The organism is Mesorhizobium sp. M1312 (assembly GCF_040318115.1).
In the GTDB taxonomy this organism is placed as follows: Bacteria; Pseudomonadota; Alphaproteobacteria; order Rhizobiales; family Rhizobiaceae; genus Mesorhizobium.
Genome location: NZ_JAMYLQ010000008.1, coordinates 1 through 57,671 on the forward strand (window position 1 = coordinate 1; position 57,671 = coordinate 57,671).

A 57,671-nucleotide genomic window follows, 5' to 3' on the forward strand; every position below is an offset into this window, starting at 1 on the left:
AAAGGCGGATATCAGCGTAGCCTGCGAGCGCATGGTTCTGCATCGTCTGAAAGGCATCGATAAAAGCGGGCCGGCAATCGGGATAGATGAAATGATCTCCGCCATGGACGGCAGTGGCCACAGCATCGGCCTGCTGCGCGGCGGCAACCCCGAAGGCGATAGCCAGCATGATGGCGTTCCTATTCGGGACCACCGTGATCCTCATGGAGTCTTCGGCATAATGCCCGTCGGGCACGTCCACATTGTCGGTCAGCGCCGAGCCGCTCAGATTGCGGCCGACATCGCGGATATCGACGATCTGGTGCGGAACGCCCAGCCGTTTGGCGCAGATAGAGGCGAAGCCGAGTTCCTTCTTGTGCCTCTGGCCGTAGTCGAACGAAAGCAGGCCAATAAGTTTCTGCTCGGTCGCCACCTTGTGAGCGAGCGAAACAGAATCCAATCCGCCGGAGCAGATGACGAGGGCATTCATGGTTTGAGTCCTTGTTTTGACCGGGTAAGGCTGCGACCGGAGATTTCTCTGCGCTCCCAGTACTGCAACGGGTCGGTTTTGGGAATGCGTAAGGTGCGATTTAACGCAACCATTGTGCCGCTCGTGGCGCCCAAAAGGGAAATTCTGCGCAAATTGTCCTTTTTGCGCGATTGGGTGGCCGACAGCAGAAGCTGGTATTGACTGTGTCGCCGTCACCGTTGATAGCACGGCAGAGACGCCCCTGGCCGCGAACCTTGAAGCTGCGATGAGAGGCGAAAGAACCGCCGGGGTCGGGTAGCCATCGACGCTGGTTCCAAGGCCCGCTTGCAGGCGCTGACGGTCACCTCGATGACACCCGACTGGGCTTACTTTCAGTTCTGCGCACTTCGCTGTCCCGGCCGCCTTGATCCGACGCGTAGAGTTTATTCTGGAGGTCACTTTGGGATTTGTGGCGGAATAACTCGGCGTGGAGGTCTGTCGGTATGGGTGCGATCCGAACTACAATGTTGTTCGGCCGGAATCCTCCATGACTAGCCCAGCATCTGACGGGCCGACAAAGGGCAGCTTTCAATCCTCACGCAGTCGATCCTACCGCTCACGCCGGCTTTGGCGCAGCACCCATAGTAGGCGCCGCTTCCATCGGTCCCTCGTCGCCGCCGCTTCCTTCTACCGGTCTCTGACTGCAGCCGATGGGTGCGATGCCTCCGGATCCCACGCTTCCTCGACCGGGCGAGGCGCCAGACACCGTCTTTCGTCGGCGCCGTGCGGCTTATGCGGCGCGCATAATCAGGGCCAGGCTTTCGGCACCATCGGCGGATGGTCTCGTAGGAAACGACGATCCGGCGATCGCAGCATTTCCTCGACATCGCGCAGGCTCAGATTGAAGCGGAAATAGAGCCAGACAGCACGGGCCACGATTTGGATCGGATAGCGGTGGTTCTTGTAGGTCGGTGCACTTGCGAAAACATGGACCACGTTGGGTCGGCGATTTCGCAAGGGAACGTCGCGTTTTTCGTTATCTTCGAATTTTGGAGCCCTTGGTTTCCCAACTTTGCGGTCAAAATTTACCTTTTCCGAATTGTTCGGTGCTAGGGGACCACGCAGCGACTACTCTAGCGCGGGGGAGTGACAGAGTGATGCAGCGTCTGTCTGCCGCAAGGTTCGGTGACCTTTTGGCGGGGGATCTGCGGGCTTTTGGCGGACCCTCGACGATTGAACCGCTTGCCGGCCGCATTAGGGCGGAGCAGGTCAGTATCGTGCTTCGCAACACGCTTCTTGGCATGGTTGCGAACATACTTAATGCGGCCACTTTTGTTATGGCGGTTTGGGGCTCGCCCGACCAAACGAAAGCCATTCTGTGGGCGAGTGTCATCATCGTCGCTGCTGGGTTCGTAGGCCTAAGAGCGAGATCATCGTTTCAGTCAGTCAAACCGAGGTCAGTGTCTCGCCGGACAACGCAAAGCCTGGTGCGGAACGCCTTCTTGTTCGGCACCTGGTGGGGAGCACTTCCCGTTCTGTTCTTCAGCGGGGCAACAAGCGCAGCCCAGGTCGTCATTACCTGCCTGAGCGCGGGGATGATCGCAGGCGGCGCCGCTTCCTTTTACACGATTCCCATTGCGGCCATCGCGTATACGCTACCGATCTTCGTCGGTTCGGCGGTCGCGATTGTGTGGGTGGAAGACGCCGTCAACCTGCCCGTCGCAATCCTGATAGTGAGTTACGCCATCACGCTGTTTCGTGCAGTGCTTGCCCACGCAGTCGAATTCACCCAACGCTTCATTCTGCAAGCGGAAAGCGAAAATGCCATTCGCAGGGATGTTCTAACGAGTTTGCCGAACCGGTTCAGCTTCAATGAGCGGCTGGAGAACGCGTTGGTGGCCGCAAAACAGTTTGACCAGCACTTTGCGTTACTTTTGTTCGATCTTAACAATTTTGACGAGGTGAATGATCGCTTTGGCCGAGCAATAGCGGATGCCCTTTTGGTCGAAGTGGCTGCGAGACTTCGGAAATCGACGCGGGGGAGCGATGGCATTGCCAGATTGGAGGGCGACGAATTTGCGATAATCGCCACGTGCGATATCAGGCCAGACCAAATCAGCTGCTTAGCCAAACAGATCATAGATGCCATGTGCGCCCCGTTCTTGATCGAAGGGCGCGAAATATATTGCGGGGCCTCTCTCGGTATTGCTTTGGCACCCACTGACGGTTTGGATGCCAACCAACTCCTGCGGTGCGCCGACACCGCGCTATACAGGGCTAAGACGCTAGGGGCGGGGTCCATCCAGTTTTTCAGCGCAAGCGACGATGGAGCTGCTGCAAGGCGCCATGCCCTTGAACGCGATCTGGCATCTGCGCTCGCCAACGACGAGCTTTGGCTCGCATTTCAACCCTTTCTCGACCTCGCGAGCGATCGCATTCGAGGTTTTGAAGCGCTGCTGCGGTGGCAACATCCGACCCTTGGCGCGATCCCACCGTCGGAGTTCATAACCATCGCTGAAGAAACGGGTTTGATTCACTCCATCGGATACTGGGTCATCAAAACGGCTTGTTTGGCGGCTGCGCGCTGGCCGCGCGACTTGCGGGTCTCCGTCAATTTGTCGGTAGTGCAGCTTAAGAATAAAGCCTTGCTGAATGAAATTGTGGGGGCCTTGGCTGAAGCCGGTTTGGAGCCTCGAAGACTGGAAGTTGAGATCACGGAATCTGTGCTGATCTCGAACTTTGAAGAGACTATTTCTTTATTACGATCGTTGAGTTCTCTGTCCGTAACAGTTGCTCTTGACGATTTTGGCACTGGCTATTCGTCACTCACTTATCTTCGTAAACTGCATCTTTCGCGGCTCAAGATCGACCGCTCTTTTGTCCAGGATATGCTGACTGATGCCGACTGCGCCGCGATTGTAAGATCATTGATTGAGCTGGCGCATGAGCTTCGAATTGAGGTAACAGCCGAAGGCGTGGAAACTCCCGAACAGCTCGACTATCTGCGCCGCGTCAGATGCGATGAAGCTCAAGGCTATTTGATCGGGAAACCCGTCCGGATAGACGACATTCTTGGCATTGCTGCGAAGCCGTCTGGTCAGGAGCCAAGTACTTGAATTGCAGGACCGGCACTTTGAGGGCGATGGTTTGGTTGTCTCGTATCCCGACGGTGGCGGCCGCGTTGCTGAGGTAGGCCGACGGCCGCAATTCCTAGTGCAAGCACTAGGAGCAGCCCTGTGACAAAGCATCAGATCGAGGTGATCACGTCGGTCGAGCGGCGCCGGCGCTGGTCTCGAGAGGAGAACGAGCGGCTGGTCGCAAGCGACGTTTGAGGCTGGGCCAGTGTTTCGGAGATCGTGCGGTCGGCCGGTATGCATCTGAGCCAGCTTTTCCGGACAGGGGGAACCGCATCCTGTGGCCGGTCAAGGTCGGAAGATGTATCAGCGTTTCGTCCGCAATGGTCGGAACAATGTTAGGCTGGCGCGGGGCGGAGGGCATTGTCGACATTTCACAGTTCGCAGCGGAGCCGGCTCGGCTCGGCAAAGAAGACGAACTGGGCCTATTGACGCATGCGCCTTTCGGGGCGGAGGGATGACCGGCTTGCGGAGATTTGAGAGGCCGCATCGCCGCAGCTCAGAGCGTATCGTATTCGACGTCAATGAGGCGGCCGCTATCCTGCTGCGCGATCTTCATCGTCAGACCGAGAAACGGAAGGTAGCGATGGACGCCTGTCTGCAGGTACTGCGTGGTGAGGCTCATCCACCAGCTGCTCGAAGAGCTTCGTGGCAGCCGCGCTCGAAGCAAAGATCCTGCGCAGCGATTAGTCCCTGCACTGGATCTCGAGCCGGCGACATCGCCGACCGCAAGCTCCAGCTCGAGATCGATGGCCTCCGCTGAGCTCGCCTCCCGACGCGACCGGCCCGCCCCATTCTGCAACGAGCTGTGGACCACAGGCTCCTTACAACCTTCGGTAACGATGATCAAAGCGGATTTTCCGCTTAAGGGCTTTATTCAAGTTTTGGCCGTAGATTTTCTTCCCAGACGGGTGATCCTCCTGCCTGGAGGACGAGCATGTTGAAAATCTACACTTGCATTGCGACACATCATGATCTGCGTCTGGTCGCGCTAGAGCACGTCCTGTGATCGATAAATCAATTGTGATGTGACGGCTGCGTTTTGTGGTGATTCAACATCCACCTCGATGGAGGTGGACGATGGGAAGAGCATTGAGCGGGGATCTTCGGTCGCGGGTCTTGAAGGCTTCGGGCGAGGGCATGTCGGCGCGGCAAGCGGCGGCGCGGTTCGGCGTGGGAGTGTCCAGCGCGATCCGCTGGATTGCGCGGACGAAGATCGGTGAACTGGCGCCACGCCCGCAGGGCCGCCGCCGCGCCTCCAGCCTCGATGCGCATAAAACCTTCATCGTCGGGCTGATCGAGGAGCGCAAGGACATCACGCTGAACGAGATGGTGGAGCGGCTCGTCGCCGAGCAGTCGTTGCGGATCAGCCGCAGCGCCTTGAGCGCCTGGCTTCGCGGCCACGGCTGGACATTCAAAAACGTATGGCCCGCCCGTCGGCAAGAGGTTTATTTCTGATGGCGGCTGGTCTGCATCAACGTATACGGCGTGTCGGCTGATTGCCGTCGCCAAGATGGAGATCCGCACGCTCCGGGCCTCATAAAAGTCACGGCGTCGAAGCGCCATCTTTGAACCAGGCTTCCAGAACGTCGGTTCGACCGTCAGGCCATCTTTCAAAGTCCTCCCGCAGACATCATCGGTCGGGCGGCGTCCATTCGTGCCGCCGCTGACCTAATTGTTTCAGGCTGCTGCCGTGGCTCGGTCGGCCTCGAAGGGTGCCTCGCGACGCAATGTCACCCATGCGATGCGGGCGAGTTTGTTGGCCAGCGCCACGACCACCATGTTGCGATGCCGCCTGACGAGCAGGCTGCGCAGCCACGCGCCCAGCAACGTCTGGCTTCGGGCCAGCGACGGCAAGGCCGCCCTTGCCCCATGGATCAGCAGCGTGCGCAGGTATTTGTTGCCGCGCTTGGAGATGCCGAGCAGCGTGGGTTTGCCGCCGGTGGTATGTTGCCGGGCCACGAGCCCCAGCCATGCGCCGAGATCACGGGCTCTTGCGAAGGTCGTGCCGTCCCCTGCAGCGGCGACGAGAGCGGTGGCATTGAGAGCACCGATACCGGGGATCGTCGTCAGGCGCCGCGGGACGTGGCGGTCGGGGCCTTGGCGCTCGATTATCAGGGCGAGAGGCTCAGGGCGACGCTCGACGTCATCGGACAGCGGGAAGATTTCCAGGCGCCGCAACGCCCGTTCTTTCCGCTTTCCGGTTTCGCAATACCAGAGGCGCCAGACGGCCGGCTTAACGTTCAGCAGCCGTGGGAGTGGTCCAAGAGCGAAGATCTGTCCTTGCTGGGACGCATCGAATGACCTCTCCGACCAGGTGACGGTGTTGCCGCTGCCGGCGGGGGCAACTCGCGCATCGAGCGACTCTTCGGGACGCCGGTCATCTTGAACTCGGCTGGGGACGTCAGCATCACGCCGCAGAACTACGTCTTCGACATTGACAGGACCACGGCGGAAACGGGCCTGCGCGCCAGCTTTGACACTGCCGCAATCGCCCATTCCGTCACGCTCCAGGCAAATCATTTCAATCAGAGTCTCGACCGGGGCTTCAATTCCGGGACGGCTCAACTCAGCAATATCTACAATCCTGTCGCCCGGCCCTGGCAAGACATACCAGCGCCCGCTTCGGTGCCGAAGGTTTCCGAGAGCGAGTTGTACGGATTTTCGCTCGCCGACACCTTGTCCATGCTTGATGAGCGGGTGCAGCTAACCGTCGGAGCGCGCTGGCAGCATATCGCGTCGGAAAATTTCAACTCGACCACCGGCGCCGTCACATCGTCCTCCGATGAAGGCGTATTCACACCGCTGGTCGGCCTGGTAGTCAAGCCGTGGGAGAACGTGCAGTCGGCGCTCGACCCAGCGCGGCTTGAGCTGGAAATAACAGAAAGCGTGCTGTTCGACGACTTCTCGCGGGCAAGTTCAATCCTCAGGCACCTCAAAATCGCTCGGAGTAAAGATCGCCCTGGACGATGGGACAGGCTATTCGTCGCTTTCCTATCTCCAGTCTTTCCCTTCGACAAAATCAAGATCGACAAGTCATTCGTTTGGATGGTTCAGCAGAATCCGCAATCGGCGGCCATCATCCGCGCCGTTGTCGGGCTGGGCCGAGACCTCTCCATGCACATTCTTGCCGAAGGCGTCGAAACGCTCGATCAGCTGAGTTTTCTTAGGGACGGGGGCTGCAGCACTCTGCAGGGGTATCTGATCGGAAGGCCTTACCCGATCGAGCTGTATGCGAAGGAGGTCGGCAAACGCGCCGCGGGTCAATCGAATGTTGAAGCGGCGGAAGCGCTGGCGATGAGAACAGGCATCACCGGCGACCAAGCTCAAGACCTCATCGACCGCCTCGGTGACGATCCGCTGGCACTCGATGAGGCGGCGCGGAGCCTTAGGGCATCCGAAAGGTAACCGCCGGCTGTCCAGGCAGCCCGTCGCTGTACTCGACACATCGCCGCAGATCTTCAATTTCGCGGTGTCAGTTTATGCGCTGCGTAGGGCGAATGTCAGCAGTCTCTCTCGGATTTTTCCTTGGTCTATATTAGTGGATCCCTGCAGCAGGTTGTCGATCGAGCCGCCCTTGACGTTTATATGCTGCCCAAGCCTCGGCGGGCACTGCCGAATCCGCCCGGGCCAGCCAGTCCGCGCGCTCAGCCTCGGTGAGTGAATTCCACCACTGCATACCGGCTATTTCGTCAGCAGTCGGATTCCGGTTCGGTTCGTCTGCCATTTTCTTGTCCTTGCAAAAGACTTGAGCGCCAGGGGCCCACAACTATCAGAACGGCCAAAAAGCCGACCAAAAATGGCCAGCCCCCATCGGGTGATCCAGGTTGAATGTTAGTGCATGCTTGGTTTTTGCGCTACGGCCGGGGTGGCCGGCGAAGTGGGTCCGGGTTGCGCAGCCGGCCACAGGATCGCCTCTGGTGCCGGGGGGTTGTAGCCCAAAGATGAATGCGGTCGCACCGTGTTGTAATGCTGCCGCCATCCTTCGATGACGATCTGGGCTTCCTTCAGCGTGTAGAAGATTTCGCCATCAAGCAACTCGTCACGGAGCTTCGAGTTGAAGCTCTCGCAATAGCCATTCTCCCAAGGACTGCCAGGCATGATGTAGGCGGTCTTGGCTCCGACAGCGGCGATCCATCCACGCAACGCTTTGGCGATGAACTCCGGGCCATTGCCGGATCGAATGTGGCCGGGGATGCCGCGCAGGATGAACAGGTCGGACAGAATGTCGATCACGTCGACGGCCTTCAACTTCCGGCTCACCTTGATAGAGATGCATTCCCTTGTGAACTCGTCGATCACGTTGAGCATGCGGAACTTCCTTCCGTTGTGGGTGCGATCCTCGACGAAGTCGTAAGACCAGACATGGTTGGGATACTCTGGTCGCAACCGGATGAAGGAACCGTCGTTCAGCCACAGACGGCCTCGTTTGGGTTGCTTTTGCGGAACTTTCAGCCCCTCGCGCCGCCAGATCCGCTCGACCCGTTTGACGTTCACCACCCAGCCAGCACGGTGCAGCATCGCTGTGATGCGGCGATACCCGTAGCGGCCATATTGGACAGCGAGCGCAATGGGTCGGCGGTCAAGGCAGCTTCATGATCTGGTGTCGTCGGAACCTTGCGCTGCGTGGAGCGGTGCTGACCGAGAACCCGGCACGCCCGTCGTTCGGGAACGCCAAGTTCAGCAACAACATGATCCACGCAGGCACGGCGACGCGCGGGGCTTAGAAGTTTCTCCGCGCAGCTTCTTGTCCAGCGTCAGGTCGGAGACGGCGCGCCGAAGCCGGGAATTCTCCGTCTCAAGTTCTTTCAGCCGCTTAACCTGGTCGCCCTTCAGGCCCCCGTATTCCGACCGCCAACGGTAATATGTTACTTCCGTCACACCTATCGATCGGACCGCTTCCGCGACCGATTTACCCTGCACTGCCGACGCTTCGTGACGATCTCTTCCGCAGCGTGTCTCTTTCTGGCCATTTCTTCAGTCCTCCATCGGCTCGAAAGCCATACATCAGGGAGGACCACTTTTCAGGGGGCAGACCAGCCAAACCCCTCGTCACCCTTCGGGTCGCTTCTCTGGAAAACGTAATCCTGTCGATTAAACGTGGTCCTCTAACGGTCCCGGTCGTCGCGGTCGCGTTCCCTTCTTTTCTAGTTCCTCCCGCTCCAACTCCTCGAGGCGAGGAATGTGCTGTTGCGCCGGATCGGCCGGGTCGTTTCGCCGCCGCGTTGTGCGGCCTCCTTGTCCCTGTTTATCTTATCTGCAGCCGATTTGTAGCATCTCGGTCGACGGCACCAGCTTCGAGAGGGTATACGAAAAGATTCTCGGGCCCTCCCTGGCAGAGCCCGTGATGTCCCCGCCGGTGATTGCGGTGACCTTGTCCAATCGGCTGAGGTTGGCTTGTCCGAACCTCTTTGCATAGCTGAAGCACTTCAAACGGAAAATCGCGGTTCAAACACCTCCGCCACAGATCTCGTCCATGGAAGAACGAAGAAATGACTTGACCACTACCGGCAATTAAAGGGCCGATTGGCACACGGCATCAGAGGCTCTTCGAATATGTGCAGCCTTCAGCTTGCCCATCTGGGCCGCGCGACACGGTGATGCGATCAATTTGCGGAGAATGAGGCGCCAGGTTGTCCCAGATCCATTTGGCGATGTTTTCCAAGGAGGGCACCGCCAAACCGTCAATGTCGTTCAGGTATGTATGATCGAGGACTTTTTGCACCGAACTAATCCTCGGCTCTACCTCGTAAAGATTGGCCGGCCAGCCAAACACTGCATCAGGTGAGCCCCTAAAGTGGACTCGAACCCTGAAGGTGTGGCCGTGTAACCCGGAAAATGGCTGCAGCTGGTGGGCGGCCTCGAATGTGAACTCTTTGTAAGTCTCGACCATGGCGACGCTGGCAGAACGTTCCAAAATCCACTCCTTAAAACGCCAAGGCCGAGCTTCTGACACTCTGGCCGTTCAGTGTCAAACGGACTGCCGACCCCTGGCCCAATGAAATAGTCATTAGGTCGGCGATTTTACGCGCGCAATTAACCCGGCGTTCAAGGATCGCGACGACATTGAAAGCGGGTAGTGAGGCAAAGGATAAAATGATGTCAAGGATTCGCGGCGCACTCGCCTTAGCTGTTGCGCTTATGCTGCTGACCGTATCTCCGGCGCATGTTCAGGATCAACAGCTGCTGCCGCCAAAGGAGACGCCAATCCTGTCAATCGAGGGCAAGATCCGAGTGACTAACGCCGACGGTGTGGCGCAGTTCGATCGTGCGATGCTTGAGAAGCTTGGTATGACCACATTGACCACCACTACGCCCTGGTTCACCGGACCGGTTGAGTTTGAGGGCGTCTTACTCAAACGGATCATGGCGCTTGTCGGAGCGCAAGGCACGGAAGTAGTCGCCATAGCGCTGAACGACTACCGTACGACAATTCCTCTTAAGGATTTTGACGACTTCGAGGTGATATTAGCGCTGAAGCGCAATAAGGAATACATGTCGATTAGTGATAAAGGGCCGCTCTTCGTGGTGTATCCGTACGACAGTGCTCCAGAATTGCATACCCAAAAATACTATGCACGTTCGATTTGGCAACTTACACGCCTAATTGTGCGATGAATCAAAGCAATGGACGCACCGTCGCGCAGCAGCCCGATGGGCTCGTCTCATCCGCTAAAGACAGTTCTCAGCGCTGCGATCATTGTTCTCGGGTTTAGCGCAGTTTATCTTTCGGTGCTCATCCTCGAGCGTCAGGAGAGGCTCGCCAAGGTTTCGCGCTACAATGTGGCCTGGAGCGCAGGTCAGGGCGTGAACGAATTTTTGCGGCTGCGTCAGCGTATCAGCGATTTGGCTAGCGGTGAAGGTTCGAAGCAAGAGGCGCAGCTTCGATTTCAAATCGTCAAGAACCGGCTTGAGCTGTTTCGCAGTGGTGAGTTTCAGCCCTTTGTGCGGGAAGCAGACGACCGGCGAACGACGGTGGAATCACTATCAAGTTTCATCCATCGCGCTGAAATGCTGATCGAGCAGGTGGACGATCCAGCAAGTGCACGAGCCATCCTGTCAGAGATGGTCCCTCTGGAAGGAGACCTCATCGGTCTCGCCGCGGAGGCCAATAATTACGGCGGCCAACAGGTAGCGCGCGACCAACAAGAACTTCTGAAACTGCATTGGACGTTCTCTGCCCTGGCTTGGGGCCTCGTACTCTGCACGTTTGTCCTTATCGTGCTGTTGGAAAGACGAAATCGACTTCTTATCCAGGCTCAGCAAAAACTCCACGCGCTCAATGCGACATTGGTGCAAACGGGCGAGGACCTTGAGAAGGCCAATTCTGCAGCGCATGCTGCAAATGATGAGTTGATCACGCAGAATCGTCTGTTCGATACGGCACTCCACAACATGTCGCAGGGGCTTTGCATGTTCGGCGAAGACCGCCGGCTTATCGTTAGCAATCGTAGGTTGGCCGCCATGTATGGCCTGTCGCCAGAATTGCTGCCGCCGGGGAGCACCCTTGAGGATATCAAGCTGCTTACGATCCGCACGGGTGTCTGCTCCCGGGAAAGCGCCGAGAACATATATTCGGAACAACTTCGCCTGATTACTCAAAAGGAGCGCGGTACATTACTGCAAGAGCTGAGCGATGGCCGCGTGATTTCAATTTTGCATCAACCGATGAACAATGAAGGCTGGGTGGCTACTTACGACGATATTACCGAACGCCATCACGCTGAGGTCCAAATGGTGCACATGGCGCGCCATGATGCTCTCACTAACTTACCTAATCGGATTCTGCTTCGTGACCGAATGGTGAGTGAGCTGGCGCGGTGCCAAAGGCATCAGCGCTCTGCCGCGGTTTTCTGCTTGGATCTCGATCATTTTAAGAATGTAAATGACACGCTCGGACATTCCATGGGCGATCGGCTACTCTGCGAGGTTGCTGCGCGCATCTCAACCATCATTCGCCGAGAGGACACTGTGGCTAGGCTGGGAGGCGATGAATTCGTGATCCTGCAGGCGGACGTCACACAGCCAGCAGACGTTGATCAACTTGCCCAACGTATAATAAGGGTTCTTAGCGAACCATACGAGCTCGATGGGCATCAGGTCGTTATCGGGGTGAGCGTCGGTGTAGCCGTAACGTCGGGGATTGCGGACGACCCTGATGCACTTCTGAAAAATGCCGACTTGGCGCTCTACGGAGCCAAGGAAGATGGGCGTGGCACATATCGCTTTTTCCAGCCCGAGCTAAATGCGCGTTTTCAGCGCCGTCGGGCGATTGAACTCGATTTGCGTGCGGCCGATTTTGACCAGGAGTTCGATGTCGTATTCCAGCCAATCATGAACATTCACACGCTGCAAGTTACCACACTTGAAGCACTGTTGCGGTGGCCGGGATGCAGACACGGGCCAGTCGAAACCGAGGAAATCATCGCCATCGCCGAAGACACAGGCTTGATCGTTAACCTAGGCGAGTGGGTGTTGGAAAGAGCCTGTCGAGCAGCTGAAAATTTGCCGGGCGAGCTCAATTTCGCCGTTAATCTATCACCAACGCAGTTCCTGCGAGGCGATGTCGTGGGGATGGTCTCCAGAGTACTCGCTGCTACGGGATTTCCTGCTAGTCGCCTTGAACTAGAAGTGACAGAAACCTTGTTGCTTGAGGACAGCCACCGGTCGTCCTGTGCGCTCCGGGATTTGCGCGCGATGGGTGTCCGCATATCGCTCGACGATTTCGGTACGGGTTATTCCTCACTCGGTTATCTCAGAAAGTATACCGTGGACAAGATCAAGATAGACCGGTCTTTCGTGGAACAAATCTCCACAAATCACGATCACATGGCGATCGTGCACGCGATTGTCAGTTTGGCCCATGCTTTGGGCATGAAGACCACGGCTGAAGGAATAGAGACTGAGGATCAGCTGGAAATGGTTCGCGCTACAGGTTGCGACGAGGTTCAGGGGTATCTATTCAGCCCACCAAAATCGCTAGCTGAAGTAACGGACTCCCTCGGCAATCATAGCAGTAAAGCGGCTGCCGCGTAGCGCTGTTAGCCCTTGCCGTGATGAATCTCGCCTCCCGTTTGAGATGTGTTTCACGGTCTCGGTTGAAGGAGGCCGTGATGGGTGATTTGTTTCTGCTGAGCGAGCGCCAGATGGCGCGGATTTCGCCGCATTTTCCGCTGCCGCACGGGGTGCTGAGGGTCGATGACCGACGCGTCGTCAGCGGGATCGTCCATGTGATCCGCAACAGGCTGCAGTGGAAGGACGCGCCGTCGGGCTACGGTCCGCACAAGACGCTCTACAACCGTTTCATCCGCTGGAGCCGGCTCGGCGTGTTCGACAGGATCTTCGCAGCGCTGGCCGGCGAAGGTCCTAAGCCCGAGCGCATCATGATCGACGCGACCCATCTGAAGGCCCACCGCACCGCGGGGATGTGTCGCAAACTTTTCGGTAACTCGACTGCGGCATGACAGCTCTTCGATTTTCGGGGAGCGCTCAAAGGTTCAAAGGTAGGCACTTCGATCGATCCGTGATCCTTCAGTGCGTGCGGTGGTATCTGACCTAACAATCTGAGCTTGCGTGATCTGGAAGAGATGATGGCCGAGCGAGGCCTGAACGTCGGCCACTCCACCGTGCATCGTTGGGTCGTTCACTTCTTGCCCCAGCTTCTGGAGCGTTTCAACAAACGCAAGCGGACCGTCACCGGCAAGTGGCATATGGACGAGACCTATATCAAGGTTCGCGGCCGTTGGATGTACCTTTACCGCGCCATCGACAGCGTCGGTGACACGGTCGAATTCTTCTTCAGCGAACACCGTGATCTTCCGGCGGCCAAACGCTTCCTGCGCAGGGCGCTTGCCACCATGGACGCCCGAACCGCATCGTCGTCGACGGCAGTCAGACCAATCGTGAGGCAATCCATCGAGCTGGTCCCATGATGCGAAAGCGACAGGCGAGGTTCGCCTACAATCCGAGTCCGTCACTTGCCGAGCAATTCGAAATGCTCACCGCCTGATCGATGCTCCCAGGCGACGCTCTTCCCGTCCACATCCCGGAATTGCGACAGAGCCCGCGGAAGCGGCCGCTGACATCAACTGGCTGGTCGACCCTCGTCTCCGGCATCCGCTCGGTGCGCTCGGAAATGAACGTGCCGCCAGCGGCGATCGCGCCGCTGGTTGTGGTCGGCGCCAATGAGGTGACCCGGGAACGGCTAGTTCGCGAAGACTCGGCGGTCAAGCGGCTGGCGCGCGTCGGCGACATCTCGTTGGCTGACACAGCACCCAAGGGCTCAGCACAGATCATCCTCAACGAGGCGACGATCTGCCTGCCACTTGGCAGCCTGATCGACGTGTCTGCCGAAAAGGCGCGTCTTGAGAAGGCGATTGCAAAAACCGAGCAGGAGACCGCTCGTATTTGCGGCAAGCTTTCGAACGAAAAGTTCGTTGCCAACGCGAAACCGGATGTGGTCGCCGCCGAACGTGAGCGTCTCAGCGAGCTGGAGGGACAATATGCCAGCCTCAAGCTTGCGTTGGCCCGGATCTGCGAAGCAGCCTGAGGAAGACTCAAACTCAGGCTCGGCACGCGGCGATAGTCACGTGCTGTTGCGGTCCCAGGCTCCGCAAGCAGAAACAAGCAGTTTTCCTTCGTTTGTCATGGACAGTTCGACACGGCAGCTTCAATCCTGGAGCAGTCGATGTGTCCTCTGCAGTCCTGTTTTATAGACAACTCGCGGCGGCTTGGCTGTCGATGCTCTTCAAGGCGGGGCCGATCGATCACACTCGCAGCCTATTGTTCTTCTCCGCCATTGACCATCGAATCTTGGTGGACCGTCCGCCTCCGCCCCGCACCATTTGAGCGCGATAGGTAAGTGATCGCTGATGCCCAGATATGTGCCAGCCGGGCTTCAATGACGGGGATGGCGAAAAACTGAGTGCTCGGGCTTGCGGGCCGAGCTTGTCGGCCGCTCGATGGAAAGTGTCATCTGAGGCGGGGACTCTGCCGCGTGCAGTTGGAAGACTCGTTCGTCCAGTTCCTTGTCTACTTCCGTGAGACGATGGTTTAACCGAAGGTAGTCCGTCCAGGTCGGCGTGCGGAACGTTTCTGTCCATTGCATAGGCTTCTGAAGGTTGCGCTGGAGCGTCCAGTTCCGAGCACCGACGCGGCTGTGTACATGACGCCGCTGCCGCATGAGGTCGAGGAAGGCCTCGAGATTTTTCTCGGCTATCAGGTATTCGACCTTAACCACGATCGGGCCGCTTCTCGGCTTCAAATTGAGAGCGACAGCTGGGGCATCGAATTCGCCCAAAGGATCGGGTTCGGATTCGCGGCGCTCTCGAAGAGGAAACAGAACGCCGGCTGCGGCGACGAGCAACAGGGCTCCAGCGGAGCCCTCCAGCGCCCAGGTCAGCGAATGGTTTTCGGCCACCGTGCCCCACACCCAGCTGCCGAGCGCGATGCCACCATCTATCAAAGCATAGTAGATCGAGATCGTGCGCCCCACGACCCAGCGCGGGCTCGCCAGCTGCACGCTCACGCCAACCCCGGACCAGGCGGTGACCCAACCCGCGCCGCCCAAAGCAAGTGCAATTGCCGCCACCGCAATCGAAGAGGTCAGTGCCAGGGAAAGCGAGCACGCCGCGCAGGCGACGCAGGAGAGCCTCATCAGCCGCTCCTGCGACAAGCTCCGTCTGAATGTGCTGTTGGAGATGCCAGCGAAGACGGCGCCGGTCCCGAAGCCCGCCATGAGCGAGCCATAGGCGAGCGGTCCTCCTCCCAACTGATCGCGGACAACCAGCGGCAGCAGCGCGAGTATGGCGATGCTCGCCAGGCCAAAGAGGGTTCCGCGCGCGATCGCCGCCTTGATTTCCGATGACATCGCCGTGAAGCGCAGCCCATCATAGATCGCCGTCCTCATCGGCTCACGCGGCAGAGGCGAAGAACGAACCTTCCACTTGCAGCGCCATATGGTGGCCAGAGGGACCAGGTAGGTGAGCGTGGTCACGGCGAAAGCCGTCATAAGCCCAAACGAAGCAACCACGATGCCGCCGAGTGCCGGGCCCACGGTCCTTACAGTGTTGAAACCGACGGAGAGCAAGGTGACGGCCGCGGGAACATCGCGTCGGTCCACGATATCGCCGACAGACGCTTGCCAGGCGGGATCGTTGAGAGCGCCACCAGATGCGATCAAAAAGCTGAAGCCGAGGATCATCCACGGATTGACAAAGCCCAGCGCCACGGACGCGGTCAGCATCGCGGAGGCAATCACCATAAGGCAGCGACCGGCGAACATGACCCGGCGCCGGCTGAAATTGTCGGCGAGAACTCCGGCGAACACGGATAAAATGAAAGCGGGGAGGTTCGATGAAGCCTGCACCAACGCAACCATCAGATCGGAAGTCGAGATCGTTGCCATCAGCCAGCTGATGGCAACAGTCTGCATCAACCAGCCGAGAGAAGAGACCTGGGTGGCGAGCCAGATCGAACGAAAGGTCGGCTGCATGAGGGGCGCAAACGTCGTCGGCGCAGCCAAATCTTCAACTGATCCAGCTACTCTACTCATTTTTTGCGAGCCTTTGCTTTCCGTTATCGGCCGTTTCGCATGTAATCTCGACTGAACCGTGGCGGCTGGCAACATTGAGAGAAACTGTTTTGCTTCCGACGAATGCGGCCACAGTTCCTTCTGACCAGTGTTTTGCGGCCGAGACGCATGCCCGGGCCGGCTCACCCCGCCTTCGAAGACATCACCTCGGTGGAGCCCGGATTCTTGCTTGTCGTTTGACGCAGCATGCTTCATCAACGGGCACTTTGCCGAGCGATGCCTTTTCGCGAGACGCGCCATGTTCTTTCGTTGAAAACTCACTCATCAGCGGCGTTCGATGCGCTGAGTGTGGCTTGGGGAGAGTGAGGCTTGCAGATCTTTGACAGGATCGATTCACTGATAGACGCAGACGATTGCCGGGCCGCGATCGAAGAGGCGCGCGCCTTGCTACTTCAATTCGAACAAAGGTCTGATGCGCTCACACATGCGATCGACGACTTTCTGCTCGATCTCATGACATTGGCTTTCATTGTTGAATGTTACGGACGCGGCTTTGATCTTTTGGCGCGAACGCTTGCCCGTAGAAGACTGGCAAAGGTCAGGCTTTTGTCGGAAGGAGTCGATTCCGCCAGGGGGAAATGACACCCAAAGGCTGATGGCTCAAGCGGCGATCGCGCCGCGTCCAATCAACGACGTTCCGACCGCCAAAAAAATAGGGCCATCGGAAAACCGAGGCCCTTTAGGTGTGAAGGTCAAAACCTTCAGAGGGGAACAGCTGATACGATGGAATGGGAGGAAACCATCGCGTGCATCAGCTGCAGGCTTAATGGCTAAAAGTTGTGCAATGCGCAAACACATTTTGTGCAATGCAGCTATGCAGGAACGGAGAGGGTCCCTCTCCACCCCCCAAATTTGCGCTTGGAATGTTTGTGCTGCTCGCATGGTGCTGATGAAGGAGATCCTGACGCTCGTGCACCTCCAGCAGGAGCAGAGACGCTCATCGCTCGCTCGGCGGTTTCGATCTCGAATATGAGGGTCAGCGCTTCGGCGGTGAGCTACCGCTAGAGCACCATGCCGATGCGGACCGGCGTGGATTGCGAGATCGGGTGCTGTCACGTTGTTTGAAAAAGGTAGCGGGACCTAATTTAGGCCCACATTCCGGTCACGGCTTTCCATTCCGCCATGGCCTTGAGGCGGTGACTATGGATGGCCAGCGCTGAGTTTTTGGAGCTTAGTGGGACGAAGAGATTTCGCAGTGAAGATGTTGATGAAACGCTGCAGACCTCCAGGCGATCGGAAGCCCTGCATCATTCGCTCTCGTTTTCGCAAAGGTAGATGCGAGTTCTCCGCACGATTGTTTAATCCCTTGTGGGATCGGTGCTCGACGGCTGGCATGACGTCACGCTTGGCCGCACCATATGAGCGCAGTTTGTCGGTAATGATGCGCTTGGGTAGGAGACCTTGCTTCTTCAGCAGGCGGATCAGCAACCGCTTGGCGGCTTTTGTGTTCCTGCGGGTTTGAACAATCTCATCGAGAACACATCCGTCCTGGTCAACCGCACGCCAAAGCCAATGTGTTCGGCCGCCGATGGCAATCACGACCTCATCCAAATGCCAGATGTCACGATGCGACGGTTTCTTGCGGCGCAATTGCTGCGCATAGGCGGGGCCGAATTTCCGGCCCCATCGGCGGATGGTTTCATAGGAGACGCCGCCGCCGCGTTCCAGCAGCATCTCCTCGACCAATCGCAGGCTCAGTGGAAATCGGAAATACAGTTAAACCGCCCGAGCGATGACCTGTGGCGGAAAACGATGGTGCTTATAATTTACGGTCGGCAAGCTCATCCTGTCCGACCTAACAGCCAACCGTTAAACCGAAATAACGTGACAGCACCCGCCGAACCTACCGGATCAGTGTCGTTGCCCGCCGCGATCTCGCCTGGCGCCAGCAGGCACGTCAGCGTCAACTCATCAGCGCTGTAGCTCGGCAGTTCACCGGTGGATCGGATCTATCCACAGCACCTCCTCGGGTGCTTCCACAGGTTCGATGTCGAGATTGACGACCACCGGTTCCTGGCCCGACCTGACAAGAACGCATTCCAGCGTCTCGTCGCGGCTGGCATTGATCTCCTGATGCGGCACGTAGGGTGGCACGTAGATGAAGTCGCCGGGGCCGGCTTCCGCAACATATTCCAGACTCTCGCCCCAGCGCATGCGCGCCTTGCCCTTGACGACGTAGATGATGCTTTCCAGGTCACCATGGTGATGCGCGCCGGTCTTGGCGTTGGCGTGAATGGTCACCGTGCCAGCCCAGATCTTTTCGGCGCCCGCCCGCGCCTTGCTGATCGCCGTCGCCCGATTCATGCCGGGGGTCTGCGCGGTGTTGGGGTCGAGCGAATTTCCGGGGATGACTTTTACCCCATTCTCGCGCCAGTCGACCGGCGCGTGATCGTGGGTATGCTCGTGCTCGTGATGATGGCCGTCGCGGCCGAGGTCTTTGGTCAAAGTCGCCTCTCTCTGTGCCGATCGTATCTAGTCAAGCAGTAGCGACGCGCGCCGTGATTGCCTGGACGGCCGCGATGATATCGGCCGGTTCGGTGCGCACAAGCCAGTCTGGGCTGACATCGGCAAATCGTACCGTGCCCGATTGATCGATGACAATCGCAGCCGGCATCGGAAGCTCCCAGGTTCCCGTTCCGGTAACCTCGCCGATCGGGCTCCCGCTCTCGACCGAAAGGCGGCGCGAGGCTTCGTCGAATGAATAGAGGATGCCGAAGCGGCGTCCCAGTGAATTGCGCGCGTCGGTCGCGATCAGGAAATCCAGTTGATGGCGATCCTTGATGTCGCGCAGCTTTTCGGGAACCTGCGGGCTCACGCCAACCAGCGTCGTACCCAGCCTGCGCAGTTCGGGGGCGAGATGCTGGTTATAATAGGGCAGGGCAATGTTGCAGGCCGGGCAGCCGGCGAAGCGGAAGAAGATCAGGACGAGCGGCCCGTTCTTCAGAAGCTCTGAGAGCGACAGCGGACCGGTATCCACCTCCGTCAATTCGAAAGGTTGAACGGTGTCGCCTGCCTTCACGAAGGCCGAGCGGTCGGCGGTATCGACGAGTAGGCGCCGCTGTTCGACATTGATCTTCAGTCTGTCGTCCGGCATCGTCAGCGCGCGTTTGGCCTGGAATTCAGCGAGCGTCTGGGTGAGCGATTGCGCTTGTGCCATCGGTCTTCTCCGTCGGTGAGGATTGGCCGCCAAAGCGGTACAGGCGATGGCGAGCCCATCGCGTTCCACTCAGGATAGAGTTGCAATGTAGCGGCGCGAGATAAAAAATTGCGCGGACGATTTCGCCGCGCAACGAATTGTCTAATTCGAGCGGACAGATCGCGGCGTTTTGCCGAACCTTGATCGGCAGGCAACCGAAATCGGCAAGCCAAGGCACGGCGAACACTGCTCCGGTCCGGCACGCAGTGCGTCGGAAAGCGGATGCCCGCGGTTCCATGAACGGCTCCGTACCAAGCATGATTTTCTAACGGACCGCGAACATTCGGAACGTCCCGGACTCCTTGTATCCTAATTCTATAAATATTGTAGATATTCAGATATCGAACGCCTGATTTGAATTGGCGTAACACGCCACGATCTTGAAAAAGTGCTGGAATTTCAACGGTGAAGGGAACTTGCATGTCTGGTGCAGAATTGGTCGGCCTGGTCGGAAATTTCAGTCGCCCCTCCAAGTCTTATGCGCTGGTAGAGACGGTTGCCGAATTGGCAGCCGAGCAATACGGCTTTCGCACACAGCTCCACGACCTGACCGATATCGGTCCTTCTCTGGGCAATGCTCGTCATTCCAATGACCTCGATGCAGTTGCACGACAGGCAGTGCAGAACATGATTTCGGCTGATGTGCTCGTGGTCGGATCGCCGACCTATAAGGGCAGCTATACCGGGCTGTTCAAGCATTTCTTCGATCTGGTCGACCCGCTCGCTCTACAAGGCAAACCGGTGATCCTGACCGCGACCGGAGGCGGCGATCGGCATGCGCTGATTGTCGAGCATCAGCTGCGCCCGCTGTTCGGCTTCTTTATGGCGCATACGCTGCCGAGCGCAGTCTATGCCGCCGACCGCGATTTCGCCGAGTATCGCCTCGTCTCCGAGCCCATCCGCCGCCGTGCCGAACAGGCCGTTGCGGAGCTTGGGGCATTCTTTTCCTCGATTTCGAATCATACGGCGATGGCTGCCGAATGAGACCCTCTTCTTTCACAGCGGGCATGCCAAAATGACGGTCACGCCGCTTCGTCCAAAGTCGAGCACGGCTACTCCCAGCGCTGTGGAGATTGCCGCTGCACTGGCAGGCGTCTTTGCCGAGACAGCCGGCGATTATGACGAAGGTGCGGCATTCCCGCACGAAAACATATTCCGGTTGCATGATGCCGGCCTTATCGCCCTGACGGCGCCGGTTGAATTCGGCGGCGCGGGCGCCGGCCTCGCCGAAGCATCCGAGGTGATCCGCGAAATCGCGCGTGGCGAGCCGTCGACCGCGCTCATCCTGATCATGCAGTACATCAATCTTGCAACGCTGCCCAAGAGCCGCTGGCCGGAGCATCTCGTGCGCAAGGTGGTGAGTGACGCTGTCGAAAACGGCGCCCTGATCAACGCGTTCCGCGTCGAGCCTGAGCTCGGTACCCCCGTGCGGGGAGGGCTGCCCGCCACCACTGCGCGGCGTACGGCCGACGGCTGGTCGATCAACGGTCGAAAAATCTATTCGACCGGCGCGGAAGGCCTGAGTTGGGCGATCATCTGGGCGCGTACGGACGAAGCCGAGGCGCGCGTCGGCGGCTTTTTGGTTCCCGCCAATGCTCCTGGTCTACGGATCGAGAAGACCTGGAATCCGCTCGGTATGCGCGCCACCGGAAGCCACGACGCCGTCCTGGAAAATGTGCGGGTTCCGCTCGATCACGCCGCCGATATCCGACTTCCGTCCGAGTGGGACACGCGCGGCGAGGGACAGGCGGCTTGGTTCGGTACGCTGCCTGGCGCGCTTTACACCGGCGTCGCGGAAGCAGCGCGCGACTGGCTGGTGCGTTTTCTCAAGGAGCGCGTGCCGACCAATCTTGGCCAGCCGCTGGCGACCGTTCCTCGCATCCAGCAGGCGGTCGGTGAGATCGAGGAATTGATCGCTGTGAACCGCCGGCTGATTTCGTCGGCGGCGCGCGATGTCGACGAGGGCCGCCCTTTCACCTTGTCTGAAGCCGGCTTGATCAAGGTCGTCACCACGGAAAACGCGATCACCGCAGTGGAAAAAGCGCTGAAGCTCACTGGCAATCATGGCATCTCACGCCACAACCCGCTCGAGCGCCATCATCGCGATGTGCTGTGCGGCCGCATTCACAGCCCCCAGGAAGACACGGTCCGTCTCGGTGCGGGCCGTCTCGCCCTGGGCATTTGACAAACAATTGACGGAGGTTTTCATGCCAGTCGAATTCATCGGTTATATCGGAAATTTCAACGCCTCGGAGACGATCGCACGCTCCGGCCCGATCGTTGACCGCAATCATATCGCGGCGGCTGCCGCCATTCATGAAAATGGCGGGTTCGACCGGGTGCTTCTCGCGTTCCATTCGACGTCGCCGGAAAGCATTCTGGTCGGCCAGTATGTGACGAGCCTCACGCGAAATCTGAAGCTGATGATCGCCCATCGGCCGGGATTTACCGCACCGACTCTGGCCGCGCGCCAACTGGCGACGCTCGACCACCTGAGCGACGGCCGGGTCTCTGTCCACATCATCACCGGCGGCAACGATCAGGAACTGGCGCAGGACGGCGACCACCTGACCAAAGACGAACGCTACGCCCGCACAAGCGAATATCTCGATATCGTGCGGCAGGAATGGACCAGCGAAAAACCGTTCGACCATGACGGCAAATACTACCACGTCACCGGTGGGTTCTCGGAGATCAAGCCGCAGGGGTCGGATGGCATTCCAATCTATTTCGGCGGCTCGTCCGACGCGGCGATCGCGGTCGCCGGCAAGCATGCCGACATCTACGCGTTGTGGGGCGAGACCTACGCGCAGGTGTCGGAGACGATCCAGCGCATCCGCGCTGCGGCGGCTTCCCATGGCCGCTCGCCACGCTTCAGCCTGTCGCTGCGTCCGATCCTTGCCGAGACCGAGGAGGAAGCGTGGGCGAAGGCCGACCGCATCCTACAGCAGGCCAAGGCCCTGCGCGCGTCTGGCGAGCGCCTGATAAACGTCAATGCGAAAAGCGGTTCTGGCCAGCCACCGAACGAAGGCTCGCGCAGGCTGCTGGCAGCAGCCGCGCAAGGCGCGCGGCTCGATAAGCGGCTTTGGACGGAAATCGCTGCTCTGACCGGCGCGGCCGGCAATTCGACCTCGCTGGTCGGCACGCCCGACCAGGTCGCCGACGCCATGCTCGACTACTACGACCTCGGCGTCACCACCTTCCTGATCCGCGGCTTCGATCCGCTCGAAGACGCCCTCCACTACGGCCGCGATCTCATTCCCCGCGTGCGCGCCCTCGTCGCTGAACCGGACAATGCGGCGGCGGCTGCCCAGGCAGCGGAATAGTTCCCGGGCAAGGCCAACGGGCTACGCGCTCCCATCATCCAGCACGGCATCCTCAGGAGAAACGAACATGACTTGGAAGACTATCGCATCGGCACGCAATAACTCCTTTATCGGCGGATTTGACCGCCGCTCGTTCCTGAAGACGGCGGGAGCGCTCGGGCTGGCGGCTCCGCTAGGCGCATTGTCGATCGGTAGCCTCGCAGCGCAGACCGCAGCACCGGCAGGCGAATTGAAAAAAATCAAATTCGCCACCAACGCCTCGGCGATCTGCCTCGCGCCGGTGTTCGTCGCGCAGGAGCAGGGCATCTTCAAGAAATACGGGCTGGAGGTCGAACTGATCAATTTCGGCGCTTCCACCGAGGCGCTGCTCGAAGCCATCGCGACAGGCAAGGCGGATGGCGGCGTCGGCATGGCGCTGCGCTGGCTGAAGGCGCTGGAACAGGGCTTTGACGTCAAGATCACGGCCGGCACCCATGGCGGCTGCTCGCGTCTCGTGGCGCTCAAGTCAGCCGGCATCACGGACCTCAAGCAACTCAAGGGCAAGACGATCGGCATTTCCGATCTCGCCAGTCCCGGCAAGAACTTCTTCTCGATCCTGCTCCACAAGGAAGGCCTCGATCCGGTCGCCGACGTCGAATGGCGTCAATATCCGGGCGAGCTGCTGCAGCTTGCCGCCGAGAAGGGTGAAATCCACGCCATCGCCGATGGTGACCCCAAGGCCTATTTCTGGCTGCAGGATCCCAAATACCTTCAGATCGCGTCCAATCTCGATCACGGCTTCGAGAACCGCGTCTGCTGCATCGTCGGCCTGACGGGCAGCCTCGTCCGCGACGACCTGCCGACCGCATCGGCGCTGACCCGCGCGCTGCTGGAAGCGCAGGATCTGACCGTCGCCAAGCCGGAGATCGCCGCCAAGGCGTTTCTACCGAACGCCCCCAAGGACAAGACAATCGAGCAACTGGTCGGCGTGCTGCTCGACCAGACGCACGGCCATAATCCGACCGGCGCGGATCTGCGCCAGGAAATCGCGCTCTATGCGCAGGAGCTGCGCGACGTGCAGGTCTTCAAGAACTCGACCGATCCGCAGGAATTCGCTGAGCGCGTCTATGCCGACGTGCTGACGGCATAAGGGGGCTGGACGATGACCTCGATCGATCCGGCGCTGTCGGAGCGCGCCGAAACGTCCGCCCAGGAAAATGCCCCGGCGCGTGCGGGAGTGGGCGTCTGGGTGCTTGGGCTGGTGGCTGCGGCCAGCTGGATCGGCGTGGCTGCGCTGATCGAGCTGTGGCCGGAGATCATCCCCCAGCCCTACGGCCGGGAACTGGCAGTCATTGCTCTGGCGATCGCGCTCGGATTGATTGTGGTCGCCGCGACGGGACGGCTCTTCGGAGCCGTAGCGACCACCATTCGCTGCTACGGGCCCTGGGCGATTGCCGCCGCGCTCGTCGTCGCAGGTTGGGAGGTGGTGACAGCGAAGACCGGCTTGCTGCCTGTACCGTTCTTCTCCTCGCCGCAGAGCATCCTGGAAGTGTTCTTCGACGACTGGAGTCGGCTCGGCATCAGCGTCTATTATTCAGTTGCGCTGCTCGCCAAGGGCTATTTCTTCGGCGCGCTTGCCGGCTTCGTCACGGGGATCACCATTGGCTGGTCGCGGGCGGCGAGCTATTGGGTTCATCCGCTGCTGCGCCTCATCGGACCGCTGCCGGCCACGGCCTGGCTGCCGCTCGCCTTCTTCATCTTTCCGACCAGCGGATCGGCGAGCGTGTTCCTGATCGCGCTCGCGACAGCTTTCCCGGTGACCATCCTCACCTGGTCTGGCGTGGCCAGCGTCAACCGGGACTACTATGACATCGCCCGCACGCTTGGCGCAAAGCCATTCTTCCTGATCCTGAAGGTTGCGATACCGGCGGCACTGCCGCATGTTTTCGTCGGGCTTTTCATGGGTCTCGGCACCTCCTTCGCGGTGCTCGTCGTCGCCGAAATGCTGGGGGTCAAGGCTGGCCTCGGCTGGTATCTGCAATGGGCTCAAGGATGGGCCGCTTATGCCAACATGTATGCCGCACTTCTCGTCATGGCGCTGATGTGCTCGGGCCTGATCACCATTCTCTTCAGAGTGCGCGACTGGACGCTTTCATGGCAGAAGGGCCTCGTCAGATGGTAGCTCCTGCAACAAACACGGCAGCGGCATCCACCGCTGCCGACCAGAAGATTGACATCCAGAGCGTCTTCCATCAATTCGAACTCGAGGGTGAACCGCTTCCAGTGCTCGACGGCATCGACTTCTCTGTGGAGCCGGGATCGTTCGTCGCGCTGCTCGGCCCGTCGGGGTGCGGGAAGTCGACGCTGCTTCGTCTTCTCGCCGGTCTTGATCATCCGACCAAAGGCGACTTGAAGGTCGATGGTGAAAATGTCGGCGAGCCCGATCCCTCGCGCATCATGGTCTTTCAGGACCCGACGCTGTTTCCATGGCGAACGGTATGGGACAATGTGGCGCTTGGTCTCGAAGCCAGGGGAATCTTGAAAAAGGCGCGCCAGCGCGTCGACGACGCAATCCAGCTTGTCGGGCTCGACGGTTTCGACAAGGCCTATCCGCATCAGCTCTCAGGCGGCATGGCGCAGCGCGTGGCGCTGGCCCGCGCGCTGGTGAACGAGCCGCGCCTGCTGCTGCTCGACGAGCCGCTCGGCAAGCTCGACTCGCTGACGCGGCTGACCATGCAGACCGAACTCGTCGGCCTGTGGCAGCGCGCGGGACTGACCGCCGTCCTCGTCACCCACGATGTCGAGGAAGCGCTGTTCCTGACGCAACGCGTGCTGATCTTCGGCCCGCGGCCGGCGCGCATCGTCGCCGACATCGAGGTCGATCTTCCTTATCCACGCCACCGCGGCGATCCGCGCCTGGCAGAGCTTAGGCGCGAGGCGCTCGGCCATCTCGGCCTTGCCGCTACGTGGTAAACCGATCGGAACCCTTCAAATGAAAATCCTCAACTACGGCCTGCGCGCTACCCTCGCTGTGGCGGCGTTTGCGGTATCGCTTCCCGCCCATGCCCATATCACTTTCGAGAACAAGGAGGTGAAGGCGGGCACTACGGTCAAGTTCGTACTTCGGGTGCCGCATGGCTGCGCTGGTTCTCCGACCACGGCGGTCAGGATCGCGCTGCCGGAGGAATTGACGGAGGCCAAGCCGCAACCAAAGCCCGGCTGGACGCTCGACATCACAAGGGTCGAAGCCCAGGGCGACGGCTCCGGCGAAACCGGGCACGACGCTCATGGCGGGCATGACGACACCGTCATCAAGGAGATCGCCTGGTCGGGCGGAAAACTCGAAGACGCCCATTATGACGAGTTCGTCTTCCGCGCGAAGGTGGCGGAAGACATCGCGGTGGCGGCGATCTTTGTTCCGATCGTCCAGGAATGCGAGTCTGGCGTGGAGCGCTGGATCGAGATCCCGCCGGCCGGCGCCTCATCCGACGATCTCAAATTCCCGGCTCCGTCGATAAAGATACGCGCCGGGTCGTGATCCGGCTTCGTGTCTTGCTGTTGCGGCTGGCGGCGGCGATCTTCGCCGCCGTTTTCATGTCGGGCCTTTGCACGGGATCGGCTTTTGCCCATGCGACGCTGATCGCCGCCGAGCCGGCCGATGGGGCGATCGTGGCAGCCGCGCCGCGAACCGTCACCTTGCGGTTCTCCGAACCGGCCCGGCCGCTGGTGGCGCGGCTGATTCATCCGGGAGGGCACACCGAAATCCTCAAGGAGATCGGTGAAAAAGGTTCGGTGATCGTGCTGACCTTGCCGTCCGGCCTGGAAAACGGCACGCATGTCCTTTCCTGGCGCGTCGCCTCGTCCGATGGTCATCCGATTGGGGGAGGCCTGGTATTCTCGGTCGGCGCACCGAGCGCGGTCGCACCGGCGACGATCGAGCAATCCGATCTTTCCGTCCGGATCGGGCTCTGGTCGGCGCGCTTCCTGCTGCTCGCCAGCCTTATCGTCGGTGTCGGCGGCGTGGCATTCAACGCCTTGATTGGCCGTTCCAACCCGGCGCCGGGAGCCCGCATCGTGACGAGCGCGCTGTTCGCGGGCCTGATTGCTGCGCCGTTGCTGGTCGGCTTCCAGGGACTCGACGCGCTGGGTGCGCCGTTTTCCGATCTGGCGACGGCTGCTGTCTGGCAAGCCGGATTGTGGGCGACGAGCTATGGCCGTTCGACGCTGCTGGCAGCGACGGCGATCTGCATCGCCTACGCGGCCGGGCAGGCCGGCTACCGGTCCCGTCTTGGACTCTCGCTCGCCGCCGCAGCGACGCTTCTGGTCGGTGTGGCGGTCGCTTCTGCCGGCCACGCCTCGACCGCGCCGCCGCGATATCTCACGGTGCCGGCAGTGTTTCTCCATGCCATAACGGTCGTGCTATGGATCGGCGCCCTGATTCCGCTCGGAGCGGTGCTTGTCCGCGGCGGCGCAGCGTTGCCGATCATCCTGCAGCGCTTCTCCCGTATCGTTCCGGCGATCGTGGCGGTTTTGGCGGCGTCCGGCCTGCTGTTGGCGATCGTGCAGGTGCAGACCGTCCCGGCGCTCTGGGACACCGACTATGGCCGTGTGCTCTTGGCCAAGCTCGCATTGGTCGTCGCGCTGCTACTACTAGCGGCGCTCAACCGCTTCTATCTGACCGCTCCCGCAGTCGCTGGCGACGCAAGCGCGACGCGGCGTCTGAGGCGCAGCGTTGGTGCTGAAATCGTCCTTGCGACCGCCGTCATCGCCGTGCTCGGTCTATGGCGATTCACGCCGCCTCCGCGCGCGATTGCGGCAAACCCTGCTTTGTTCGAAGTACAGGAAGTCCGTGCGCGGAAGGAGAGTGTCAGTGCTGCCCTGTTGATCTATCCGCCGATCGTCGGCCCGGTCAGGGTAGAGGTCGGCAATTTGCTTCTCAATGGAAAGCCGTTTGAGCCGATCAGCGTCAGCGTCGATCTCGACAAGCCGTCCTACGGCATCGGCCCGTTCACGCGGGAAGCGCGCCGGGCCGGCGATGGAATCTATCATGCGGATGGCTTCGTGCTGCCGCTGGATGGCTTCTGGATCGTTCGCGTCACGGTCCTCGTATCGGATTTTCGTTCGGTCACGCTCATGGAGGTCTTCGACGTCCGTAAAGTATCGCGATAAGCTTGGCAGCCGATTTCCACACCCCCAGACAACATGCCCGGCATGGGCCGAAAAGGAGAATTCGACTCTCCAATCGGGGGAAAGTTCAGCACGCCGTGCCTAGTCTACTAAATTAGTAGAAATTACTCTGACGGCATCCTTGAGACGAACGACCGTCGTCTCCGGTTCACAGCCAGGGAGTCCGTCATGTCCCAAAAACGTCAAGCTGAAACTCGGCTTCATGCTCCACGGCGTCGGCATTGGAAGGGGCGACTGGCGCCATCCGGATGCCGACCCGACTGCGAGCACGAGCTTTGAATACTACAAGAAGCAGGCGCAACTCGCGGAGGCGGCGAAGTTCGATTTCCTCTTCGTCGCCGGAACAGGTCGCCGACGCGTTCCAGCGCTGGCTGGAGCAACGCGGCTCCGACGGCTTCGTGGTCAACGTGTCGCTGCCCAGGGAGCTCGAAGTCTTCGCCGAGACCGTCGTTCCGATCCTGCAAAAGCGCAGCATCTACCGCACCGAATACGAAAGCGAGACGTTCCGCGGCAATCTCGGCATTACCGTTCCACCCAACCGCTACGCCAGGAACACCGTCGCCGTGGCGGCCGAGTGAACTTACTCATTCCCGAACAAGTCCCTCCCACAAATTGAAAGTGAACCCTGCCATGACCATCGTCTCCCGCCGCATGTTCAATCTCCTCTTAGGCGGGCTGGCCGCAATTGCCAGCCTCACAGCGCTGCCGGCTCTCGCCGCCGAAGATCTCAGCAAGGTCGTTCTGCGCGTCGGCGACCAGACCGGCGCCACCAGGGCGAAATTCGAAGCGGCCGGCTTGCTCGACGACGTCCCCTATCAGATCGAATGGTCGGTCTTTGCGGCTGCCGTCAATTTGCATGAGGCACTGAAGGCCGATGCCGTCGACATTGGGTCGGCGGCGGATTCGCCGACGGTCAGCGCAATTGCCGGCGGTTCCAAGATCAAGATCGTCGCCAGCTGGTCGAACGGCGGTCTCGGCAGCTCGTTGATCATCCCCGCCAATAGCCCGATCAAGACCATAGAGGATCTCAAGGGCAAGACCATTTCGCCGACGACGCGCGGCAGCGTCGCGCACTACCTCGTGCTCGGCGTGCTGAAGAAAGCCGGCCTTGCCCAGGACGATGTGAAGCTTGCCTTCCTCAACCCATCCGATGCCAGCGCCGCCTTCCAGGCCGGCAGCATCGACGCATGGGCAACCTGGGGAATCTACAAGGCGCGCTCGATCGGAACGTTGAAGGCCACCGTGTTGATCGATGGCCCCGGCATCAATACCGGCAATGGCGTGCTTAGCGCCACGGACAAGGCGCTGTCGGATCCGGCAAAGGTGGCTGCGATTGCCGATTTCTCGGCCCGCACCGACCGTGCCTACAAATGGTCGAAGGAGAACAAGGAGGCTTATCTCGACTATTACGCGGCCTTCACGAAACAGGACAAGGCGACGGTCGAGAGCCTTTATCCGGACGAGGCTGCTTTCGAGCGCACGCCGATCGACGACGCTTTCGTCGCTTCACTCCAGAACGTTTTCGAGACCTGGAAGGAAGCCGGCGTTCTGAGCGGCGACGTCAATCTCGGCGACTACGTCTACCGCGGCTTGCCGACGAACTGACGCCGGTTCGAAGGAGCAGCCGATGAGTTCGATAACCACGATTACCATTCCGCCGGGCGCTGCTGAAAGGCGGCCGGCGGAGCAGACCGCGAGATCCAACGCTTCGCTGGCGCGGCAGCGCATCGAGCCGGCGTCCTCCGCCGTGCAGGGAATGCCGCGCAGGTTGAGGCGTCTGTCAGGCCCCGTGCTTCTGGTCCTGCTTTGGCATGTCGCGTCGCAAACCGGCGTGCTGCCGGGCGAGGTGCTTGCCGGTCCGTCCACGGTGATCGGCAGCGCCGCCAAGCTCATTGAGACCGGCGAGCTGCAGGATGCGATGGTCATCTCGCTCAGCCGCGCCCTGGGGGGCCTGGCGATTGGCGGCACAATTGGCGTGACGCTCGCTGTCGTCGCCGGACTGTTTCGGCTCGGCGAGGATTTGGTCGATGCCACGATGCAGATGCTGCGCACCGTGCCCAATGTCGCGCTGATCCCCCTGCTGATCATCTGGTTCGGCATCGGCGAGGCGCCGAAGATTGCGCTGATCGCGCTCGGCACCGCCTTTCCGCTCTATCTCAACGTCTATGCCGGCATCCGCAACGTCGATTCGACGCTGATCGAGGCCGGTCGCACGCTTGGCCTGTCCCGCGCCGCGATGATCCGTCACGTGGTGCTGCCGGGTGCGCTGCCGAGCGCGCTGGTCGGCTTGCGCTACTCGCTCGGCATCGCCTGGCTGGCGCTGGTCTTCGGCGAGCAGATCAACGCCACGGCCGGCATCGGCTATCTGATGGCCAATGCGCGGGAGATGTTCCAGACCGACGTCATCGTCGTGTGTCTCGTCGTCTATGCATTGCTCGGCCTTGGCGTCGATTTCACCGTTCGCACTCTCGAAAAGGTATTCCTAGCATGGCGGCCAGCCTTCAGCGGAACGTGAACGTGGTCGAGGCGGTCGAGCCGCCTCCGGCCCCGAAAAAGCCGAACGCGCCGCTGCCCGCGGTCAAGGTTCGCGGCCTCACCCGCCGCTTCGGCGATCGCGAGGTCTTGAAGAGCCTCGATGTCGACATCGCGCCCGGCGAGTTCGTGGCGCTGCTCGGCGCCAGCGGCTGCGGCAAGAGCACGCTGCTGCGCATCCTCGCCGATCTCGACCGCGAAATCATCGGCGAGGTGGAAGTGCCGGTGCGCCGCGCCGTCGCTTTTCAGGCGCCGCGGCTGATGCCGTGGAAGAAGGTGTGGCGCAATGTCGTGCTCGGGCTGCCGGGCCGACCCGACAGGACGCGCGCACTGGCGGCGCTCGACGAGGTCGGCATCGGCCACCGCGCCGACGTGTGGCCGAAGGTGCTGTCGGGCGGCGAGGCGCAGCGCACATCGCTGGCGCGCGCGCTGGTGCGCGAACCCGACCTGCTCCTGCTCGACGAACCCTTCGCCGCGCTCGACGCGCTGACCCGCATCAAGGCGCAGGATCTGGTCGGCGAGCTCTGGCAGCGGCATGGCTGCGCCATCTTGCTGATCACGCATGACGTCGAGGAAGCGGCGCTTCTCGCAGACCGGGTTCTGGTCATGAAGGATGGGATCATCGCGCATGAGGAACGGATCGACCTGGTCCGTCCGCGCGACGTCGCCGATCCAGTCTTCGCCAGGATACGCGGCAGCCTTCTCGACTGGCTGGGCGTGCGCCATGGCACTCATGGCAATGCTTGAGGGTCTTGGACGATGAGCAGATCGAGCGGCGAGACTCTCGAACTGACCGCCGACGTGCTGGTCATCGGCGGAGGGCTTGCCGGAAGCTGGGCAGCCTCGGCGGCGCGGCGCACGGGCGCTTCCGTCATACTGGTCGACAAGGGTTATTGCGGCACCAGCGGTGTCACCGCGACGGCGGGACCGGGGCACTGGTGGATACCACCGGACCCGCCCGAATTGCGCGATACGGCTATTCGCAACAGGAGAAAGACAGGGGCAGGCCTGAACGAGCCGGGGTGGATGGCGCGCATCCTGGCGCTGACCTGGGAGAGCCTTCCGACGCTCGAAGGCTTCTATAAGTTCTCCACGGATGAGAACGGCGCGAAGCAATATCGCGCCCTGCGCGGCCCGGAGTACATGCGCGCCCTGCGCAAGCTGGTCGACAGTCTCGGCGTGACCATCCTCGACCACAGCCCGGCGCTGGAGCTGCTGCAGCGTTCCGATGGCTCGGTGTCAGGCGCGCGCGGCATCCGGCGGCAGGCGGGTGGCGATTGGCAGGTCAATGCCGGCGCGGTCGTGATCGCCACCGGTGGCACCTCGTTCCTGTCGCGCTTGCTTGGCTCGCACACCAACACGGGTGACGGCTATCTCATGGCGGCGGAAGCCGGCGCCGAACTTTCCGGCATGGAGTTCACCACCTATTATACGGTTGCACCGGCGCGCTCGACGATGACACGCTCCATGTCCTACGCCTTCGCCACCTATTACAACGAGGACGGCGCAGTCATTCCGATGCCGCCTGGGCCGGAGACGACACGGCCACTGGCGCGGGCCATGCTGAAGGGCCGCGTCTTCTGCGATCTTGCCCGGACGCCAGAAGACATCCGAGTGCAGGTACCGACGATCTCGCCCAATTTCATGCTGCCGTTCCGGCGCTGGGGCGTCGACCCATACAAGGACCGGTTCGAAGTGACCTTGCATGGGGAAGGGACGATCCGCGGCATCGGCGGGCTCCGCATTGTCGGCGAGGATTGTGCGACTTCGGTTCCCGGCCTTTATGCGGCAGGCGACGCGGCGACGCGTGAACTGGTTGCCGGTGCGATTTCAGGCGGCGGTAACATCAATTCTGCCTGGGCGGTGTCGTCAGGCCAATGGGCCGGGCAGGGTGCGGCGCGCCATGCCGCGGCCAACGGTTCCGCGTCAGGCGGTCGCGCCATCGGGCAAGCAGGCCTCCGCCCGGCCGCCGCGCGGCGTGACGTCGACCTTGGTGCGACGCTGTCCGCCATTCAGAGCGAGATGCTGCCTTACGACAAGAACATCTTCCGCAGCGGGGAAAAGCTCCGGCACTCCGCTGAGGTACTTGAGGGTGCCTGGGCGGAGTTTGATGCGCACGCAGAGGGTGTTGGCGGCGGTCTGTTGAGAACTCGAGAAACTGCGGCCATGCTGGCCACGGCACGCTGGTGTGCCGCGTCGGCGCTGGCGCGTGAGGAAAGCCGCGGCATGCACCAGCGCGACGATCGGCCGGAGACGGATCCCCGCTTCAACCGGCGCATCCTCGTTGGCGGCCTGGACAAGGTCTGGACGAGATCAGATTACGGCCACGCATTGGAACTCGCATCATGATCGAACTCGTCATCGCCGAGCGTTGCACGGGTTGCAACGCCTGCGTCGAAGTCTGCCCGACCAACGTGCTCGAAATCGTCTCCGGCAATGTGCCGCACATCGCCCGGCAGGAGGACTGCCAGACCTGTTTCATGTCCGAGCTCTACTGCCGGGGAGACGCGATCTACGTCGCGCCCGATTGTGAAAACGCCACTCCAGTCGACAAGGACGAGATCCTGGCTTCCGGCCTGCTCGGCGAATTCCGCTGCAATCATGGCTGGGACGAATGGGCACACGACCCCCGCTACACCAACGAACATTGGCGGATGGAGAGCGTCTTCCTGCGCGCACGGGAGATGGCGACCGCCGAGGCGGCGAAACGGGTGAGTGGAAATTATGCCTCAGGCAGGTGAAGGTCGATCCATGCGTGCGACATCCCCTATCGCCTGAGCATTTGTCCAGGATCTCATTTCCATGACACAGAAACGGCAATTGCGGCTCGGCGCGTTCATGCGCCCCGTCAGTCACCATACCCTTGTCAGCAGAGCCGGACGCATCTGATGGGAAATGTTACGTCATGGGAGGGAGCGACCTCATTCGCGTGGGCCGGCAGTCGCAGCAAGGCGGGCTGAATCAGCCATGTAATTTCGACAATCGTCCAAGCGCGCAAGGTCCAGTGCACCAAGATGATCAAGCCTCGTGGTCTACTGGCATGTCGTTGAAATGTCACCCTCGCTGACCTACATGCACCGTGCGTCGGGCGTTCTCCTCCCATTGCGTTCGGCGCGTTCCCCTCTGGAGGTTTTTGACCTTCATACCTGGCCGGACCCTTGGTCCGGCCTTTTTCGTAAGCTCGACATTACAGATAAGCCTTGTGGTTCGGAAGACACCACCACTCACGTGCCTTCGGTCAGTCGCCAAGTCGGGAGCGCTTACTTTCGGCATCCCCGAAGGCGATATACCTTAACACCTCCCCCGACTAAGACTCGATGCTCTGCTTCGGCTGCAAAATCCTGGTCACCGCTGCGATGGCGTGAAGGTCTGCTTCCCCCAGTCACTTTGAAAGCCATCGAGGCTATCAATCTGGACCTCAGTCGCTGCGTAGGATTTTCGCTTCTAACGCCGCTACAACGAAGGCCCGCCTAGCAACCGGCGACTGAGCTTCACCACGCAGAACCTGAAGACATGCATCCATAGCCAGTTTTCGCTTCTTAGTCTGATGAGGGAAACTCCGCAGCAGGATCGTGGCTGACGCGCTCACGGTCAAGCCGGCCAACTTGCACCACCACGGGCCGGACGAACCTGCACGACATGCAATTGCACTCTCAATTCCGACCATGACACGGTCTTCGCGTATCATGATGTGGGGTCAATTTATACATTTCTGGCTACGGCCAGAACAGAACTGGCAGTCGCCCAATCTCAACACAAGTTGCCTGTCCAATTTCAGCAGGCCGTTACCTGAAATCCGGATGGGTCCCAGTCTTGGTGCGCAAGAAAGCGCAGCGGAATTCTGTCGCGGCCGGAAGGTGAAGCGGCGCTTGGTCCCAGGCTCGGGCTTTCCTGAAGCCCGCGCCTTCCTTTCTGGTGCCAGCCTTGATGCGGCCGCTGCCGCATTGGCGACGCTGGTAGTGGAGCGCTGGTGCCGGGAGAGGAAGAGGGCGGGCGGGTTGCGGTGGCGGGTGAAGGTCCGGGAGAGAGTCTCCCGGCGCCCGCCAAGGAGCAACACCCATGACCCAAATGGAAATTCTTGCGCCCAAGCGCAACGAGCGTGCCGGTTACAAGGTCGACGTCAGCCGCGGCCAGCGTATTGGCCGCGTGTCGTCAGAATGGTTCAACCGGCCGGCGGACGAGCGATACCTGTCGCTCAACGACCTTGGAAATGCGGTGAAGAGCCGGTCGGAGCGCAGCAAGACCCGCATTGTCGAAAGTGAGCAAATCCGCGTCGAGGCCAGCCGCGACGATCCGGAGCGCCTGAGGCTGATGCTGCCCGATGCGCCTGCCCCTGTTGCCCCCACGCATTGGAGTTTTGGCCAACTCGCCTCCTTGGTCGGCGCACCGGCCACCTATCTGCGGCAGCTTCCAGCCCCGCTCGCGGCGATAAACCTTCAGCACGGTCTCCTCAACCACCGCGTCGAACAGGTGAAGACGCTGGAAATCGAGAACGGACGCCTTGAGTTGCGGGCGGTAACAGGCCCTGATTATGGCAGAATATTTGACTCAGAACTGGTCGACGCCGTGCAAAAGATCGCCGGCAACGGTACCGGCGACACCCGCTGGAAGGTGCCCGGTGTGCTCGACTGGTCGACAGGTATCTACAATCCGCACGTCGACATCTCCCGCGATACCACGACGCTCTACGCGTCAGACCGCGATGTCTTTGTGTTCCTCGTCGACGATCTGAACCCGATCGAGGCCGGACGGCTGCCAAATGGGGAACCGGATCTCTATTTCCGCGGCTTCTACTGCTGGAATTCCGAGGTCGGTGCCCGCACCCTCGGGATCGCCAGCTTTTATCTGCGCGCCGTGTGTCAGAATCGCAATTTGTGGGGCGTGGAAGATTTCGAGGAAATCACCATCCGCCATTCAAAATACGCGGCCTCCCGTTTCGCACTGGAAGCCGAGCCGGCCCTGATCCAGTTTGCCGATTCCTCCCCCATGCCGTTCGTCAACGGCATCAAAACGGCGCGGCAAAGGATCGTGGCCCGAGATGACGAAGACCGCCGAAACTTCCTGCGCAAGCGCGGCTTCTCCAAGTCCGAGACCACGAAGATCATCGATACTGTTCTCATGGAGGAAGGCCGACCACCGGAATCGATCTTTGATTTCGTGCAGGGCATCACGCGGGTCGCGCGCGACAAGCCGCATCAGGATGTCCGCCTGGAAATGGAGGGCAAAGCCAAGAAGCTTCTCGATTTTGCCAACTGATTCGGCAGAGGCCGGCGGCGAAAACTCTCGTCGCCGGCCTCGCCTCCGGGCCGTCTCCATCATTCCCAGCGCGGTCCTCCGAAGCAAGAGGACGGCGCTTTTTTCGTGGAAGAACCCGATGACGCCAACATGCTGGAGGCCCCTCGGGCTGCTCGGTCGCGTCGAGATCCGCGAGCCGGGGCCAGGTCGGCGTGAGGCCTGGAGGCAGAGGGGGGAGGGATGGTTCTGACGGGCTTGGAGGTTCGGGGAGAGGCCCCGGGCCGCCCGTCATGGAGAACCTGACCATGGCAAAGAACGCCATTCAGAAGATCGCGATGAACGCCGCGGAGAATATTCCCTATGACAAGCTAATGCTGTCGCAGAAGAATGTTCGGCGCTTCAAAGACGGCGTGTCGATCGAGCAACTGGCCGAAGACATCGGACGGCGAAAGCTGATCCAGAGCCTGAACGTCCGTCCCGTGCTCGACGGCGACGGCGAGGAGACAGGCACGTTTGAGGTGCCCGCCGGCGGCAGACGTTATCTCGCGCTCGGCATCCTCATTAAGCAGAAGCGCCTGGCCAAGGATGAGCTGATCCCCTGCATCGTCAATCGCGGGCAGGAAACCTCGGCCGAGGAGGATTCGCTTGCCGAGAACCTGCGGCGCGCCGACCTGCACCCGCTCGACCAGTTTCGGGCCTTCAAGACGCTCAGCGATCAGGGCCTCGATCCGGAGGAGATCGGTGCCCGCTTCTTCGTATCGCCGGCGACCGTGAGGCAGCGCCTGCGGCTGGCATCGGTGTCCCCGAAATTGCTCGAGCTCTATGAGAAGGATGAAATCCGGCTCGAACAGATCATGGCGTTTTCGATCTCGGACGATCACGCACGTCAGGAGCAGGTCTGGGAACGGATTTCCGGCTCGCACATGCAGGAACCCTACTACATCAGGCGCCTACTGACGGAGACGACGGTCCGGGCCGACGATCGCCGGGCCGTCTATGTCGGCGCCGAAGCCTATGAAGCAGCTGGCGGCGTCATTCTGCGCGACCTGTTCGAGCAGGATTCCGGCGGTTGGTTCCAAGACGCCGCGCTCCTCGAGCAGCTTGTCTTCGACAGGCTGAAGGTGGATGCCGAGGCGATCCGCGCCGAAGGCTGGAAATGGGTGGAGGCGGCGATCAGCTTTCCCTACGGCCACACCTCCGGCATGCGGCGCATCTACGCCGAGGCGCAGGAGCTCAGCGCCGAGGAGATCGAACGCTACGACGCGCTGAAGGCCGAATACGACAAGCTGGATGCGGACTATGCCCAGGCCGAGGATGCCGACGAAGCAATCGAGGCGAAGCTCGACCAGCTGGGTGCCGAGCTCGATGCGATCGATGATCGTCCTCAAAGCTACGATCCCGCCCAGAAGGCCATTGCCGGTGTGTTCGTTACGCTTGCCGCGAACGGCAAGCTCCAGGTCGACGCCGGTTTCGTGCGGTCCGAGGACGAGCCGCGGACCGAAACCGGCGACGTCGATGAGGGCGAGGAAGGGAGCGCCGACGGCGGAACCCGATCCAATGGCGACGACGACGGCGATGGTGTTGTCGTCAACGGCCAGCCGGTGAACGACGCCTCTGGCGACGACGGCGAGGACGATGGCATCAAGCCACTGCCTGATCGGCTCGTCTTCGACCTGACCGCGCAGCGCACGCTGGCGCTACGCAACGCGCTCGCCGGCGACGTCGATATCGCCATCATCGCCGCACTCCATGCCTTCGTCCTGCAGGTCTTCTATCGCTTCGCGCCGAACACGTGCCTGGAGATCAGCCTGAAGAGCGGCAGCTTCAGCCAGGTTGACGGTCTTGCCGAGACATCCTGGGCTAGGGAGATCGCCGAGCGGCACGAAGCCTGGGACCGCGATTTGCCGGATGAAGCGGATGGCCTGTGGGACTTCCTTTTCGGCCTCGACGAAGCAAGCCGCAAGGCGCTGTTTGCGCACTGCGTCTCGCTGACCCTCAATGCGGTGGTCGAACCCTGGAACAGGCGAGCGAAGGCGCTCGAGCATGCAGACGTGCTTGGCCGATCGCTCCAGTTCGACATGGTCGACGCCGGCTGGACGCCTACGGTCGAGTTCCTCGGACGGCTCACCAAGGCGCGGATTCTACGGGCTGTCCTTGAAGCGCGTGGCGAAGACGCCGCGCAGCTGATCGACCACATGAAGAAGGACATCATGGCTCGTGAAGCCGCCCGTCTTCTCGAAGGATCGAACTGGCTGCCCGAGCCGCTGCGCGTTGAGGTCGATGAAGTGTCTGCCGATGCTGGCGACGCGGCCGCCGGCGAGATGTCGGAGGAAGCGGCTCTCGACGGCGATGCCGCCGAGCTTCCGGCCTTCCTCGCCGACGATGCGGATCCGTCCTCCGATGAGCCGGTGACCATCGACGGCGACGAAACGGACCACCTCCAGGCCGCCGAATAACCGGCATCACGCTCGCACCGGGCCCGGCATTCCCGCCGGACCCATTTCAGTTCCAACTCACTCTCGAGCCCGGGATCGCCATCGCGACCCCGGGCGCTTGCGTTTCATGGAGATCGACATGTTCGACTGGAACAGAAGCTGCTCCTACGACGAGCAGCAGAAGAGACGTTTCCACACCACAGCCCGTTCACGCCTGAAGAAACTTGCCGCTGAATTAAACCTGCCATCGGGCAGCTATGACCTGCGCTCAAACAAGGCGGGCATCGCCGTTTGCGGTGAAATTACCCTGCACCATGACCACGCCTACATCCAGGTCGGCCAGTTCGGTTTGTCCTCAGGTCACGGTATCCTGATCCGCACCTGCAAGGGCCGTAAGGACTACACCGGCGGGGCCAACCACTTCGTTGCACTCGGCATGCTTGACGATATCCCGGCGCTCGCCGCCGCCGTCCGTGCCATAAACGGGGTTGGTCGAGACGCTTCGCGTTCCTCCGAACGATGCGCCGCCTGAACCCCTGCAAACCCCATCATCGCCGATTCACGCGCCGGCCGCAGGCTCGGCCCGTCGCCAGCCACAACACACCAAGCAGTTGCCATGGCGCGGTGATGCCGCGCGTGGCCGACCTGCCTTCAGGAGAACCTTATGACCGCACATCCACCCTTCAGGAAGGTGCTCGACGGCGTCGCCACCCGCGAGCAGATGTTCCACCTGTTCAGCCGTCACAAAGACACTCCCGGCATCGATCCGCTTTCCGGCACTCCCTATTCAGCCGAGTGGTTCGAGATCAACGCGTCAGAATTTCACTTCATGCTCGATTTACTGCCGCCGCTCTTCATGCGCACCGGCATGTTCGGAATGTCTGAGTATAAGGCCGGCAACGTCACCAGCGTATTCTTCGCGATCCGGATCTGGGGCCGCGAGCGCTGGTTTCATGGCTTCTGCGATCTCACGGATCGGCAGTCGCCAGACAAGATGCGCGCCGCCATCATCGCCCACGAGACCGGCGCGAGCGACAGCATGACCCGCGCGGAAAAGCTCGAGGCGATCTGGAACATAATCCCTGTCGAGCTCAGGGGGGCCGCCAGCAATGCAGACCCCGAGACCGGGTGGGCCGAACATCAAGGCAAACGCACGATTCTCGTTAACGCCGGAAGGCATGATGCTGCCTTCAAGCTGCTCGATGATCTGTCGGATCTCGAGATCGACGAGTTCCTGTCCAAAGTCCGATTGCGTCGGAGATGCCGAGGGAAGGCGAGGATGGGCATCTTTAACAACCGCGCCTTAGCGGCGAGCCGTCTCCATCACGGTGACCGACTTTCGCTCAATGGATGCACCCGCGTACGGCCCACCCTCAAGCTGTCCAGACATGCGAGACCGTATGGCCAACTGCAACGAGGATATAGGCGTCCGGCCCTCAGCAAAACTTCGGGTCAGTGCCTGCCACGCGGGAAGTGCCCGGCATTGCGTAAAGCGCCGATGAACTGGCCGGGCCGGCGATACTCGTCTTGGCCTGCGTTGCGAGCGGCAGCGTGTTCCAGTCCTCCAACGGAGCGATAAAGCAGGAGAAAGTGCCATTGACCATGCAATGGCTGGTCAACAAGCCTTGCTTATCCAGCACCAGAACGCCTGTCTGATTGCTTGGATACCGGATGGCGGCGACGCGCTGAAGTTCCATGTCGCCATCGACGCGCAAATTGAAAAGCAGTACGCCGTGGCTTCTGTGGGCGACTTCCGCGACTTTTTCCGTGAAAGGAACAGGAAGCGCACGAACGCTGTCGACCGCCATCCCGAAAACAAGCGCGTCCAGCTCATCCGCCGCCAAGATTAGTTCCCAAGAAAATGAGGATTGCAATCGCTCCAGCCGGATTGTGCACAGTCTCGCACACCGCCGGCTAGACGCCTGATCATCGCGTGTATGATGCAGCTCTGAAGATCAGCCCATCACCTCTCAGTAGGGATGTTTGCTTCCGTTGCTTGAGCCGCTTGCCCAAGGCCCATGACACACCGCTTGCTCGTTGCGGGGTTTCTCCGATAAAGCACGGCGAGAGCGACAAGATACGTCGGATACTCGCTAACACGAACAGCGACTTGGCTTGCAAGTCATGCTCACATCAAGGAACAGACTATGAAGCGCCAGATCCGGCCATTCATCGTGGAAATGAAACAGAAGCGCGGCCTGCAAAAGCCAAGTCATTCGATCTGGGGCGATCTTGACCTGTCCAAAATTGCCACGGAGATGACGCAGCCGGCTCATGCTGCTCAGCTTCCAAATTCCCAGGTCATTGACTTCAGTATAAGACCCCTTGATGCTGAAGAAGGGGAAAAACCACAAGCGGAGTATATCATGGCCGATTTTCAGGACGCTCAGACTGTTCAGACGACGGTAGCGCCAGCCAAAGTGGAAGTGCCTGAATCGAAGAAGAAAGTTCCGCGAACAAAGAAAGTGAAGGCAGAGCTCACCAAGCCGGCCCGCAAGAACGGCGCGAGACCAGTGCCCCAGCCCGCTGAAGCTCCGGCGGCAGCGAAGACCGCCCGTAAGACATATTCCGAGGAGGAACGCGCCCAGAAGCTGGCCCAGATCGAGAAATCGATCGCTGGTGGCGCGACCAGCAAGATTGCGGTCGGCCAGGCCGGCATCTCCGAGCAGACCTACTATTATTGGAAGAGGGCTGCCGCACCTTCCTCTGAGAGCGGCGATCTTCGCGATCTTGTCGCACTCGAAGAAGAAAACAAGCGCCTCAAGAACCTGCTTGCCGACCGTCTGCGTAATGAAAATGCCGAGCTCAAGAAGAAGCTGGGCCTGGCCTAAGGCATCGTGAGCATCGCTGGAAACTTCGCCCAACGACGCTCAAAGCGGTAGCGGCGGCATATCGCCCTCGCCGACCCGCCACACCCAGGCGCCGATCTCCGGACGCGCGGCGATCATTTCATCGAGCGACGCTTCGTAGTTCTCGTCCGCTCCAGACGGAACGACAAACAGCGCGATCGGTTCTTGCCTGTTCTGGAGCAAAGCATTGGCGATCGGCTGGTCGGGTTGCAGATCAAAGCGCAATCCCTTCACGCTCTTCTCGCGAAGGCGGGCGAGCCCATCGACGAGCCTTTTCTCCGGGACCGTCTCATAAGGAATCCAGTTCTCGGACACCACCATCAACGCGACCTCCTCGACAATGGCGAGGCCGGCCGGGTTCAGTCCGAACGTCGCGATCGTCATCAGATGTGAGCTGGAATCCGCTGTCCACAGCGACAATTCTTTCTCAAAACGCGCCTGCATGCGGCGATGCAATGCATCGTCGATGATGAAGGGAAAACCGGGCAAATGCCTGATGACGAGTCTCTGACCGGAGCGGGCGGGCACGATCTCCTTCACCTCGCCGACCAGGACGAGCAACTTTCGTGGACCTGATTTAGGCGGGAGCGCAGGCGCAAGAACCGCGTTTCGACGCTGCTCGATGGCTTCCTTGTTCTCGGCCCGAAACGGCTCGGGCACGAACAGGATATCCGCGAGTGGTCCGCCCCTCACCGTCATTTGCCCGGCAGCCTCGAGCAGATGCCAGCGGACATTCCACCAATGCCGTTTGCCGACCCACCTCGATGTCCAGACCGTCAGTTCGGCCTCGTGCCAGAGATAGTGAAGCAGACCACGCAGCGACATCCTCCTGGGATCGGCGGTTACGCTGGCGGAACTTTGCCCCGCAGGCACCGATGCCGCCCGGCTCCCTGTCTTCGACAGGCTGAAGTCCAACTTGAGGGCCGCCAAGCCGTTTTGCGGATCGAGCTGTATTGCGGTGCCCATCAAGGCGCCCAGGCCGGACAGTTCGTAAGGCGATTCATAGGAATCACAGGATGGATCATGCCCGCCGCCGCTCATCGGCATGCGCTTGATCAGGTGAAGGTCGCCGATGCGGGCGATGTACATCGGGCAGCCCGGCTCTCGGCACAGGCATAGCGGACGCTCGGTGCGGGCATAGGCGCTCGCCAGCGCCGCCTGCAGGTCAGGCGCTCCCTCCTCGTAGACCGCACTGCCAATTCTTAATCGTCGCATCACCTCCACAGCTCCAGGTCGCCGCCGCATCCCTGTGCGCGCATTCAAGTCATGGGTTTGCAAAGAGCGCAACCCCTTTGGTGTACAGGCGCCAGAGGCAGAGGGGAGCCGGGAGGAGTGTGGCCCGGCTGGCGCGCAGAGAGTGCCGGCGCGGGCGCCACTCCCCTCTCGCGAAGGACATTTCCATGAACATTGTTTCGACCACACCGGCCGTTGCCCGGACTGCTGCTCCCCTCCACGCGCCGACGCCAGCCTCCATCAACAACGCCGAGGCGATCTATCAAGCGGCAATGCAGCTTTTGCCTTTCCTCGAGCAGGGCGAGCCTGTCACCACCGCCGCACTGCGCACCGCCATGACGACCAGTTTTGGCGGCAGCGATGCTCAAGGGTTGTGGGTCTGGAAGGACGCCTATGAGGCGCTCGAAGTCGCCCAAGTACTGTTCCTGCGCCGGTTCGGCCCTGCGATCCTGTCCCGGTCCACCACGCCGCAGGCAACGCTGGCGATGATCAAGCGCATCGCCGATCTTCTTCCCACCCATACGCGACGGTCCGACGAGAGCCAGGCTATGCAGCAACTGTCGACGCCCTTGCCGCTGGCCTTCGTCACAGCGCACGCCGCGGCGATCGCGTCTTGCGACCTCGTTCTCGAACCCTCGGCCGGCACCGGTCTGCTCGCCGTGCATGCCGATATCGCATCCCTGATCCTCAACGAGTTTGCCGCGACACGGGCCGATCTCCTCGCATTGCTGTTTCCGCGGGTTCCCGTCTCGCGGCATGACGCAGGGCATATCGACGATCATCTCGACGCGGCCATGGAGCCATCCGTCGTTTTGATGAACCCGCCCTTCACCGTCGGCCTCTATACAGCCCGTTCGCTTTCTTATGACGGTGTCGAATACGACTTGCTCGAGCATGCGCTGATCGAGGAGCAGATCCGCATCTACAACGCCTATTCGGACGCCTTCCAGGTCATTCACAACAACCTGACCGCCGCACTCGAGGCGACCAACATCACCAGTGAGTCCGGCACGCTGAACCACAACGCAAAATCGGCGGCGCGCTCGGCCTTTGAAAGTACCAGGGGCGCCGCCGTGCAATCTGGATTTCCAAGTCCGACAAATTGCTCGATCTGGCGTCGGCTGCCGGACCATGATTGTCAGGTTTACCGGATCCAGACCGATGCCGGCGAACGCATCATCGGGCGTCACATCGCGCCGACCCTTGTCGCGACCATGTTGCGCAATTTGGGGCTCGATCATGTGCCGACGCTCGCACCGGACGAGGCATGGACCGGGCTTGTCGACGGACGGATCGGACTGCAACTCGCCGATGGCCTGATCCTGCGCCGCAGTCGGGTCATGAACGACTACCGTGTCGAATTGCTCGGCTTCACCGACGCCATGGTCCCCCGGCTGAAGGCTCTGGGGCTGATCTCCGAGATCATCTCCTGGAAGCTCCGGCTGTTCATCCCGACGATCGAGCAAGGGTCCGCCATCCTCGCCTCCCTCTTTGATCGCCAGACGTTGGTCGGCGTCACCGACCGCGCGGCAGCGGCTTGAGGGGAGGCGATCATGTCCAGCTCGGCCTCCGAGCTGGCACACCGCCTTGGCGAACACGCCGAGGCGGTGTGCCGCGAATATCTCTCCAACGGCCATCGCTCCGGCAACTACTGGATGGTCGGCGATGTCCGCAATACGCGCGGCCGCTCCATGCATGTGCGGCTCAAGGCGGTGGGCGGCAAGGCAGCCGGAAAGTGGGTCGACGAGTCGTCGGGGGAACATGGCGACCTGCTCGACGTCATCGAGCTGAGCTGTGGTCTGGTCGACTTCCGGGAGGTCGCGGATGAAGCACGTCGCTTCCTCTCCATGCCGCTGCCACCGACCCAGCCTGCGCCCCAGCCCCTCGGCGCGCAGCGCCAGCCTGCCGCGTCACGAGGTTCTCCCGACGCTGCGCGTCGCCTGTTCGCGATGTCGCAGCCGATCGCCGGCACGCTGGCCGAACGATACCTCGCCGGCCGCGGCATTCTGCTCTCCGCGCATGAGCGCGCCCTGCGCTTCCATCCCGGCTGCTACTACCGGGATTTCAGGCCGGCCGAGACGCGGACGCTTCCTGCCCTGATTGCCGCTGTCACCAGCTTCGACGGGCAGATCACCGGCCTGCAACGCACCTGGCTTGATCCCTCGGGTCAGGGCAAGGCGCAACTCGCCGATCCACGCCGTTCACTGGGTCAGCTCTTGGGCAACGCCATCTGGCTTGGCCTTGAGCCCGGTGCGCCCGTCCCGGTCATGGCCGCCGGCGAGGGGTTCGAGACGATGGCTTCGCTTATGGTGGTGATGCCGGCGCTGCCGGTTGCCGCCGCCACCTCGGCCAATCACCTCGCCGGCCTGACCTTCCCGCCTGGCTGCCGTCGCCTCTACATCGCAGCCGATGCCGACGCTGCCGGCCGGCACGGCATCGAGCGTCTCAGCCAGCGCGCAGGCGAGGCAGGGATTCTCGCCCTGGTGCTGCGGCCGCAGCTCGGCGACTTCAACGACGATCTGCGCCATCTCGGCCCGGCCCATCTCGCGGCATGGCTCAGCGATCAGCTCGTCCCGGAGGATGTCCGTCTCTTCCTGCCGCCGAATGAACGGCTTGAGCCGGCAGGCGGGCAGGGGTGGCGTCACCGGATAGCCTGCAGGCATGCATGGCGGCGGTCCGCCGGAGAGGCCGCGCCCGCGGCCTGCCCGAGAGGCGACCCCTGCCACCCCCCGGTCACGGCCGCAACGGCTGCGCCGTCCTCCGCTCGCGCTCCGGCCTTCGGTGCGGCCGCGCCCGGGGCGCGGCCGGGATGCGCTGTCAGGCCGCGATAGGCGCGGCCACAACCGACGGAGACACCGCCATGACCTACGACCTTCCTCTCGACGACGCCTACGAGCCCTCCCACGCCTCCTCGCCGACCGACCGCGTCATCCTCGAACTGCAGATGTACGGCCATCGCCCGCATCAGGACGAACCTGATCCTCGGCCACTTCCCAACGACGAGGTGATCCGAGCCGGCCTCGCCGGGATCGTCGAGACGTTTGCCGGCATGCTTGGCGACACCAGGCTCGAACCCGATCTCGACGACCTGCTCTGGTCCTTCGCAAACGTCTTCCACCGTGCCGCCGAGCGCGTCGCCCGCAGCCTCGACCGCAATGAGGAGGCGCAGCGCTCGAGCCAGCAGGAGCAGGACGGCTCGGAGGTGAAGTCCGTCGAGCTGGAGCGGCTCACCGCCGAGGGCATCAGCTATATCGAGCGCCGCAACGTGCTCGAAATCATGCGCGATGAGGCCGCCGACCTCTACGAGGCACAAACCGGATCGGCATGGCGGCCGCGCACCGGCTCCAAGGTCAGCCACCAGGCGATGACAGCGGCGGTAATCGACTCCCGCGACTTCCTCGCCGCCCGTCGCCACGCCGAAACCGAGGTGCTTGTTCCAGCCGGCACCAAGATTGCCTTCGCCGGCGGCCTCGACTGCAACGATCACGACCGGATCTGGGACGCGCTCGACAAGGCCCGCGACAAGCATCCCGACATGGTCCTGCTCCACGGCGGCAGCCCGCGCGGCGCCGAGCGCATCGCCGCCTGCTGGGCCGAGAACCGCAAGGTCACCCAGATCGCCTTCAAGCCGGATTGGAACCGACACGCCAAGGCGGCTCCGTTCCGCCGTAACGACCAGCTTCTCTCGGTGGTGCCCTACGGCCTGATCGTCTTTCCCGGCTCCGGCATTACCGACAACCTTGCCGACAAGGCGCGTCGGCTCGGCATCCCCGTGTGGCGGTTCGCGGAGGGCGGCGCGTGAGCGCCGTTTTCTTGCAAATCAAGAAAATCCAGATAATATGGAGACTGATCAAGGAGTCCAGCCATGCGCCAGTTCACGACGGCGGATCTCAACAAGCAGGTTGGCGACGTCACCGACGTTGCCAGCCGCGAACCCGTTATTCTTACCAAGCACCGGAAACCCCGGTTCGTGCTGATGAGTTACGAGCACTACGAACGGATGCGCATCGGCGGCGATCCCCGCCGCGCATACCATGTCTCCGAGATGCCGGAGGAACACACGGAACTCTTCGCCGCCGACATCGACCGATTGGCGCGCGGGGAAGGATACGATGATGAGCGGTAGATTTCTGCCTGGTCAGGTGATCTCCTACCCGTATCTTTGGGCATGGCAACACGAGCTCGGCGAAACGGAAGGCCGCAAGAGCCGGCCGACCTGCGTGGTCATCGCTGTCCGCGGCGCAAGTGATGGCCTGACCCATCTCGCGCTCCTGGCGATAACCACCCAGCCACCGACCAGCGATCGGGTCGGTTTGGAAGTTTCCGCTATCGAGTGCCGCCGCGCCGGTCTGACCGATCTCAAACGCTGCTGGATCGTGGTTGACGAATACAACTACGATATTGCCGAACGCTCCTGGTACATCGAATCCGACGGTAAGTCCCTCGGTCGTTTCAGCAAGGCATTCATGATGAAGATCGCCGGCGCCTTTATCGAAGCGCGCAGCGAGGGCCGCCGCGTCAGCCGTCTGGATTGACGTTCTCTTTTCGCGGCCATGCGCTCGATCCAGGACGTGAGCCTCTGGCTGGCCGACAAAGACCACTAGCTCCACGCGCGTAGGTCCGGGCGCGCCGGCCTGCGGCCGGCCGGGCTCTAGTCGCGGCGTCCCGCCGCTTCCCGAGCCGGCTTTGCCGTCTCGGCCTTCGGGTGACGATCCCTCGCGCAGGGTCAGGGGGAGAGGGCGGTCGTAGCGGGGCGGGGGACGCGGGAGAGAAGGGAAGTCACCATGTCGATGATATTCATAGGTGGATCACGCGAGATATTCGAGCTGCCGGAACCTGCCATCGCTCGCATCGGCGCAATCGTTGCTGCCGAGCACGGCGTGCTGATTGGCGACGCGTCGGGAGCCGATGCCGAGGCGCAGGGCCTGCTCGCGGGCTACAAGTACGAGCATGTCGGGGTCTTCCATGTCGGCAAGGAACCCCGCAACAATCTGGGCGACTGGGCCGCCTACCATGTTCCTTCTCCTGAAGGAGCTCACGAGCACTGGTTCCACGCCGCCAAGGACCGGGAGATGGCGCGGCGCGCCGAATTCGGGATGATGGTCTGGGACGGCGCATCACCCGGCACGGCCGTCAACGCGCTTCGGCTCGCCATCGCGAACAAGCTGTGCGTCATTTACCATCTGGCCAGGGGCCGGATGGCGACGACGTACAATGTGGAAGACTGGTGCGCCATGCTCCGCCATGCCGGTTCGGACATTCGCCGCCAAGCCGAAGCCCGCATGATGCCGGAGGAGCGTCTGGCGTTGCCAGGATGATGGATGCGGTCCTGCCGACAGCCCGGCGGTTCAATCAGATATGTTGATCCGGCTCCTCGCCGCCTAATCCACTTGTATGAGCGGACGGAGCCGGCCCTTTCGAAACCGGTCCACGCGCAGAGCCGCGGGGCGTTGTGCGGATGATCATCTTGACGCTTGTCGCCTCTGAAGCGGGTGCAAGCGTGCCGAACAACATCCTGGCTTGCCGGGTCATCCAACCTGACTGCGCGGTATCGTCCCCGAGGGGCGTGAAGGCCGCTGCCAGCCGGCTCCGATCTCGAAACCGCTGTGCCGCCACACCGAACACGCAAGGCGGTCACGCGCCGGGCTGCTGTTCGATGTGTTGGCGATGCCGACGACATGACCCGAGAGGCTGCAGCATGTTCCTGCGATCCGGCAGCGTTGCGTCGGCGGTCTAGCGAGGGCGGCCTGAGTTCTTTTCCTTAGGTCGCATCCGGGGCCATTCCCGTTTCATGTCGCCTTTGTAGACGACCGCCTGCTTTGTGCGGTCAACCCCCGTTGGGGGTACACTCGGCGAATATTCAGGAAAATTCGGTTTCTGTTTTTTGTCTGCGGGCAGGCGAAGGGCCTGCCCGCTATTTTTCGGCAAATAGAATTTTCCTGAATATTCGCCGAGATGACCGCAGCAGGACGGCCCTCTCCTTCGGTTGCATCGGGAATGGTCCCGATGCAACCGAAGGAGAACTACCATGGCCACCACGATCGCAAACCTCACCACCAAGGCCGACGGCTCGATGGAAGGCGTCTTTGCCACCCTCCGGGTCAATGCCCCGATCACCCTCATTCCGAACACGAACAAGTCGCGCGAGGACGCCCCCGACTACCGGATCGTCAACAAGCGCACGGGCTTCGAGATCGGAGCCGGCTGGCACCGCATCTCCCAGCGTTCGGGCGAGGAGTACCTCTCGGTCAAGCTGGAAGCCCCCGAGATCGGCGTCATCTTCGGCAATCTCGCTCCCGCCCCGGGCGGCGAGGAAAACAAGAAGGTCATCCTCTGGAACAACCCCCAGTGAGGCATCGGTGGCGCGCCCCCGTTGGGGGCCGGGCCCCCCCCGACAAAAGGAGGTTGCAATGAGCCGCTACACCATCACTGTCACAGGCACCGTCCCCGGACAGGTCCGCTCGGATCCAGACGCTGTCATCGGCTACGACCCACCGCTTCGGACCTACTTCCTGCAAGCGTTCCCGCACTAAGAAACCGACGAGCCCGCGCTCTGGCTTGGCACCCACGATCACGCGTTCGAAGCGCTTGAGGATCTTCGCCATGCAGCCATCTCACACGGCTACGACTTCATGCCGCTGCCGCCTGAATTGGCCGCAAAGCTGGTCGACGACAAAGCTGCAGCCAGCGGGCGTCCGGAGCGGGACGACATCCTCGGCGATATGCTGAAACACCTCAACCAACCCAAGTAGGCAACACGTCTCAGGGCCCGCGACGGAACACTCCGTCGCGGGCCCTTTTTTTGCGCGTCGCAAAAGAGCCACGAACATCACCGTAATCACGGCATGCGACAGCGACTCCAAACCGCCGATTATTCCTTCGGCAGTTTGTGCTTATGTATGCGGATATAATCCTGGACAGCCTTTCGCAGCAGCTCGGTCATGCTGTGCCCGTTGCTGATCGCCAGCAACTTGAACTGCCGCTGCTCCACGGCCGTCAAATAGTACCCGCAGCGGATCATCTCCTCCTCGCGTATCTTCTTTCCGGCGATGGGGTCCTTTTTCTGACCCTGCCGCAGCAGCTTGCGGAAATCGGGCCCGACTGCCGGGGACGGCTTTGTCGGTTCCTGCATCTGTGGCGTAGCTTGCTCCAGGATCCCTGACGGCTCGACCTTCGGTGGGATGAACATGCTCGGCAGTACGGGCGGCTGCGTGGAGATCGCCTTCATCATGCGGGCCTTCTTGTCGTCACCGGATTTCGGCGCGGTTTCTTTATTCATGCCGCGTTCCTTGTGACTTCGATGAAGGTTTGCAGAAGGTCGTCAAAGACCCCTTCGCTCTCGGCAACAGCCTTCGCGTCAGGCACCTCGGGGCTGTAAAGGGTCTGCCCGGTCTGAAGGTCCCGGTAGGCAACGCGATTGTGCAGGACGTGTTCTGCAATGGGCGTGCCGTTGGCCTGGATGATGGCGCGCAGTTCGGTCAGGGCTCGCGCCCTGCCATCGATGATGGTCTGTTTGGTCAGCACGAATATCGCAGGCAGCGGTCTACCCCGGCTCTCGACCGCCAGCGGAATGTAGTGGTCGGTGATCTGGATAGCGGCAGTCACATCGTCGAGGGCAAAATAGACCGGCACGACGACAATGTCGGCCGCGAAGAGCCCGGCCATGAGGTTGTCATTTGTCGTGCCTTCCGTATCGATCAAGACGACGGAGCGTTCCCCGTTGTGGATGGCTGCGGCGTCGAGGATTTCCTGCGGAGTCATCGCGCTCACCATCTGGAGCCTGTCAGGACGATTGCCAGCTTCGCCCAGCATCTGGAACCAGCGGTTCATATTCTGCCGCCGGTCGCCGTCGATGAGAGTGACCGAATAGCCCCGATGCAGCGCGACGGATGCGAGGGTGCGCAGCATCGTCGATTTGCCAGTGCCGCCCTTTGGGATCGCAGCGGAGATGATCATGGGGGGCCTCCTTCCAGCGTTGTCTCCTTGTTTCCATGTTAACATGGAAACAAGTCATCATGGACACATGAAACAATATCACGGTCGAAACATGGCCACATAGTCAACGGGGAAGACTGGTTTGGCAACCCAGCCGCGCACCGATAAGGGCTCGCTAAAGGTGCAGTTTTTGCGCAGCTGCTGTCTTCAGCGAAGAAGGGGTCCAGCGGGTTAATCCGACTGCGCATTTCCGACTAAGCTTTTCCGGCTGCGCATCAGGGGTCGATGTTTCCATGTTAACATGGAAACAAGTCGTCAACGCATCATAGACACATCACATCAAATCGCGATGGGGACATTGCGCCCGCGCTGCTGCCGCTGACAACTGCCCCGGTGAGAAAACGCGCGCCCCTAATTTTTATCCCTCCTTATTGGCAGGATAGCCTATTTTGTGTTACACACATAATAGGCGGCGCGGCCCTGGCAGGCCTTAGCGCCCGCAAGCGGGCTTGAGGATGGATGCAGACGCCCAGAAAGCAGCGGTAAAGAACGTGTCACGACGCTACGGCGAGGTGACGCACATCCGGTTTTCGACTGACGAGCTGGCCAACCTCAAAGCCATTGCGAAGCGCGACGGCGTAACCGTTAGCGAGGTCGTCCGGCGTCTCGTGCGGGCAGAGGTCGGACATCTGCCTATCGCGTCAGAGGCGTTGCGGCCGGCGATCGTGGACATGACCGATCAGCTGCGGCGCGTCGGCGTCAATTTCAATCAGGCCGTGCGCACCATGAACGACGGCCGAGTTGCCCGTGATGAGGATCTTGAGCAGGCGCTGATCGCAGTGGGCGACCTCGTGCGGCAGTTCCGCGAGGAACTGAAAGCGATGACCGTCGAGCCCCGCAAGGCGAGGGAGGGCAGGCCATGAGCGGTCGTCTTGCTGGCTACGCGGCCGAAATCGAACGCTATCTGCGGGGCGAGTCCGGCCTGAAGCGTGAGGACCTGGACGACGACAAGTCTCTGACGGGCGCCCGACGCGCGGCCAGCGAATTCCAAGCGATGAAGAGTCATGAGCGGACCGGTGGCGGCGCACGCCTCGGGCAAGGACAAGTCGGCTCGACGGTAGGTGGCGGCAGGAACGCCCCTCGTTCGTCCCCGGGCGGGAGAGGAGTGATGGGGAGCAGGGCTCGGAAGTCCGCCGCGGCTGCGAGCTCGCCCAAGGCCGCTAGCGCGCCGATCATGGTCTATGGCGCCACGCTCGCCGGTTTCCGGCCGGAAGAGGAGGAGGAAGACTGGAAGCGGCGCGCCGGCGGCGGCGGCGGCCGTGGTGCTGGGCGCCCGAGCAGTCCAGGACGAGCGGCGCGGGCGGGCTATCAGGCGCGGGCCGTGGCGGCACGGGCAGGCTATGCGGCGGGCGCGCAGCCTGCTGTGTTTAAGGTCATGCCCAATCCGCCATCGACCAAGGAAGCCGCCGCTCGCCTGCTCAATTACATCGGGAGGCGCGAGGACGAAAAAGGCGAGAAACACGACATCGAGATTTTCGACGAGGATGGACAGGTCCTTGCAACAGGCGGCGCACGAAAGGCGTTCCTGGAGACGTTTTGCGAGACGTTCGAACCGCCCCTGGAAAATACCAATTTTCTGGAGGTTCGTTTCGAGCTCGCCAGCGAGGTCACTGATGCCGCCTTGAGCGAGGCGCTAAACAAGGCCTTCGGTGCAAAACCGTTCATCTATGCGCAGGATGGACAGACGGTGCAGGTTTACGCGCACACCGATGAGCGGGCAGGACCTATTGCGAGGGTCCTTGCCGGTGGTCGGGATAATTCGCGCAGCAAGGCGCTCGATAAGATCGAGGCGCGGTTGTCTGAAGCTATGGGCGCGGCGGGGGTGGTAGCCAAGGCAGAGGTAACGGGGGCCGTCAGCCGTGAACCCAAAGCGAAATATTTCATGCAGAAGTTCATTCGCACCCACAGCCAAGTCCGCCACGCAAATGGCGAGCCTGTGCCCGGGGTGAAGAATCCGACCAAGGCGGCGGCTTCGGTCTACGAACAATGGCGCCCGCAATTTTCGGGGCGTGAACGCCGCAATGCCTATCACCTGCTTTTCTCGGCAAGGGCCGGCACCGATGCCAACGCCGTAATGGATGCGGCGCGCGCCGTGCTCGAAGAGCGCGCGCCAGGATTCAAGTTCGTCCTGGCGCATCACAAGGACACCAAGCACGTCCATATCCACGCGATGGTGCAGGCACGGTCAGCCGATGGCGAGCGCCTGAAATTCTACAAGCCGGATCTCGCAGCCTGGCGCGAGACCTTTGCGGAAAAGGCACGCGAGAACGGCATTGCGATGGTGGCGACGCGGCGCATGGATCATGCGATGACGCGGCCATTCACGAAGGAGCATGCCGGAGCCTATAGCCGCGCCCAGAGCGATCCGCGTTACCAGGTCAGCGCCAGGACGATCGAGCGAGTGGAGGCCAAGCGGCAACGCCGTTTGGATGGGCAATCGCTTGTCGTGAACGGCGATGCAATCGCTGCCGCATGGCAAAAGACTGTGACGACGATGCGGACCGCGGGCATAGTCGGTCAGGCTCTCACGGCAGCGGAATCGATCGGCAACAATTTTCTGCGGTTCCGTCGCGATCGGACAGGGGAGGGGCAGCCAGGTCCTGCCGCCGATCGCGGAGCTGATCAATCGGGGCAGAAGTCTTTCCTGTCCCATCCCGGTATGAGAGAATTGAATGCACTGATAGGAGATTTGAACATGGCGCAAACCCCCTTGGAAATGCGGCGTCAGATGGCCCGCGTCAATCAGGCTCTGGACAACATGCGCGAGACGCTGCCGCCGGCGCACCAAGGACAGTTCGAACAGTATCGTGAAGAGGTGAACGACAAGATGCACGACCGTCTCGCGCGGCTGCAATTCGAGCGGCAGCAGCAGCGTCGTGGTGGTGGCGGTGGCGAGCCGATCCCCGAGCGCGAGGCGCGAGGGCGAGACCTCCCAACTCGGGACGATCCCCGCCAGCCGGCGGAGCCCCGCACAGGCGCCGAGCAGGAGAAGGTGAGAGCCAAGCAGAAGGACGCGAAGAAGCAGAAGGCTCAGCAGGCTGAAGAGCAGGACCGCAAGACCCAGCGCTCAAACGAGAACGATTATGAGCGTTGAGCAAAGATCGCTGCGTGCCTTCTGGCTAAAGTGGCCGAGAGTGTAGGGAACCACAATGTCGCCGATGCCCGCTCGGCGCGTCGGAGGTTTAGGATCATGAGCCACGCAGATCTCATTGCCGCGCATGATCTTGAAATCTAGCTACGTGCCGCATCCCAGGATGACCCCAAGGCGCATGCACGATCATCCCACGAATCCCGTTGGTGTCGGCCGCCTGGATGACACGCAGGCCTGCATCCCTAACCAAGGCAAGCCCAACGCCTTTGCCTATCCGTCGACTACATCAGGCAAAGTATCTTCGATGACGCTCAAATTTCGATCGAAAGCCTCGGTGTCGGATGCGTGGGCTCGGAGAGATCGCACCTTGTTCAGCATCGCCGCAACCGCCGCTTCTTTGTCGGGCGCTACGCGTGTTGTCACCGCTTTGGCCGCCAAAGCGGAAAAATCTATGGTGGCATAAGCTGGTACGGCTGGAGCGTCTGTTGCTTTCAGCCGTTCTTTTACGATTGCGCGCCGGCTCGGCGGCGGAGCCATACGGCCTGCTTTTGCTGCGAATGTCGCGCCGCGCCGCAGCCGCGTCTGCAAGAGGCCTGAGCGGTACGCAGGTGCTGTCGGCACAATGGTCGGCAGCGCACGAGATGGAACCACCGCAGAAGCGTCCAATGCAGGGCTTTTCGTGCGCGAAACCTCGATAGAGGCGGGCAGGGGCATGAACGCGCGTTTGGCGAGCTGGCCGTCGGCGAAATAGAAATTGCGCGTGCCGAGAATCGGCAGTTCGCCACGCGGCAATATGATGAGCTTGTTCTTGTCGAGGGTGCGGATTTCATCCGGCCGCATGAGGGGCCGCCGCACTTCCTTGCGGTGGACCGAGCGCGTGTAATAGGTGTCGAACAACGTCGCCTTGGTGCGCGTCACGTCCTTTTGCACGTCCGATGTTTCGCCGAGCTGCTCGGAAACGTAGCGCAGATCGTCAGCATCCTGCGCGCCGAAAAAGATCTGCACGCGAGCGGCGTTGATAAGGGTCTTGCGCCCTTCCTGCCTATAGATTTCGTCTACAGCCTTTAGCGACTGTACGAAAAACCACATCGAAACGCCGTTGCCGCCGAGCACGCTCGCCATTTCGGTCACGTTCTCGAGCTTGCCGAGGTTCTGGAACTCGTCGAGCAGCACAAGTACCGGATGCTCGCCAGGCTGCGGCAGACTTTCCGACATGAAGTTCATCATCTGCGTAATGAGGACATTGAACAGCGGCCCGAGCGACGTGATCTGCTCGCGCCGCACGTCGAGATAGAGAGACATCCGATCACGCTTGAGCTTGCGAATATCGAACGTGCTGCGCGACGTCGCTCGCATCAGGCGCTCGTTGAGAAAGGGGGCCATGCCGGTGCGAACGCCGGCGTAGATCCCGGAGAACTGCCGCTCAGACATCTCGAAATATGGCAACAGGGTTTGCAGCGTGAAATGCGAACACTCGCGGCGGCGTTCCTCCCGCAGTGAACCGAGAAATTCCAAGAGTGGCTGCTCAGCACCGTTCATGATCTCGAGGATTGTGGCAAAGGTCTTCTTCTCGTTTGGGATTGCAGGCGATTCCATGACGAAGGACGCAATGCCGGTAAAAAGGAGGCGGGCATCGTTGACCCAATAGGGATCTGCATTTGACGGCGGTCGCGGAAACAGCGCCGCCGCGATGTTGCGAAGGTCGATGTCGCGCTGCGCCGAATCCAGGGAGATGAAGTCCATCGGATTATAGCATGCAGTATTGCCGTCCGGATCAGCCGGCGCGAACCGCACTACGCGGCTCATGGTTGAGCGGTAGCCGGCGGTCGCCGCATAGGTCTCGCCTCGCAGGTCGAGAACCACAAGCGAATGCGGCCAGGTGAGGGCGTTCGGTATGATGAGAGACGTGCCTTTGCCGGAGCGCGGCGGCCCTATGACGAAGCCGCCGACATCATCGCCATTAATCCACAATTTCTTGCCGCCAATCAGCTTGCGCTGCTTTAAGCGGATCTTGCCGGAGCGCTGATCGCGGCCGGGCGACAGGATTTCGGCAAGCCTGCCGCCGGCTCGACCGATGAAGACGCCGCCAACTTTCGTCAGGCCAGTTTTGGATACGTCGCTCACGGTCATGAAGCGAGAGTCATTGCGCTTTCTCGGGCGCATGAGGAACAGGCTGACCAGGGGCGCAAGAAACCCTAATGCTCCCGCTGGAACGGCGTATTCTACCCGGCCAAGATCCCTCGCCATCGTGTCCGCCCAGGCCTGAAGAACGACTGGCAAGGGATTGGCGTTCAGCTGGTCGAAAAGGACGTGGGAGCCGGTCCGGTACCAATCAGTCGCGGCATAGGCGACCGTAAAGAGCAGGACACCCAGGGCCGTCGCCATGAGCACCATGAAAATTGCTGTTGCGACTTTCTGCATGGATGGGCCCCGCTAGATCGTCTCCGCCTTGGTGAACTTGATCTCGCTGATGCCGCGTCGTCCGCCTTCGGTACGGACCATCTGGACGACCACCGGAATGACCTCACGCAGATAGTCGAGAATTTCGCTTCGTGAGAGGCCCGAACTGCCCTGCATGACCATCAGCGCCAGCCGCTCGTAGGCGGACCGGGCGGAATTGGCATGAACGGTGGTGAGCGAACCCGGATGGCCGGTGTTGATCGCCTGGAGAAACGCGAAGGTTTCAGCGCCGCGCAACTCGCCCAATAGCAGACGGTCGGGCCGCATGCGCAGGGAGGCTTCGAGCAGCTGTTGGGCGGAGACCTTGGCAAGGCCCTGGTCGCCCTTCGAGGCTATCAGGGTGACGTTGTTGGGAGCCGGCAGCCTCAGTTCGCGGGTATCTTCAATTGTGATGATCCGTTCGTGAGCCGGGATCTCTTTCAAGAGCGCATTTAGAAACGTCGTCTTGCCGGTCGACGTACCACCCGAAACGACGATCGAGACGCGGTTGCGCACCGCATATTGCAGGAAGTCCATCGGCGAGGTGTCGTGCAACATCTCGACCAGTCGCTTTTCTTCGGCTGACAGCGTCAGTCCGCTGCCCATCGCCGTGTTCTCGAATGCGCCGAGATCGTTGTAGGCATCAAGGCTCATATCCATGATGACCTGCTTGCGGATCGAAATCGCCCCGCCCTCGGGAGCCGCGGGCGGCAAAATGCATTGGATGCGCTCACCCGAGGGTAGCGCGGCCGACAGGACCGGTTTTTCTTCGTTGATGACCTGATTGGTCGCCGAGGCGACGCCCGTCGAGATGTTGCGAATCCAGCTAGGTGTGACCTCGCGCTTGAGGACGTGCTCCATTTCCTTGGCGCCGAGGCGTTCGATGAACAATTCACCCGGCCTGTTAATTGCAATCTCGGACACCGCATCTTCGTTTAAGTATGGCCATATCGGTTCCAGATGCGCGCGTAGGACCGGAGCTCTCGTCCAAGGGTCGGGGAGGGGATGCACGGCATTCATTTCACCGGGCTCCCGTAGCCGGGATAGAAATGATCCTTTGGCGTCGTGTAGACAGGCGTCGGATCGATCGCCGTCTTCGGTCGCCCACCTGCCTTCAGGCGTGCAACTTCTTCCTGAATGGGATCAGCGTACAAATCCGAGAAATCGAGATCTCGCCGCACCAGCACGACAATGGATGTGCCCTGGTCGACATAGACCGTCGGACCAATGTTCTGCGTGTCGCGAAACGCCTCCTGCGCGAGTTGCTGCAAGGCGGTCGATGACTTGTCGAAAGCGATGCTGCGGGCATCGCGCTGCGAGCCATTGCCACCATAAGTCACGATCGTGGTGTCACCGGTTACGGGATCGATCGTCGACACTTGGCGCTGTTGTCCATCCTGGCCGCTATCGCCAAGCGAGGACAGATATTCAGAGACGCCGCCAACGACCGAAAGCATGATGGCGTTGCCGTACCGTTCAACCCAGTACGTATCGACACGGCCGCCCATGCCACCGCGGCCGAGCGCGTCTGCACCGGGCGATTTGATAGCGACGGAAATGCCGTCCGAGCGGATGACCCTGTTCCAGACGATGAATACACGCTTTTGACCGCGCGCGAGCCCTGAGCGGTATTCCCCGGTCAGCCGCGAGCCCTTTGGAATGAGGGTCCGCCTCCCGTCGAGTGAGAAGACATCCTCACGCACGACTGCGCGCACGGCACCGGGAAGGTCGGTGTTGATCACGGTTTCCAAGTAGCCGCGAATGATCGTTCCTTCAGGGATCAACGCGTCGGTACGCCGGAAGGCCCTGGCTTTGGCGATGCCGGAAGAACTTGCCTCAGACTGCGCCAGGAATGCCTTGTTGGGATCACTGTCGGCGCCGGGGACCGGAATGATCTGACCGTCCGGCGCGATTTCGACCTGCGCCGCCTGGGCGCCGGCATCTGTCGAGCCGGTTTGATCATTCGTCACCATCTGGTTCGACCGCAGGCGTTCCCACAC

The 57,671-nt window shown here is 61.2% G+C and carries 45 protein-coding genes and 11 pseudogenes (1 of these 56 running past the window's edge); 39 read left to right on the forward strand and 17 right to left on the reverse strand.

Annotated features, from left to right (window positions below):
* On the reverse strand, nucleotides 1-469 hold a 469-nt coding region (locus tag NKH36_RS11735), incomplete at its 3' end, for a 7-cyano-7-deazaguanine synthase (RefSeq protein WP_352962101.1).
* A 731-nt stretch (nucleotides 470-1,200) separates the two neighbouring features.
* Nucleotides 1,201-1,444: pseudogene (locus NKH36_RS11740) on the reverse strand (IS6 family transposase); the annotation flags it as partial.
* A gap of 161 nt (nucleotides 1,445-1,605) precedes the next feature.
* Between NKH36_RS11740 and NKH36_RS11745 the strand changes: the two are divergent.
* Nucleotides 1,606-3,564 (forward strand): putative bifunctional diguanylate cyclase/phosphodiesterase, encoded by a 1,959-nt coding sequence (locus NKH36_RS11745; RefSeq protein ID WP_352962326.1) that lies wholly within the window; start codon nucleotides 1,606-1,608, stop codon nucleotides 3,562-3,564.
* 517 nt (nucleotides 3,565-4,081) lie between these two features.
* Here the strand turns inward: NKH36_RS11745 and NKH36_RS11750 are convergent.
* On the reverse strand, nucleotides 4,082-4,207 hold the full coding sequence (locus NKH36_RS11750) for a hypothetical protein (RefSeq protein WP_352962103.1): 126 nt from the start codon (nucleotides 4,205-4,207) through the stop codon (nucleotides 4,082-4,084).
* 455 nt (nucleotides 4,208-4,662) lie between these two features.
* On the opposite strand from NKH36_RS11750, the pseudogene NKH36_RS11755 reads away from it, so the two are divergent.
* Nucleotides 4,663-4,998, forward strand: a pseudogene (locus NKH36_RS11755) (helix-turn-helix domain-containing protein); the annotation flags it as partial.
* A 264-nt stretch (nucleotides 4,999-5,262) separates the two neighbouring features.
* Here the strand turns inward: NKH36_RS11755 and NKH36_RS11760 are convergent.
* Nucleotides 5,263-5,661, reverse strand: a pseudogene (locus tag NKH36_RS11760) (transposase); the annotation flags it as partial.
* Nucleotides 5,662-5,664: 3 nt separating this feature from the next.
* Between NKH36_RS11760 and NKH36_RS34815 the strand changes: the two are divergent.
* Nucleotides 5,665-6,990: pseudogene (locus NKH36_RS34815) on the forward strand (TonB-dependent receptor domain-containing protein); the annotation flags it as partial.
* 426 nt (nucleotides 6,991-7,416) lie between these two features.
* Here NKH36_RS34815 and NKH36_RS11775 read toward each other — a convergent pair.
* Nucleotides 7,417-8,555: pseudogene (locus tag NKH36_RS11775) on the reverse strand (IS3 family transposase).
* Nucleotides 8,556-9,121: 566 nt separating this feature from the next.
* Nucleotides 9,122-9,499, reverse strand: coding sequence for a 6-carboxytetrahydropterin synthase (locus NKH36_RS11780; RefSeq protein ID WP_352962105.1), 378 nt, complete (start codon nucleotides 9,497-9,499; stop codon nucleotides 9,122-9,124).
* 182 nt (nucleotides 9,500-9,681) lie between these two features.
* Here NKH36_RS11780 and NKH36_RS11785 point away from each other — a divergent pair, with 182 nt between their 5' ends.
* The 5 genes and pseudogenes from NKH36_RS11785 to NKH36_RS11805 form a co-directional block, all read left to right on the forward strand.
* Nucleotides 9,682-10,200: a putative pterin-binding protein gene (locus NKH36_RS11785; RefSeq protein WP_352962107.1), complete on the forward strand. Its 519-nt coding sequence runs from the start codon at nucleotides 9,682-9,684 to the stop codon at nucleotides 10,198-10,200.
* A 9-nt stretch (nucleotides 10,201-10,209) separates the two neighbouring features.
* Nucleotides 10,210-12,618 carry a putative bifunctional diguanylate cyclase/phosphodiesterase gene (locus NKH36_RS11790; RefSeq protein ID WP_352962109.1) on the forward strand — a complete coding sequence of 803 codons (2,409 nt, stop codon included), beginning with the start codon at nucleotides 10,210-10,212 and terminating at the stop codon, nucleotides 12,616-12,618.
* A gap of 77 nt (nucleotides 12,619-12,695) precedes the next feature.
* Nucleotides 12,696-13,004 (forward strand): annotated as a pseudogene (locus NKH36_RS11795) (transposase); the annotation flags it as partial.
* A 38-nt stretch (nucleotides 13,005-13,042) separates the two neighbouring features.
* Nucleotides 13,043-13,495: pseudogene (locus NKH36_RS11800) on the forward strand (IS6 family transposase); the annotation flags it as partial.
* A 158-nt stretch (nucleotides 13,496-13,653) separates the two neighbouring features.
* Nucleotides 13,654-14,131: pseudogene (locus NKH36_RS11805) on the forward strand (valine--tRNA ligase); the annotation flags it as partial.
* 348 nt (nucleotides 14,132-14,479) lie between these two features.
* Here NKH36_RS11805 and NKH36_RS11810 read toward each other — a convergent pair.
* On the reverse strand, nucleotides 14,480-16,135 hold the full coding sequence (locus NKH36_RS11810; RefSeq protein WP_502912025.1) for an MFS transporter: 1,656 nt from the start codon (nucleotides 16,133-16,135) through the stop codon (nucleotides 14,480-14,482).
* Nucleotides 16,136-16,483: 348 nt separating this feature from the next.
* Between NKH36_RS11810 and NKH36_RS11815 the strand changes: the two genes are divergently transcribed.
* Nucleotides 16,484-16,756: a hypothetical protein gene (locus NKH36_RS11815; protein ID WP_352962111.1), complete on the forward strand. Its 273-nt coding sequence runs from the start codon at nucleotides 16,484-16,486 to the stop codon at nucleotides 16,754-16,756.
* 503 nt (nucleotides 16,757-17,259) lie between these two features.
* Here NKH36_RS11815 and NKH36_RS11820 read toward each other — a convergent pair.
* The 3 genes and pseudogenes from NKH36_RS11820 to NKH36_RS11830 form a co-directional block, all read right to left on the reverse strand.
* Nucleotides 17,260-17,959: pseudogene (locus tag NKH36_RS11820) on the reverse strand (IS6 family transposase).
* Nucleotides 17,960-18,106: 147 nt separating this feature from the next.
* Nucleotides 18,107-18,619 carry a cupin domain-containing protein gene (locus NKH36_RS11825; protein ID WP_352962113.1) on the reverse strand — a complete coding sequence of 171 codons (513 nt, stop codon included), beginning with the start codon at nucleotides 18,617-18,619 and terminating at the stop codon, nucleotides 18,107-18,109.
* 31 nt (nucleotides 18,620-18,650) lie between these two features.
* Nucleotides 18,651-19,331 (reverse strand): peroxiredoxin-like family protein, encoded by a 681-nt coding sequence (locus tag NKH36_RS11830; RefSeq protein WP_352962115.1) that lies wholly within the window; start codon nucleotides 19,329-19,331, stop codon nucleotides 18,651-18,653.
* Between the two features lie 459 nt (nucleotides 19,332-19,790).
* Here NKH36_RS11830 and msuE point away from each other — a divergent pair, with 459 nt between their 5' ends.
* The 14 genes from msuE to NKH36_RS11900 all read left to right on the forward strand — a co-directional run bounded on the left by msuE (nucleotide 19,791) and on the right by NKH36_RS11900 (nucleotide 33,135).
* Nucleotides 19,791-20,354 carry an FMN reductase gene (msuE, locus tag NKH36_RS11835; protein ID WP_352962117.1) on the forward strand — a complete coding sequence of 188 codons (564 nt, stop codon included), beginning with the start codon at nucleotides 19,791-19,793 and terminating at the stop codon, nucleotides 20,352-20,354.
* 31 nt (nucleotides 20,355-20,385) lie between these two features.
* Complete coding sequence (locus NKH36_RS11840; protein ID WP_352962119.1) at nucleotides 20,386-21,555, forward strand: acyl-CoA dehydrogenase family protein; 1,170 nt, start codon at nucleotides 20,386-20,388, stop codon at nucleotides 21,553-21,555.
* A 22-nt stretch (nucleotides 21,556-21,577) separates the two neighbouring features.
* A complete protein-coding gene (locus NKH36_RS11845; protein WP_352962122.1) occupies nucleotides 21,578-22,696 on the forward strand; it encodes an LLM class flavin-dependent oxidoreductase in 1,119 nt (372 codons plus the stop codon).
* Nucleotides 22,697-22,763: 67 nt separating this feature from the next.
* Entirely contained in the window at nucleotides 22,764-23,825 is a 1,062-nt protein-coding gene (locus tag NKH36_RS11850; RefSeq protein ID WP_352962125.1) for an ABC transporter substrate-binding protein, read from the forward strand.
* Between the two features lie 12 nt (nucleotides 23,826-23,837).
* Nucleotides 23,838-24,857 carry an ABC transporter permease gene (locus NKH36_RS11855; RefSeq protein ID WP_352962127.1) on the forward strand — a complete coding sequence of 340 codons (1,020 nt, stop codon included), beginning with the start codon at nucleotides 23,838-23,840 and terminating at the stop codon, nucleotides 24,855-24,857.
* The gene (locus tag NKH36_RS11860; RefSeq protein ID WP_352962130.1) at nucleotides 24,851-25,648 is read left to right on the forward strand and encodes an ABC transporter ATP-binding protein; all 798 of its coding nucleotides are present in this window, start codon (nucleotides 24,851-24,853) and stop codon (nucleotides 25,646-25,648) included. Before NKH36_RS11855 ends, NKH36_RS11860 begins: the two co-directional genes overlap by 7 nt.
* Nucleotides 25,649-25,667: 19 nt before the next feature.
* Entirely contained in the window at nucleotides 25,668-26,213 is a 546-nt protein-coding gene (locus NKH36_RS11865) for a YcnI family copper-binding membrane protein (RefSeq protein WP_352962133.1), read from the forward strand.
* Nucleotides 26,210-27,844, forward strand: coding sequence for a copper resistance CopC/CopD family protein (locus NKH36_RS11870; RefSeq protein WP_352962136.1), 1,635 nt, complete (start codon nucleotides 26,210-26,212; stop codon nucleotides 27,842-27,844). Before NKH36_RS11865 ends, NKH36_RS11870 begins: the two co-directional genes overlap by 4 nt.
* A gap of 293 nt (nucleotides 27,845-28,137) precedes the next feature.
* On the forward strand, nucleotides 28,138-28,440 hold the full coding sequence (locus NKH36_RS11875; RefSeq protein ID WP_352962138.1) for a hypothetical protein: 303 nt from the start codon (nucleotides 28,138-28,140) through the stop codon (nucleotides 28,438-28,440).
* Nucleotides 28,441-28,492: 52 nt separating this feature from the next.
* Nucleotides 28,493-29,467, forward strand: coding sequence for an ABC transporter substrate-binding protein (locus NKH36_RS11880; RefSeq protein WP_352962140.1), 975 nt, complete (start codon nucleotides 28,493-28,495; stop codon nucleotides 29,465-29,467).
* Between the two features lie 22 nt (nucleotides 29,468-29,489).
* Nucleotides 29,490-30,377, forward strand: coding sequence for an ABC transporter permease subunit (locus NKH36_RS11885; protein ID WP_352962143.1), 888 nt, complete (start codon nucleotides 29,490-29,492; stop codon nucleotides 30,375-30,377).
* Nucleotides 30,350-31,141 carry an ABC transporter ATP-binding protein gene (locus NKH36_RS11890; RefSeq protein ID WP_352962145.1) on the forward strand — a complete coding sequence of 264 codons (792 nt, stop codon included), beginning with the start codon at nucleotides 30,350-30,352 and terminating at the stop codon, nucleotides 31,139-31,141. The genes NKH36_RS11885 and NKH36_RS11890 overlap by 28 nt, the downstream gene beginning before the upstream one ends.
* Before the next feature lie 12 nt (nucleotides 31,142-31,153).
* The gene (locus tag NKH36_RS11895; protein ID WP_352962148.1) at nucleotides 31,154-32,743 is read left to right on the forward strand and encodes an FAD-dependent oxidoreductase; all 1,590 of its coding nucleotides are present in this window, start codon (nucleotides 31,154-31,156) and stop codon (nucleotides 32,741-32,743) included.
* On the forward strand, nucleotides 32,740-33,135 hold the full coding sequence (locus NKH36_RS11900) for a 4Fe-4S binding protein (protein WP_352962152.1): 396 nt from the start codon (nucleotides 32,740-32,742) through the stop codon (nucleotides 33,133-33,135). The genes NKH36_RS11895 and NKH36_RS11900 overlap by 4 nt, the downstream gene beginning before the upstream one ends.
* Nucleotides 33,136-33,812: 677 nt before the next feature.
* Here NKH36_RS11900 and NKH36_RS11905 read toward each other — a convergent pair.
* Nucleotides 33,813-34,082 (reverse strand): DUF982 domain-containing protein, encoded by a 270-nt coding sequence (locus NKH36_RS11905; RefSeq protein ID WP_352962155.1) that lies wholly within the window; start codon nucleotides 34,080-34,082, stop codon nucleotides 33,813-33,815.
* Between the two features lie 371 nt (nucleotides 34,083-34,453).
* Here NKH36_RS11905 and NKH36_RS11910 point away from each other — a divergent pair, with 371 nt between their 5' ends.
* From NKH36_RS11910 to NKH36_RS11935, 6 genes are all read left to right on the forward strand, one after another.
* On the forward strand, nucleotides 34,454-35,650 hold the full coding sequence (locus NKH36_RS11910) for a DUF932 domain-containing protein (protein WP_352962157.1): 1,197 nt from the start codon (nucleotides 34,454-34,456) through the stop codon (nucleotides 35,648-35,650).
* A 284-nt stretch (nucleotides 35,651-35,934) separates the two neighbouring features.
* Entirely contained in the window at nucleotides 35,935-38,085 is a 2,151-nt protein-coding gene (locus tag NKH36_RS11915) for a ParB/RepB/Spo0J family partition protein (protein WP_352962160.1), read from the forward strand.
* Nucleotides 38,086-38,203: 118 nt separating this feature from the next.
* Entirely contained in the window at nucleotides 38,204-38,596 is a 393-nt protein-coding gene (locus tag NKH36_RS11920) for a hypothetical protein (RefSeq protein WP_352962163.1), read from the forward strand.
* 132 nt (nucleotides 38,597-38,728) lie between these two features.
* Entirely contained in the window at nucleotides 38,729-39,643 is a 915-nt protein-coding gene (locus NKH36_RS11925) for a DUF1419 domain-containing protein (protein WP_352962165.1), read from the forward strand.
* A gap of 28 nt (nucleotides 39,644-39,671) precedes the next feature.
* A complete protein-coding gene (locus tag NKH36_RS11930; RefSeq protein WP_352962168.1) occupies nucleotides 39,672-39,914 on the forward strand; it encodes a hypothetical protein in 243 nt (80 codons plus the stop codon).
* A gap of 297 nt (nucleotides 39,915-40,211) precedes the next feature.
* Nucleotides 40,212-40,895 (forward strand): transposase, encoded by a 684-nt coding sequence (locus NKH36_RS11935; protein WP_352962171.1) that lies wholly within the window; start codon nucleotides 40,212-40,214, stop codon nucleotides 40,893-40,895.
* A 39-nt stretch (nucleotides 40,896-40,934) separates the two neighbouring features.
* On the opposite strand, the gene NKH36_RS11940 is transcribed toward NKH36_RS11935, so the two are convergent.
* The gene (locus NKH36_RS11940) at nucleotides 40,935-42,128 is read right to left on the reverse strand and encodes a DUF1173 domain-containing protein (RefSeq protein ID WP_352962174.1); all 1,194 of its coding nucleotides are present in this window, start codon (nucleotides 42,126-42,128) and stop codon (nucleotides 40,935-40,937) included.
* Between the two features lie 185 nt (nucleotides 42,129-42,313).
* Between NKH36_RS11940 and NKH36_RS34820 the strand changes: the two are divergent.
* The 8 genes and pseudogenes from NKH36_RS34820 to NKH36_RS11980 form a co-directional block, all read left to right on the forward strand.
* Nucleotides 42,314-42,991: pseudogene (locus tag NKH36_RS34820) on the forward strand (methylase); the annotation flags it as partial.
* A gap of 708 nt (nucleotides 42,992-43,699) precedes the next feature.
* Nucleotides 43,700-44,746, forward strand: a pseudogene (locus NKH36_RS11950) (DUF7146 domain-containing protein); the annotation flags it as partial.
* 260 nt (nucleotides 44,747-45,006) lie between these two features.
* Entirely contained in the window at nucleotides 45,007-45,948 is a 942-nt protein-coding gene (locus NKH36_RS11955) for a DUF2493 domain-containing protein (RefSeq protein ID WP_352962179.1), read from the forward strand.
* Nucleotides 45,949-46,011: 63 nt separating this feature from the next.
* The gene (locus NKH36_RS11960) at nucleotides 46,012-46,272 is read left to right on the forward strand and encodes a type II toxin-antitoxin system prevent-host-death family antitoxin (RefSeq protein ID WP_352962181.1); all 261 of its coding nucleotides are present in this window, start codon (nucleotides 46,012-46,014) and stop codon (nucleotides 46,270-46,272) included.
* Entirely contained in the window at nucleotides 46,262-46,681 is a 420-nt protein-coding gene (locus NKH36_RS11965) for a hypothetical protein (RefSeq protein WP_352962184.1), read from the forward strand. Before NKH36_RS11960 ends, NKH36_RS11965 begins: the two co-directional genes overlap by 11 nt.
* A gap of 249 nt (nucleotides 46,682-46,930) precedes the next feature.
* Nucleotides 46,931-47,464, forward strand: coding sequence for a hypothetical protein (locus NKH36_RS11970; RefSeq protein ID WP_352962187.1), 534 nt, complete (start codon nucleotides 46,931-46,933; stop codon nucleotides 47,462-47,464).
* Between the two features lie 710 nt (nucleotides 47,465-48,174).
* The gene (locus NKH36_RS11975; RefSeq protein WP_006205585.1) at nucleotides 48,175-48,498 is read left to right on the forward strand and encodes a DUF736 domain-containing protein; all 324 of its coding nucleotides are present in this window, start codon (nucleotides 48,175-48,177) and stop codon (nucleotides 48,496-48,498) included.
* A 58-nt stretch (nucleotides 48,499-48,556) separates the two neighbouring features.
* On the forward strand, nucleotides 48,557-48,679 hold the full coding sequence (locus NKH36_RS11980) for a hypothetical protein (protein WP_352960393.1): 123 nt from the start codon (nucleotides 48,557-48,559) through the stop codon (nucleotides 48,677-48,679).
* A 338-nt stretch (nucleotides 48,680-49,017) separates the two neighbouring features.
* Here NKH36_RS11980 and NKH36_RS11985 read toward each other — a convergent pair whose 3' ends face one another.
* Nucleotides 49,018-49,425: a hypothetical protein gene (locus NKH36_RS11985; RefSeq protein WP_352960395.1), complete on the reverse strand. Its 408-nt coding sequence runs from the start codon at nucleotides 49,423-49,425 to the stop codon at nucleotides 49,018-49,020.
* Nucleotides 49,422-50,147, reverse strand: a complete 726-nt coding sequence (locus NKH36_RS11990) for a nucleotide-binding protein (protein WP_352960397.1) — start codon at nucleotides 50,145-50,147, stop codon at nucleotides 49,422-49,424. Before NKH36_RS11990 ends, NKH36_RS11985 begins: the two co-directional genes overlap by 4 nt.
* Nucleotides 50,148-50,596: 449 nt before the next feature.
* On the opposite strand from NKH36_RS11990, the gene NKH36_RS11995 reads away from it, so the two are divergent.
* Both NKH36_RS11995 and NKH36_RS12000 read left to right on the forward strand, forming a co-directional pair.
* A complete protein-coding gene (locus NKH36_RS11995) occupies nucleotides 50,597-51,004 on the forward strand; it encodes a hypothetical protein (RefSeq protein WP_352960399.1) in 408 nt (135 codons plus the stop codon).
* Nucleotides 51,001-53,235 (forward strand): relaxase/mobilization nuclease domain-containing protein, encoded by a 2,235-nt coding sequence (locus NKH36_RS12000; RefSeq protein ID WP_352960401.1) that lies wholly within the window; start codon nucleotides 51,001-51,003, stop codon nucleotides 53,233-53,235. The genes NKH36_RS11995 and NKH36_RS12000 overlap by 4 nt, the downstream gene beginning before the upstream one ends.
* A 267-nt stretch (nucleotides 53,236-53,502) precedes the next feature.
* Here the strand turns inward: NKH36_RS12000 and NKH36_RS12010 are convergent, their stop codons facing one another.
* The 3 genes in view from NKH36_RS12010 to virB10 are tightly spaced (at most 12 nt apart) and all read right to left on the reverse strand, a layout consistent with a single transcriptional unit that may run on beyond the window.
* Complete coding sequence (locus NKH36_RS12010) at nucleotides 53,503-55,653, reverse strand: type IV secretory system conjugative DNA transfer family protein (RefSeq protein ID WP_352960402.1); 2,151 nt, start codon at nucleotides 55,651-55,653, stop codon at nucleotides 53,503-53,505.
* 12 nt (nucleotides 55,654-55,665) lie between these two features.
* A complete protein-coding gene (gene virB11 / locus NKH36_RS12015) occupies nucleotides 55,666-56,691 on the reverse strand; it encodes a P-type DNA transfer ATPase VirB11 (RefSeq protein ID WP_352960404.1) in 1,026 nt (341 codons plus the stop codon).
* Nucleotides 56,688-57,671: the 3' portion of a type IV secretion system protein VirB10 gene (gene virB10 / locus NKH36_RS12020; RefSeq protein ID WP_352960406.1), read on the reverse strand. It continues 480 nt past the right edge of the window; the window shows 984 of its 1,464 coding nt (coding positions 481-1,464); its start codon lies beyond the right edge, outside the window; it ends in the stop codon at nucleotides 56,688-56,690. Before virB10 ends, virB11 begins: the two co-directional genes overlap by 4 nt.

Coding starts and splice junctions, on each gene's coding strand:
- NKH36_RS11955 (WP_352962179.1), top strand. CDS start 45,007: ATGACCTACGACCTTCCTCTCGACGACGCCTACGAGCCCTCCCACGCC.
- NKH36_RS11840 (WP_352962119.1), top strand. CDS start 20,386: ATGACGGTCACGCCGCTTCGTCCAAAGTCGAGCACGGCTACTCCCAGC.
- NKH36_RS11935 (WP_352962171.1), top strand. CDS start 40,212: ATGAAGCGCCAGATCCGGCCATTCATCGTGGAAATGAAACAGAAGCGC.
- NKH36_RS11855 (WP_352962127.1), top strand. CDS start 23,838: ATGACCTCGATCGATCCGGCGCTGTCGGAGCGCGCCGAAACGTCCGCC.
- NKH36_RS11810 (WP_502912025.1), bottom strand. CDS start 16,135: ATGAGTAGAGTAGCTGGATCAGTTGAAGATTTGGCTGCGCCGACGACG.
- NKH36_RS11970 (WP_352962187.1), top strand. CDS start 46,931: ATGTCGATGATATTCATAGGTGGATCACGCGAGATATTCGAGCTGCCG.
- NKH36_RS11905 (WP_352962155.1), bottom strand. CDS start 34,082: ATGATACGCGAAGACCGTGTCATGGTCGGAATTGAGAGTGCAATTGCA.
- NKH36_RS11745 (WP_352962326.1), top strand. CDS start 1,606: ATGCAGCGTCTGTCTGCCGCAAGGTTCGGTGACCTTTTGGCGGGGGAT.
- NKH36_RS11830 (WP_352962115.1), bottom strand. CDS start 19,331: ATGGCACAAGCGCAATCGCTCACCCAGACGCTCGCTGAATTCCAGGCC.
- NKH36_RS12010 (WP_352960402.1), bottom strand. CDS start 55,653: ATGCAGAAAGTCGCAACAGCAATTTTCATGGTGCTCATGGCGACGGCC.
- NKH36_RS11940 (WP_352962174.1), bottom strand. CDS start 42,128: ATGCGACGATTAAGAATTGGCAGTGCGGTCTACGAGGAGGGAGCGCCT.
- NKH36_RS11890 (WP_352962145.1), top strand. CDS start 30,350: ATGGCGGCCAGCCTTCAGCGGAACGTGAACGTGGTCGAGGCGGTCGAG.
- NKH36_RS11885 (WP_352962143.1), top strand. CDS start 29,490: ATGAGTTCGATAACCACGATTACCATTCCGCCGGGCGCTGCTGAAAGG.
- NKH36_RS11865 (WP_352962133.1), top strand. CDS start 25,668: ATGAAAATCCTCAACTACGGCCTGCGCGCTACCCTCGCTGTGGCGGCG.
- NKH36_RS11915 (WP_352962160.1), top strand. CDS start 35,935: ATGGCAAAGAACGCCATTCAGAAGATCGCGATGAACGCCGCGGAGAAT.
- NKH36_RS11750 (WP_352962103.1), bottom strand. CDS start 4,207: ATGAGCCTCACCACGCAGTACCTGCAGACAGGCGTCCATCGCTACCTT.
- virB11 (WP_352960404.1), bottom strand. CDS start 56,691: ATGAATGCCGTGCATCCCCTCCCCGACCCTTGGACGAGAGCTCCGGTC.
- NKH36_RS11980 (WP_352960393.1), top strand. CDS start 48,557: ATGAGCCGCTACACCATCACTGTCACAGGCACCGTCCCCGGACAGGTC.
- NKH36_RS11975 (WP_006205585.1), top strand. CDS start 48,175: ATGGCCACCACGATCGCAAACCTCACCACCAAGGCCGACGGCTCGATG.
- NKH36_RS11860 (WP_352962130.1), top strand. CDS start 24,851: ATGGTAGCTCCTGCAACAAACACGGCAGCGGCATCCACCGCTGCCGAC.
- NKH36_RS11965 (WP_352962184.1), top strand. CDS start 46,262: ATGAGCGGTAGATTTCTGCCTGGTCAGGTGATCTCCTACCCGTATCTT.
- NKH36_RS11920 (WP_352962163.1), top strand. CDS start 38,204: ATGTTCGACTGGAACAGAAGCTGCTCCTACGACGAGCAGCAGAAGAGA.
- NKH36_RS12000 (WP_352960401.1), top strand. CDS start 51,001: ATGAGCGGTCGTCTTGCTGGCTACGCGGCCGAAATCGAACGCTATCTG.
- NKH36_RS11995 (WP_352960399.1), top strand. CDS start 50,597: ATGGATGCAGACGCCCAGAAAGCAGCGGTAAAGAACGTGTCACGACGC.
- NKH36_RS11790 (WP_352962109.1), top strand. CDS start 10,210: ATGGACGCACCGTCGCGCAGCAGCCCGATGGGCTCGTCTCATCCGCTA.
- NKH36_RS11785 (WP_352962107.1), top strand. CDS start 9,682: ATGTCAAGGATTCGCGGCGCACTCGCCTTAGCTGTTGCGCTTATGCTG.
- NKH36_RS11985 (WP_352960395.1), bottom strand. CDS start 49,425: ATGAATAAAGAAACCGCGCCGAAATCCGGTGACGACAAGAAGGCCCGC.
- NKH36_RS11895 (WP_352962148.1), top strand. CDS start 31,154: ATGAGCAGATCGAGCGGCGAGACTCTCGAACTGACCGCCGACGTGCTG.
- NKH36_RS11930 (WP_352962168.1), top strand. CDS start 39,672: ATGGCTGGTCAACAAGCCTTGCTTATCCAGCACCAGAACGCCTGTCTG.
- NKH36_RS11850 (WP_352962125.1), top strand. CDS start 22,764: ATGACTTGGAAGACTATCGCATCGGCACGCAATAACTCCTTTATCGGC.
- NKH36_RS11910 (WP_352962157.1), top strand. CDS start 34,454: ATGACCCAAATGGAAATTCTTGCGCCCAAGCGCAACGAGCGTGCCGGT.
- NKH36_RS11900 (WP_352962152.1), top strand. CDS start 32,740: ATGATCGAACTCGTCATCGCCGAGCGTTGCACGGGTTGCAACGCCTGC.
- NKH36_RS11880 (WP_352962140.1), top strand. CDS start 28,493: ATGACCATCGTCTCCCGCCGCATGTTCAATCTCCTCTTAGGCGGGCTG.
- NKH36_RS11990 (WP_352960397.1), bottom strand. CDS start 50,147: ATGTTAACATGGAAACAAGGAGACAACGCTGGAAGGAGGCCCCCCATG.
- NKH36_RS11925 (WP_352962165.1), top strand. CDS start 38,729: ATGACCGCACATCCACCCTTCAGGAAGGTGCTCGACGGCGTCGCCACC.
- NKH36_RS11960 (WP_352962181.1), top strand. CDS start 46,012: ATGCGCCAGTTCACGACGGCGGATCTCAACAAGCAGGTTGGCGACGTC.
- msuE (WP_352962117.1), top strand. CDS start 19,791: ATGTCTGGTGCAGAATTGGTCGGCCTGGTCGGAAATTTCAGTCGCCCC.
- NKH36_RS11845 (WP_352962122.1), top strand. CDS start 21,578: ATGCCAGTCGAATTCATCGGTTATATCGGAAATTTCAACGCCTCGGAG.